Origin of the sequence: Dyella lutea, from assembly GCF_024158035.1 — a bacterium.
GTDB classification, from domain to species: Bacteria; Pseudomonadota; Gammaproteobacteria; order Xanthomonadales; family Rhodanobacteraceae; genus Dyella_A; species Dyella_A lutea.
In genome coordinates this window covers 228076-284701 of the sequence record NZ_JAMZEK010000002.1, presented here as the reverse complement: position 1 = coordinate 284701, position 56626 = coordinate 228076, and the positions used below count along the sequence as shown (strand labels likewise).

Annotated in this window: 54 protein-coding genes (2 of these 54 running past the window's edge); 31 read left to right on the top strand and 23 right to left on the bottom strand. The window is 65.2% G+C overall.

Going from position 1 to position 56626, the window contains the following annotated elements; all coding sequences use genetic code 11:
• The 4 genes in view from NC595_RS08495 to NC595_RS08480 are tightly spaced (at most 14 nt apart) and all read right to left on the bottom strand, a layout consistent with a single transcriptional unit that may run on beyond the window.
• A protein-coding gene (locus tag NC595_RS08495; protein WP_253565937.1) for an ABC transporter permease crosses the window boundary here: on the bottom strand, positions 1 to 277 show its start. 833 nt of this gene lie to the left of the window's left edge; 277 of the gene's 1110 nt are visible here — the first part of the coding sequence; it begins with the start codon at positions 275 to 277; its stop codon lies beyond the left edge, outside the window.
• Positions 274 to 1203, bottom strand: a complete 930-nt coding sequence (locus NC595_RS08490) for an ABC transporter ATP-binding protein (RefSeq protein WP_253566799.1) — start codon at positions 1201 to 1203, stop codon at positions 274 to 276. Before NC595_RS08490 ends, NC595_RS08495 begins: the two co-directional genes overlap by 4 nt.
• Before the next feature lie 14 nt (positions 1204 to 1217).
• On the bottom strand, positions 1218 to 2171 hold the full coding sequence (locus NC595_RS08485; RefSeq protein WP_253565936.1) for an HlyD family secretion protein: 954 nt from the start codon (positions 2169 to 2171) through the stop codon (positions 1218 to 1220).
• Entirely contained in the window at positions 2168 to 2845 is a 678-nt protein-coding gene (locus NC595_RS08480; RefSeq protein WP_253565935.1) for a TetR/AcrR family transcriptional regulator, read from the bottom strand. Before NC595_RS08480 ends, NC595_RS08485 begins: the two co-directional genes overlap by 4 nt.
• Before the next feature lie 113 nt (positions 2846 to 2958).
• On the opposite strand from NC595_RS08480, the gene NC595_RS08475 reads away from it, so the two are divergent.
• The 6 genes from NC595_RS08475 (at position 2959) to NC595_RS08450 (ending at position 9182) form a co-directional block, all read left to right on the top strand.
• Positions 2959 to 3951 carry a PhoH family protein gene (locus tag NC595_RS08475; RefSeq protein ID WP_253565934.1) on the top strand — a complete coding sequence of 331 codons (993 nt, stop codon included), beginning with the start codon at positions 2959 to 2961 and terminating at the stop codon, positions 3949 to 3951.
• On the top strand, positions 3948 to 4412 hold the full coding sequence (ybeY, locus tag NC595_RS08470; RefSeq protein ID WP_253565933.1) for an rRNA maturation RNase YbeY: 465 nt from the start codon (positions 3948 to 3950) through the stop codon (positions 4410 to 4412). The genes NC595_RS08475 and ybeY overlap by 4 nt, the downstream gene beginning before the upstream one ends.
• Positions 4413 to 4928: 516 nt before the next feature.
• On the top strand, positions 4929 to 5780 hold the full coding sequence (locus tag NC595_RS08465; protein ID WP_253565932.1) for a CorC family transporter: 852 nt from the start codon (positions 4929 to 4931) through the stop codon (positions 5778 to 5780).
• Between the two features lie 137 nt (positions 5781 to 5917).
• Positions 5918 to 7150, top strand: a complete 1233-nt coding sequence (locus tag NC595_RS08460) for a lipoprotein N-acyltransferase Lnb domain-containing protein (RefSeq protein WP_253565931.1) — start codon at positions 5918 to 5920, stop codon at positions 7148 to 7150.
• A 36-nt stretch (positions 7151 to 7186) separates the two neighbouring features.
• On the top strand, positions 7187 to 8206 hold the full coding sequence (gene corA, locus NC595_RS08455) for a magnesium/cobalt transporter CorA (protein WP_253565930.1): 1020 nt from the start codon (positions 7187 to 7189) through the stop codon (positions 8204 to 8206).
• A 466-nt stretch (positions 8207 to 8672) separates the two neighbouring features.
• Positions 8673 to 9182: an REP-associated tyrosine transposase gene (locus NC595_RS08450; RefSeq protein ID WP_253565929.1), complete on the top strand. Its 510-nt coding sequence runs from the start codon at positions 8673 to 8675 to the stop codon at positions 9180 to 9182.
• A gap of 661 nt (positions 9183 to 9843) precedes the next feature.
• Here the strand turns inward: NC595_RS08450 and NC595_RS08445 are convergent.
• Positions 9844 to 11871, bottom strand: a complete 2028-nt coding sequence (locus NC595_RS08445) for a S9 family peptidase (RefSeq protein WP_425493111.1) — start codon at positions 11869 to 11871, stop codon at positions 9844 to 9846.
• Between the two features lie 514 nt (positions 11872 to 12385).
• On the opposite strand from NC595_RS08445, the gene NC595_RS08440 reads away from it, so the two are divergent.
• The 13 genes from NC595_RS08440 to NC595_RS08380 all read left to right on the top strand — a co-directional run bounded on the left by NC595_RS08440 (position 12386) and on the right by NC595_RS08380 (position 25765).
• Positions 12386 to 12841, top strand: coding sequence for a pilin (locus NC595_RS08440; protein ID WP_253565927.1), 456 nt, complete (start codon positions 12386 to 12388; stop codon positions 12839 to 12841).
• 238 nt (positions 12842 to 13079) lie between these two features.
• The gene (locus NC595_RS08435; protein WP_253565926.1) at positions 13080 to 13514 is read left to right on the top strand and encodes a pilin; all 435 of its coding nucleotides are present in this window, start codon (positions 13080 to 13082) and stop codon (positions 13512 to 13514) included.
• 67 nt (positions 13515 to 13581) lie between these two features.
• Positions 13582 to 15522, top strand: coding sequence for a hypothetical protein (locus NC595_RS08430; protein WP_253565925.1), 1941 nt, complete (start codon positions 13582 to 13584; stop codon positions 15520 to 15522).
• A gap of 49 nt (positions 15523 to 15571) precedes the next feature.
• Positions 15572 to 17506, top strand: coding sequence for a tetratricopeptide repeat protein (locus NC595_RS08425; RefSeq protein ID WP_253565924.1), 1935 nt, complete (start codon positions 15572 to 15574; stop codon positions 17504 to 17506).
• Between the two features lie 28 nt (positions 17507 to 17534).
• Positions 17535 to 18722: a DegT/DnrJ/EryC1/StrS family aminotransferase gene (locus NC595_RS08420; RefSeq protein ID WP_253565923.1), complete on the top strand. Its 1188-nt coding sequence runs from the start codon at positions 17535 to 17537 to the stop codon at positions 18720 to 18722.
• Complete coding sequence (locus NC595_RS08415; protein ID WP_253565922.1) at positions 18719 to 18952, top strand: acyl carrier protein; 234 nt, start codon at positions 18719 to 18721, stop codon at positions 18950 to 18952. The genes NC595_RS08420 and NC595_RS08415 overlap by 4 nt, the downstream gene beginning before the upstream one ends.
• Entirely contained in the window at positions 18949 to 20016 is a 1068-nt protein-coding gene (locus NC595_RS08410) for a 3-oxoacyl-ACP synthase III family protein (protein WP_253565921.1), read from the top strand. The genes NC595_RS08415 and NC595_RS08410 overlap by 4 nt, the downstream gene beginning before the upstream one ends.
• Positions 20006 to 21052: an aromatic ring-hydroxylating oxygenase subunit alpha gene (locus tag NC595_RS08405; RefSeq protein WP_253565920.1), complete on the top strand. Its 1047-nt coding sequence runs from the start codon at positions 20006 to 20008 to the stop codon at positions 21050 to 21052. The genes NC595_RS08410 and NC595_RS08405 overlap by 11 nt, the downstream gene beginning before the upstream one ends.
• Before the next feature lie 57 nt (positions 21053 to 21109).
• Positions 21110 to 22045: a hypothetical protein gene (locus NC595_RS08400; RefSeq protein ID WP_253565919.1), complete on the top strand. Its 936-nt coding sequence runs from the start codon at positions 21110 to 21112 to the stop codon at positions 22043 to 22045.
• Positions 22046 to 22156: 111 nt separating this feature from the next.
• The gene (locus tag NC595_RS08395) at positions 22157 to 22891 is read left to right on the top strand and encodes an SDR family NAD(P)-dependent oxidoreductase (RefSeq protein WP_253565918.1); all 735 of its coding nucleotides are present in this window, start codon (positions 22157 to 22159) and stop codon (positions 22889 to 22891) included.
• The gene (locus tag NC595_RS08390; RefSeq protein ID WP_253565917.1) at positions 22888 to 23517 is read left to right on the top strand and encodes a PglD-related sugar-binding protein; all 630 of its coding nucleotides are present in this window, start codon (positions 22888 to 22890) and stop codon (positions 23515 to 23517) included. The genes NC595_RS08395 and NC595_RS08390 overlap by 4 nt, the downstream gene beginning before the upstream one ends.
• On the top strand, positions 23514 to 24482 hold the full coding sequence (locus NC595_RS08385; protein WP_253565916.1) for a 3-oxoacyl-ACP synthase III family protein: 969 nt from the start codon (positions 23514 to 23516) through the stop codon (positions 24480 to 24482). Before NC595_RS08390 ends, NC595_RS08385 begins: the two co-directional genes overlap by 4 nt.
• A gap of 278 nt (positions 24483 to 24760) precedes the next feature.
• Positions 24761 to 25765: an FkbM family methyltransferase gene (locus NC595_RS08380; RefSeq protein ID WP_253565915.1), complete on the top strand. Its 1005-nt coding sequence runs from the start codon at positions 24761 to 24763 to the stop codon at positions 25763 to 25765.
• Here the strand turns inward: NC595_RS08380 and NC595_RS08375 are convergent.
• Genes NC595_RS08375 through NC595_RS08360 form a run of 4 tightly spaced genes read right to left on the bottom strand, consistent with a single transcriptional unit; the run spans position 25760 to position 30058 of the window.
• Positions 25760 to 27013, bottom strand: a complete 1254-nt coding sequence (locus NC595_RS08375) for a lipopolysaccharide biosynthesis protein (protein WP_253565914.1) — start codon at positions 27011 to 27013, stop codon at positions 25760 to 25762. The two genes, NC595_RS08380 and NC595_RS08375, sit on opposite strands and share 6 nt — an antisense overlap.
• Positions 27014 to 27038: 25 nt before the next feature.
• The gene (locus NC595_RS08370; protein WP_253565913.1) at positions 27039 to 28070 is read right to left on the bottom strand and encodes a glycosyltransferase family 2 protein; all 1032 of its coding nucleotides are present in this window, start codon (positions 28068 to 28070) and stop codon (positions 27039 to 27041) included.
• 4 nt (positions 28071 to 28074) lie between these two features.
• Positions 28075 to 29178, bottom strand: a complete 1104-nt coding sequence (locus NC595_RS08365; RefSeq protein WP_256489013.1) for a UDP-N-acetylglucosamine 2-epimerase — start codon at positions 29176 to 29178, stop codon at positions 28075 to 28077.
• Positions 29171 to 30058 carry a glycosyltransferase family 2 protein gene (locus tag NC595_RS08360; protein WP_253565912.1) on the bottom strand — a complete coding sequence of 296 codons (888 nt, stop codon included), beginning with the start codon at positions 30056 to 30058 and terminating at the stop codon, positions 29171 to 29173. The genes NC595_RS08365 and NC595_RS08360 overlap by 8 nt, the downstream gene beginning before the upstream one ends.
• Before the next feature lie 161 nt (positions 30059 to 30219).
• Here NC595_RS08360 and pilB point away from each other — a divergent pair, with 161 nt between their 5' ends.
• The 4 genes from pilB (at position 30220) to coaE (ending at position 34890) form a co-directional block, all read left to right on the top strand.
• Positions 30220 to 31947 (top strand): type IV-A pilus assembly ATPase PilB, encoded by a 1728-nt coding sequence (gene pilB / locus NC595_RS08355; protein WP_253565911.1) that lies wholly within the window; start codon positions 30220 to 30222, stop codon positions 31945 to 31947.
• A gap of 133 nt (positions 31948 to 32080) precedes the next feature.
• Positions 32081 to 33343 (top strand): type II secretion system F family protein, encoded by a 1263-nt coding sequence (locus NC595_RS08350; protein WP_253565910.1) that lies wholly within the window; start codon positions 32081 to 32083, stop codon positions 33341 to 33343.
• A gap of 73 nt (positions 33344 to 33416) precedes the next feature.
• Positions 33417 to 34277, top strand: coding sequence for a prepilin peptidase (locus NC595_RS08345; RefSeq protein WP_253565909.1), 861 nt, complete (start codon positions 33417 to 33419; stop codon positions 34275 to 34277).
• A gap of 7 nt (positions 34278 to 34284) precedes the next feature.
• The gene (gene coaE, locus NC595_RS08340) at positions 34285 to 34890 is read left to right on the top strand and encodes a dephospho-CoA kinase (protein ID WP_253565908.1); all 606 of its coding nucleotides are present in this window, start codon (positions 34285 to 34287) and stop codon (positions 34888 to 34890) included.
• 4 nt (positions 34891 to 34894) lie between these two features.
• On the opposite strand, the gene NC595_RS08335 is transcribed toward coaE, so the two are convergent.
• The 3 genes from NC595_RS08335 to NC595_RS08325 form a co-directional block, all read right to left on the bottom strand.
• Positions 34895 to 35293: an NUDIX domain-containing protein gene (locus NC595_RS08335; protein ID WP_253565907.1), complete on the bottom strand. Its 399-nt coding sequence runs from the start codon at positions 35291 to 35293 to the stop codon at positions 34895 to 34897.
• Complete coding sequence (locus NC595_RS08330; protein WP_253565906.1) at positions 35293 to 35781, bottom strand: dihydrofolate reductase; 489 nt, start codon at positions 35779 to 35781, stop codon at positions 35293 to 35295. The genes NC595_RS08335 and NC595_RS08330 overlap by 1 nt, the downstream gene beginning before the upstream one ends.
• A gap of 138 nt (positions 35782 to 35919) precedes the next feature.
• Entirely contained in the window at positions 35920 to 36714 is a 795-nt protein-coding gene (locus tag NC595_RS08325) for a thymidylate synthase (protein WP_253565905.1), read from the bottom strand.
• A gap of 110 nt (positions 36715 to 36824) precedes the next feature.
• Between NC595_RS08325 and NC595_RS08320 the strand changes: the two genes are divergently transcribed.
• Positions 36825 to 37841: a TIGR00266 family protein gene (locus NC595_RS08320; protein WP_253565904.1), complete on the top strand. Its 1017-nt coding sequence runs from the start codon at positions 36825 to 36827 to the stop codon at positions 37839 to 37841.
• A 377-nt stretch (positions 37842 to 38218) separates the two neighbouring features.
• Here NC595_RS08320 and lgt read toward each other — a convergent pair whose 3' ends face one another.
• The gene (gene lgt / locus NC595_RS08315; RefSeq protein WP_253565903.1) at positions 38219 to 39094 is read right to left on the bottom strand and encodes a prolipoprotein diacylglyceryl transferase; all 876 of its coding nucleotides are present in this window, start codon (positions 39092 to 39094) and stop codon (positions 38219 to 38221) included.
• 186 nt (positions 39095 to 39280) lie between these two features.
• Between lgt and NC595_RS08310 the strand changes: the two genes are divergently transcribed.
• Positions 39281 to 41236 carry an alpha/beta hydrolase family protein gene (locus NC595_RS08310; RefSeq protein ID WP_253565902.1) on the top strand — a complete coding sequence of 652 codons (1956 nt, stop codon included), beginning with the start codon at positions 39281 to 39283 and terminating at the stop codon, positions 41234 to 41236.
• 48 nt (positions 41237 to 41284) lie between these two features.
• Here the strand turns inward: NC595_RS08310 and NC595_RS08305 are convergent, their stop codons facing one another.
• From NC595_RS08305 to NC595_RS08290, 4 genes are all read right to left on the bottom strand, one after another.
• A complete protein-coding gene (locus tag NC595_RS08305; protein WP_253565901.1) occupies positions 41285 to 41788 on the bottom strand; it encodes a TPM domain-containing protein in 504 nt (167 codons plus the stop codon).
• Positions 41788 to 42690 (bottom strand): TPM domain-containing protein, encoded by a 903-nt coding sequence (locus NC595_RS08300; RefSeq protein WP_253565900.1) that lies wholly within the window; start codon positions 42688 to 42690, stop codon positions 41788 to 41790. The genes NC595_RS08305 and NC595_RS08300 overlap by 1 nt, the downstream gene beginning before the upstream one ends.
• A 4-nt stretch (positions 42691 to 42694) precedes the next feature.
• Positions 42695 to 43315, bottom strand: a complete 621-nt coding sequence (locus NC595_RS08295) for a LemA family protein (protein ID WP_253565899.1) — start codon at positions 43313 to 43315, stop codon at positions 42695 to 42697.
• 80 nt (positions 43316 to 43395) lie between these two features.
• Positions 43396 to 43770, bottom strand: coding sequence for a diacylglycerol kinase (locus NC595_RS08290; protein ID WP_253565898.1), 375 nt, complete (start codon positions 43768 to 43770; stop codon positions 43396 to 43398).
• 224 nt (positions 43771 to 43994) lie between these two features.
• Here NC595_RS08290 and NC595_RS08285 point away from each other — a divergent pair, with 224 nt between their 5' ends.
• The 3 genes from NC595_RS08285 to NC595_RS08275 are packed head-to-tail and all read left to right on the top strand — an operon-like array spanning position 43995 to position 47522.
• On the top strand, positions 43995 to 45554 hold the full coding sequence (locus tag NC595_RS08285; RefSeq protein WP_253565897.1) for a peptide MFS transporter: 1560 nt from the start codon (positions 43995 to 43997) through the stop codon (positions 45552 to 45554).
• Positions 45555 to 45591: 37 nt separating this feature from the next.
• Positions 45592 to 46914 carry an ATP-binding protein gene (locus NC595_RS08280; protein WP_253565896.1) on the top strand — a complete coding sequence of 441 codons (1323 nt, stop codon included), beginning with the start codon at positions 45592 to 45594 and terminating at the stop codon, positions 46912 to 46914.
• A 26-nt stretch (positions 46915 to 46940) separates the two neighbouring features.
• Positions 46941 to 47522, top strand: coding sequence for a response regulator transcription factor (locus NC595_RS08275; RefSeq protein WP_253565895.1), 582 nt, complete (start codon positions 46941 to 46943; stop codon positions 47520 to 47522).
• Between the two features lie 10 nt (positions 47523 to 47532).
• Here the strand turns inward: NC595_RS08275 and NC595_RS08270 are convergent, their stop codons facing one another.
• The 3 genes from NC595_RS08270 to NC595_RS08260 are packed head-to-tail and all read right to left on the bottom strand — an operon-like array spanning position 47533 to position 50565.
• Positions 47533 to 48588 (bottom strand): isoaspartyl peptidase/L-asparaginase family protein, encoded by a 1056-nt coding sequence (locus NC595_RS08270; RefSeq protein ID WP_253565894.1) that lies wholly within the window; start codon positions 48586 to 48588, stop codon positions 47533 to 47535.
• Positions 48589 to 48638: 50 nt separating this feature from the next.
• A complete protein-coding gene (locus tag NC595_RS08265; RefSeq protein ID WP_253565893.1) occupies positions 48639 to 50207 on the bottom strand; it encodes a M56 family metallopeptidase in 1569 nt (522 codons plus the stop codon).
• The gene (locus NC595_RS08260) at positions 50194 to 50565 is read right to left on the bottom strand and encodes a BlaI/MecI/CopY family transcriptional regulator (protein ID WP_253565892.1); all 372 of its coding nucleotides are present in this window, start codon (positions 50563 to 50565) and stop codon (positions 50194 to 50196) included. Before NC595_RS08260 ends, NC595_RS08265 begins: the two co-directional genes overlap by 14 nt.
• 165 nt (positions 50566 to 50730) lie before the next feature.
• Between NC595_RS08260 and NC595_RS20470 the strand changes: the two genes are divergently transcribed.
• On the top strand, positions 50731 to 52089 hold the full coding sequence (locus NC595_RS20470) for a 3-oxoacid CoA-transferase (RefSeq protein ID WP_343214897.1): 1359 nt from the start codon (positions 50731 to 50733) through the stop codon (positions 52087 to 52089).
• A 44-nt stretch (positions 52090 to 52133) separates the two neighbouring features.
• On the opposite strand, the gene NC595_RS08245 is transcribed toward NC595_RS20470, so the two are convergent.
• The 3 genes from NC595_RS08245 to NC595_RS08235 all read right to left on the bottom strand — a co-directional run bounded on the left by NC595_RS08245 (position 52134) and on the right by NC595_RS08235 (position 54641).
• On the bottom strand, positions 52134 to 53057 hold the full coding sequence (locus NC595_RS08245; protein WP_253565891.1) for a sensor histidine kinase: 924 nt from the start codon (positions 53055 to 53057) through the stop codon (positions 52134 to 52136).
• Positions 53058 to 53166: 109 nt separating this feature from the next.
• Complete coding sequence (locus NC595_RS08240; RefSeq protein ID WP_017462726.1) at positions 53167 to 53898, bottom strand: response regulator transcription factor; 732 nt, start codon at positions 53896 to 53898, stop codon at positions 53167 to 53169.
• Between the two features lie 116 nt (positions 53899 to 54014).
• Complete coding sequence (locus NC595_RS08235; protein ID WP_253565890.1) at positions 54015 to 54641, bottom strand: arylesterase; 627 nt, start codon at positions 54639 to 54641, stop codon at positions 54015 to 54017.
• Here NC595_RS08235 and NC595_RS08230 point away from each other — a divergent pair.
• Together NC595_RS08230 and NC595_RS08225 are read left to right on the top strand one after the other, a co-directional pair.
• Positions 54640 to 55341 carry an ABC transporter ATP-binding protein gene (locus NC595_RS08230; protein WP_253565889.1) on the top strand — a complete coding sequence of 234 codons (702 nt, stop codon included), beginning with the start codon at positions 54640 to 54642 and terminating at the stop codon, positions 55339 to 55341. The two genes, NC595_RS08235 and NC595_RS08230, sit on opposite strands and share 2 nt — an antisense overlap.
• Positions 55338 to 56626, top strand: the 5' portion of a protein-coding gene (locus tag NC595_RS08225; protein WP_253565888.1) for an ABC transporter permease. Its footprint extends 1195 nt past the window's final position; 1289 of the gene's 2484 nt are visible here — the first part of the coding sequence; its start codon is at positions 55338 to 55340; its stop codon lies off the right edge, out of view. The genes NC595_RS08230 and NC595_RS08225 overlap by 4 nt, the downstream gene beginning before the upstream one ends.

Sequence of the window (56626 nt, the reverse complement as noted above, 5' to 3'; positions counted from 1 at the left end):
GGCGGATCAGGTCGACCACCTCCTCCGGCGTGCGTGCGCTGGTCACCGGGCGGATGACGCCGGTGGCCAGCATGTCCATCACCAGCGCACGCGAGCCGCTGGTCTGCGCCTGGTCGGCGATCGCGGCATCCAGCCCCCGCAGGTTGAGGTTGATCGCGTAGCCGAACAGCACCAGCTGCAGGATCGGCATCACCATGATCATCGCCAGCGTGATGCGGTCACGCCGCAGCTGGCGGATCTCCTTCTGCATGATCGCCCACAGGCGGCGCCCGTTCATGCCGCGCGCTCCTGCTCGCCGGGGTGCGTGGCGGCGACGAATACATCTTCCAGGTTCGGCGGCGTCGGACGCAGCCGTGCCGCCTGCCCGGCCTCGCGCAGGCGCTGCTCGACCGCCGCGGCGAAGCCGTCGCCCTGCCCCGCGTCGGCGAGCAGGCGCAACGCGTGGCCGACCTGGGCCACACCGAGCACATCCGGCGCACCGGACAGGGCGTGTTGCGCGCGCCGCGGATCGTCCGATTCGACCAGGAAGGTGCGACCCTCCAGTGCTCCGGTCAGCGCGCCAGGCGTGCCGTCGGCCACCAGGCGGCCGCGGTCGAGAATCGCCAGCCGATGGCAGCGCTCGGCCTCGTCCATCAGGTGGGTGGATACCAGCAGCGTGGTGCCGGCATCGGTGAGCTCGAACAGCGCCTCCCAGAACTCGCGACGCGACTCGGGATCGACCGCGCTGGTCGGCTCGTCGAGAAACAGCAACTCCGGCTCGTGCATCACCGCGCAGGCCAGCGCCAGGCGCTGCTTCTGGCCGCCGCTCATGGTGCCGGCCAGCTGCTTGCGCCGGTCGGCCAGGCGGTAGCGCTCCATCAGCTCGGCGATGCGCGCGCGCTTACGTTCGCGCGGCACGCCGAGGATCTCGGCGATGAACTCCAGGTTTTCGCCCACGTTGAGGTCGGCGAACAGCGAGAAGCTCTGCGTCATATAGCCGATGCGGCGACGCAGCGCCTCCGCCTCTTGCGGCACGCGCAGGCCGAGCACTTCGATCTCGCCCTCGGTCGGCGTGAGCAGGCCGCAGAGCATGCGGATGGTGGTGGACTTGCCCGAGCCGTTCGGCCCGAGGAAGCCGTAGACGCGCCCGCGCGGCACGTCCAGATCGACATGGTCGACGGCGAGCAGTTGGCCGAATCGCTTGCTCAGCCCGCGCACGTGGATGGCCGGGGCGTCGCTCACGGCGCGGCCGGCGCCACATGCACCGGTAGGCCGGCGGGAAGATCCGAAGGCCGGTCCAGCGCCACCTCGGCGAGATAACTCAACCGCGTGGCGTCGTCGCCGCTGAGCGCGTAGTACGGCGTGAACACCGGCTCGGCGCGCAGCAGGCGCACGTGTCCGGCCAGCGGCTGATCGCGCCCCTGCACGTACACCTGCACGGTGCTGCCGACCTTGAGCTGCGCACGCATCGCCACCGGCACGTAGATCCGCGCATACGGACGATCGCCGACCAGTTCGATCGCCAACGGCGCGCCGACCGGCGCCTGATCGCCGAGGCGATACGGCACATCGTCGATACGCCCGTCGCGCGGCGCCACCACATGCAACTTGCCCAGCGTGACGCGCAGCGCATCGGCCTGCGCTTGCGCGGCGTCAACCGCAGCGCGCGCCTGGGCCAACTGCTCGCTGCGCGTGCCGTGCAGCAGCTGGTCGAGCGCCGCGCGGGCGGCATCGGCCTGGCCGCGGGTGTTCTGCGCGTTGGCGCGGGCGCGATCCAGGTCGGAGGCGGCCACGGCATCCTTTTCCTGCTGCGCCACTTTCATCAGCCGTTGCAGATAGCTGCGCGCATCGCGCGCCTGCGCCTCGGCGGCGGCGAGCGAGGCGCGGGCCTTGTCGATGTCCTCCCGGCGCGGACCGGCCACGCCCTCGGCCAGCGCTTCCTTCTGGCGCTTCACCTCGGCCAGCGCCGCATCGAGGCTGGCCCGGGTATGCGCCGGATCGAGATCGAGCAGCGGCTGGCCGGCCTTGACCGCCTCGCCGGCCCGCACGTGCACGGCCACGATCCGCTCCGCGGCCGGCGCCGGCAGCGCGATGCGGTCGTACTCCAGCGTGCCGGGGGCCTGATCCGCTTCACGGTGACAGCCGGCCAGGACCAGGACAGCGAGGCCGAGCGCAAGCAGGCGTCCGCTCATCGGGGCTTCTCCGTGGATGGCGTCGCCAGGCCGTGACCCAGCAACGCGAGGGTGTGGGACATCAGCGCGGGCATGTCCAGTCCCGGCATGCCGAACGCCTTCTGCCAGATCGGTGCGCCGGCGGCGGGAAACAGGGTCAGTCCGACCAGCGACGCCACCATCAGCCGGGGATCGATCCCCGGCGCCAGTTGCCCGGCCGCCCGCGCCGCCTCGAAGCGCCGCGTCAGCACCTGCGGCAGCGAGGGCATCACCTCGCGGAACACGAACTCGCGCAGCGCACCGCCCTCGCACAGCACCTCGCGCACCCACAGTGCCGGCAACCAGGGCAGTGTCGCGACGATGGCGGACACGCCCTGGGCAAACGCCTGTGCCACTTCAAGCGGGGTCTCGCCGGCCGAGGCCAGCGTCTCCACCAGCGGCCGGACATTCGGCAGCAGGCGTTCGCCGACGAGCGCGCGTACCAGCGCGTCCTTGTTGCCGAAGTAGTAGTGCAGCATCGCCGGGGTCACGCCGGCGGCCTGCGCGATGGTGCGCAGCGAGGCGGCCGCGATGCCGGTGGCGGCGAACTGCACGGCGGCGGCATCGAGGAGGCGGTCGCGCAGGTCGCCGTCGTCGCCGGCGGGACGACCGACGCGGCGGCGGCGTGGCTTGGCAGGAGTGGTCCGGGAAGGCATGCGCCTTAAATTAATTCAATGATTAATTTAAACGCAAGGGCAGCGGCATCACGCCCCACTCGTGCCCGGTCCGGGCACGGATCGAGCGGCTTCCGCGTTATGCTGGCGGGTCTATGAGCCCCCTGAACCAACGCGATTTCACCCTCGATCCGATCGACAACGCCCGCCTGGCCAACCTGTGCGGCCCGTTCGACGAGCACCTGCGCCAGGTCGAGCTGCGCCTCGGCGTGGAGATCAACCACCGCGGCGGCATCTTCCAGGTGATCGGCGACGACGCCGCCACCGGTGCGGCCGAAAAGGTGCTGCGCGCCCTGTACGACGCCACCGCCAGCGAATCGCTGACCGGCGCGGTGATCCACCTGCACCTGGCCGAGTCGGGCATCGACGCGATGGCGGCCGAAGCCGCCGAGTCGGCGCAGGAGGTGGTGATCAAGGTCAAGCGCGGCGTGATCAAGGGACGCGGTCCGAACCAGGCGCGCTACCTGCACGCGATCACCAGCCACGACATCAGCTTCGGCGTCGGCCCGGCCGGCACCGGCAAAACCTACCTGGCCGTGGCCAGTGCGGTCGAGGCGCTGGAAGCCAACCGCGTGCAGCGCCTGCTGCTGGTACGCCCGGCGGTGGAGGCCGGCGAGAAGCTGGGTTTCCTGCCCGGCGACCTCAGCCAGAAGGTCGACCCGTACCTGCGCCCGCTGTACGACGCGCTGTACGAAATGCTCGGCTTCGAGAAGGTCGCCAAGCTGATGGAGCGCAACGTGATCGAGATCGCGCCGCTGGCCTACATGCGCGGACGCACCCTCAACGACTCCTACGTGATCCTCGACGAGGCGCAGAACACCACCGTCGAGCAGATGAAGATGTTCCTCACCCGCATCGGCTTCGGCTCGGTGGCGGTGATCACCGGCGACGTCTCCCAGGTGGACCTGCCGCGCAACGTGCGCTCGGGCCTGCGCCACGCGATCGAGGTATTGCGCGGCGTGGACGGCATCAGCTTCACCTTCTTCACCTCGCGCGACGTGGTGCGCCACCCGCTGGTGGCGAAGATCGTACGCGCGTACGAGTCGTTCGAGGCTGCGGCCGAGGCGGCCAAGGGCAGCGGCGGATGAGCGCGAACACGGTGGTGCACGTCGGCTATGCCGTGTCGCGCGCCGGCGTGCCGTCCGCCGCCAGCTTCCGCCGCTGGGTGGAGGCTGCGCTCCGCGGCGCGAAACGACGCCGGGCCACCGAGCTGTCGATCCGTCTCGTCGATGCCGACGAAGGCCGCTCGCTCAACCGCGACTACCGCGGCAAGGACTACGCCACCAACGTGCTCTCGTTCGAGGCCGACCTGCCGCCCGGACTCAAGCTGCCGCTGATCGGCGACATCGTGATCTGCGCCCCGGTGGTGGCCCGCGAAGCCGCCGAACAGGGCAAGGCGCCGCGCGACCACTGGGCCCACCTCACCGTGCACGGCGTCCTGCACCTGCTCGGCTACGACCACATCGTCGAGAGCGAGGCCGAGGCGATGGAGGCGCTGGAGACGCGCATCCTGGCCGGGCTTGGTATCGCCGATCCGTATCGCCCGTAGGAGCCGGCACCCGGCGGCTCGCGGCAGGAGGGGCGTCGGCTCCGACAACCCAATCGCAAGCCACTGGCGTCGCGGCTGAAGCCGCTCCTGCAAAAGCCCGCCCGGCTCCCTGTGGGAGGGGCTTCAGCCCCGACAACCCATATCGCAAGCCACCGGCGTCGCGGCTGAAGCCGCTCCTACAAAAGCCCGCCCGGCTCTCTGTGGGAGGGGCTTCAGCCCCGACAACCCGTACCGCAAGCCACCAGCGTCGCGGCTGAAGCCGCTCCTACAAAAGCCCGCCCGGCTCCCTGTGGGAGGGGCTTCAGCCCCGACAACCCGTACCGCAAGCCACCAGAGTCGCGGCTGAAGCCGCTCCTACAAAAGCCCGCCCGGCTCCCTGTGGGAGGGGCTTCAGCCCCGACAGTGACACGGCTCCGCATCACGCCACCTCCCCATGCTCCCCAATGCGCTGAATCGACAGGTCATTTCGGCTAGACTGCCGTTTCCGCCCGGCTTCGGGCAGAGCTTCCCAGAGTAATGAACGACGACCCTGGCAGTACCGGCGGCCCGGCCCACCGATCATGGTGGGATCGACTGGGCCACATGTTTTCCGGCGAGCCGCGCAATCGCGAGGAACTGGTCGAGGAGCTGCGAGCAGCCCAGGCCAACGGCCTCCTCTCCAAAGACACCCTCACCATGGTCGAGGGTGCGCTGAAGGTCACCGAACTGAGCGTGGACGACGTGATGGTCCCGCGTGCGCAGATCGTGATGATCTCGGCCGACTCCCCGCTCAATGACATCCTCGCCGCAGTGGTCGAATCCGGCCACTCCCGCTTCCCGGTCCACGGCGAGGACAAGGACGAGATCCTCGGCATCCTGCTGGCCAAGGACTTGCTGAAGTACTTCGGCGACGGCGAGCATTTCGACATCCGCGCCATCCTGCGCCCGGCGGTGCTGATTCCCGAGTCGATGCGGCTGAACGTGCTGCTGGCCGAGTTCCGGCTCACCCGCAACCACATGGCGCTGGTGGTCGACGAGTACGGCGGCGTGGCCGGCCTGATCACCATCGAGGACGTGCTCGAGCAGATCGTCGGCGAGATCGACGACGAGCACGACGACGAGGAAGAACCCACCCTGATGCACGCCCAGCCGGGCGGCGATTGGCTGGTCAGCGCACTCACCCCGATCGCCGACTTCAACGAGCAGACCGGTTCGACCTACTCCGACGAGGAGTTCGACACCATCGGCGGCATGGTCACCTCCGAGTTCGGCCATCTACCTGAAGTCGGCGAGGAGATCGCCATCGGCGATTTTCTGTTCCACGTCACCGAAGCCGACGACCGGCGCGTACAGCAGTTCCGTGTCGGCCCGCGGCCGGTGCAGGACTGACCTGTAGGAGCGCACCTTGTGCGCGACAGCTTTTGGTCACGTGACGAAGAGCATCGCGCACAGGATGCGCTCCTGCGTCGACACACCGGCAGGCGCCCTCTAGAGTGACGTCCTCCCCGCTCCACGGCGTGCCCCCGATGCACCTGATACGCCGCAGCCTTGCGCTGCTCCTGCTGATCCTCCTGGGCGCCGTCGCCCTGCCCGCCCATGCCGGCATCACCGATGCCCCGGGCGACCAGCTGCAGGTCACGGTGATCACCTATGGCCCAGGCGACACCTACTGGGAGCGCTTCGGGCACATTGCCATCGAGCTTCGCGATACCCGGGACGGCCAGGCGATCAGCTTCAACTACGGCGTGTTCGACTTCGACGAAAAGGGCTTCCTGCTCAACTTCGCACGCGGCCGCATGCACTACCTGATGGATGCCGAGCCCACGGACGACGATACCGCGTGGTACGTGCAGGCCGGCCGCTCGATCACCCGCCAGCGCCTCGCCTTCACTCCGGAGCAGGCCGCCGCCCTGCGCGACTTCCTGCTGTGGAACCTGCGCCCGGGGAATGCCCGATACGACTACGACTACTACGTCGACAACTGCAGCACCCGTGTCCGCGATGCGCTGGACAAGGCGCTCGGCGGCCTCCTGAAGGCCACCCTGACCAAGCGTCCGGGCAGCATGACCTTCCGCCAGCAGACCAACCGCCTGATGAGCGCCCAGCCCTGGCTGATGCTGCTGCTCGATTTCGGCCTCGGCCCCTACGCCGACCAGCCGCTCACCGGCTGGCAGGAGAGCTTCATCCCGATGGTGCTGCAGCACGAGCTGCGCTCGGTGAAGGTGCCCGATGGCCGCGGCGGTGAGCAACCGCTGGTCGTGGACGAGCGGGAGGTCTCGCCGAACCGCGTCCAGGTTCCGCCACCGCAGGCGCCCGACCTGCGCGGTCCGCTGGGCGTGGCCGGAGCGACGATCGCGCTGCTGCTGATCCTCGCCCGCCGCCGGGCGCCGGTCATGTTCGCGGTCCTCGGCACGCTGTGGCTGTCGCTGGCCGGACTGGCGGGACTGCTGATGCTCGGCCTGTGGACGCTGACCAGCCACCATTCGGCGTGGGCCAACGCCAACCTGCTGCTGTTCAACCCGTTCGCACTCGCCCTCATCCCCGCCGTCTGGCGCGCGGTTCACCTGCGCCCGGCGCGAAAGTGGGAAGACCTCTTGCTGATCGGCCAACTGCTGGCCGGCCTGGCCGCGCTTGCGCTGCACCTGCTGCCGGGCGTGGTCCAGCAGAACCAGCCCTGGTTACTGCTGGGCCTGCCGCTGTGGCTGGCGCTTGCGTGGTCGCTGCGTGCGGCACGAGGGGCACCCACCGGCGTGGCGTGATTGCCCCTTCACGCATCGGGCGGGCATGATTCGGCCATGCCGCTACCCACGCCCGCCTGCACCGACACTCCCGTTTCGCCTGGCCAGATGGTGGTGAATTGCGTCGCCTACCATCGCGACGGCCGGCGTATCGGCGACATCACGCTCGACGCGATCAGCGACGTGCTGGCCGAGCCGGATACCTTCGTATGGGTGGGCCTGCACGAGCCGGACGAACCGCTGCTGGAAAAGCTGCAGGAGGAATTCGACCTGCACGACCTGGCGATCGAGGACGCCCACCACGCCCACCAGCGCACCAAGATCGAGTCGTACGGCGACTCGCTGTTCATCGTGGTACAGACCGCGCAGCTGGTGGCCGGCAAGCTGGCCTTTGGCGAGACCCACATCTTCCTCGGACCGCGTTACCTGGTGACGGTGCGCCATGGCGCCTCGCTCTCCTACGCACCGGCACGTCGCACCTGCGAGCACTCGCCCGACCTGCTCGCGCTCGGCCCCAGCTACGGTCTCTACGGTGTACTCGACTTCATCGTCGACAACCTGATGCCGATCGTACGGGACTTCCGCGAGGAGCTGCAGGAACTCGAACAGGACATCTTCGCCGAAGCCTTCAACCGCGATACGGTCAAACGCCTCTACGACATGCAGCGTGACCTGATGACGCTGCGACTGGCGGTGGCCCCGCTGCAGGACGTGATCAGCCAGCTGGTGCGGCTGCATCCCAACCTCATTCCGGAAGACCTGCGCGCCTACTTCCGCGACGTCTACGACCACGTGTTCCGCGTCAACGAGTCGGTCAGCGCGATGCGCGAAATGCTCGGCGCCACCATCAACATCAACCTGTCCCTGGTCACCTTCGGCCAGAACGAGGTGATGAAGAAGCTCGCCGGCTGGGCCGCCATGCTGGCCGCACCGACCCTGATCACCAGCTGGTACGGCATGAACTTCCACCACATGCCGGAACTGGACAAGCCCTGGGCCTACCCGACCATGATCGTGCTGGTGATCGCGGTGGTCGGCGGGATCTTCGCCTGGTTGCGCAAGTCGCGCTGGCTGTGAGCGGACGGAAACGGCGCCAAGCTCGATCCTGAGCAATCGCCCCCGTAGGAGGGGCTTCAGCCCCGACAACCATCACCTCACGCCCACAGCGTCGCGGCTGAAGCCGCACCCACAAAGCCCAGCCGTTCACCCCCGTAGGAGGGGCTTCAGCCCCGGCAACCATCACCTCACGCCCACAGCGTCGCGGTTGAAGCCGCTCCCACAAAGCCCAGCCCTTCACCCCCGTAGGAGGGGCTTCAGCCCCGACAACCATCACCTCACGCCCACAGCGTCGCGGCTGAAGCCGCTCCCACAAAGCCCAGCCCCTCGACCTCGTAGGAGGGGCTTCAGCCCCGACCGCCGATCAACCCCGGCAGGGCTGGTTCGGCACCGCCCCTGGGAAATGTGACCGCGCCACGGTCGGGCACCACACCCTTTTCGGTTGCAACCGACAGACCAACATCCAGCTACGGGTGATCCTGCCGGCATGACCCAGCAAGCTAACGTCGGATACCGACAACTGCGCCGCGGCCGACACTCGATCCCGGGCGGTATATACCTGCTCACCACCGTCACCGCAGGCCGCCAGCGCATTTTTCTGGATCGGCAGTTGGCCAGCGTGGTTTCCTCACTCTCGGCGACGGCCAAGACGTGGGGCCCAGCCAGATGTCTGGGCTGGGTGCTGATGCCCGACCACTGGCATGGCTTAATCGAACTGGGCCATGGCACTACGCTCGCAGCCACGATGCAGCGTTTCAAGGGAACAACGGCTCACGCCGTGAACAGGTCTTGCCAACGTCGCGGAGGCGTCTGGCAGCCGGGCTTTCATGATCGCGCCTTGCGTCAGGACGAGGGCATTGCCGCGACGCTGCGCTACCTCATCGCCAATCCAGTGAGAGCCGGACTGGTGGAGCATCCCCTGGACTATCCGTACTGGGATACGACCTATACCGCCGACCTGGCATGGCTGCATGACGTGCAAGCATGTCGCGACTGAAGTCGCTCCCACAACAGCCGCCCACACGCCGCCCCCGTAGGAGGGGCTTCAGCCCCGACAACCCATCTCACGCCCACAGCGTCGCGACTGAAGTCGCTCCCACAACAGCCGCCCACACACCGCCCCCGTAGGAGGGGCTTCAGCCCCGACAACCCATCTCACGCCCACAGCGTCGCGACTGAAGTCCCTCCCACAACAGCCGCCCACACACCGCCCCCGTAGGAGGGGCTTCAGCCCCGACAACCCATCTCACGCCCACAGCGTCGCGACTGAAGTCGCTCCCACAACAGCCGCCCACACGCCGCCCCCGTAGGAGGGGCTTCAGCCCCGACAACCCATCTCACGCCCACAGCGTCGCGACTGAAGTCGCTCCCACAACAGCTGCCCACACACCGCCCCCGTAGGAGGGGCTTCAGCCCCGACAACCCATCTCACGCCCACAGCGTGACGACTGAAGTCGCTCCCACAACAGCTGCCCACACACCGCGCCCGTAGGAGGGGCTTCAGCCCCGACAGCCCACCTCACGCCCACAGCGTGACGACTGAAGTCGCTCCCACAACAGCCGCCCACACGCCGCCCCCCGTAGGAGGGGCTTCAGCCCCGACAGCCCACCTCACTCCCGCAGCGTCGCGACTGAAGTCGCTCCTACAAAAGCCGCACCTACGGGCTTGCAGCCCCCGAGGTCCACTTCTTCAGCCACGCATTCACCGTCTCGTGCCACTGCACGCTGTTCTGCGGCTTCAGCACGAAGTGGTTCTCGTCCGGGAAGGTGAGGAACTCGCTGGGGATGCCCCGGCGCTGCAGGGCGGTGAACGCACCCAGGCCCTGGGTGATCGGGATGCGGAAGTCGTGGCCGCTGTGCACCACCAGCATCGGCACGCGCCAGTCCTTGACGTGGTCGACCGGGTTGAAGCGCTCGTAGTTCTGCGGGTGATCGAACGGCGTGCCGCCGTTTTCCTTCTCCTCGAACCACAGTTCGTCGGTGGCGTAGTACATCATCCGCGCGTCGAACACGCCGTCATGGTCGACGAAGCACTTCCACGGCTGGTTCCACACACCCGCCATCCAGTACACCATGTAGCCGCCGTAGCTGGCGCCGAGCGCACAGGCACGGTCCCCGTCGAGGAAGGCGTACTTCGCCAGCGCCGCCTTCCAGCCAAGCTTCAGATCCTCCAGCGGCTTGCCGCCCCAGTCGCCGGAGATGGCGTTGGTAAAGGCCTGGCCGTAACCGGTGGAGCCGTGGAAGTTGACCGTGACCACGGCAAAGCCCTGGCCGGCGTAGGTCTGCGGGTTCCAGCGGTAGCTCCAGCCGTTGTTCATCGCACCCTGCGGACCGCCGTGGACGATGAAGGCCACCGGATAGCGCTTGCCGCGCTGGTAGCCGGCCGGCTTCACCACGTAGCCCTGCACCGTCTGGTCGCCGGCACCGGAGAAGGTGAAGAACTCGAAGTCCCCCATCTGCGCGGACTTGAGCCGTGCCGCATTGGCGTGGGTGACCTGGCGCAAGCCGCGACCGCTGGCCTTCACGGTGTACAGGTCGGCCGGATGCCTCAGGTCATCGCGCGCCAGCAGCAGCGTGTCGCCGGCCATCGAGTAGCCACCGACCGTGCCCTCGCCGACCAGCTTGCGCACGGCGCCGCTCGCCGCATCGATGGCGAAAAGCGGATGCTGGCCCTCATCGTCGGCAGTGGCGAACAGCGTCTTGCCGTCGGCCGAGATCGACAGGCTGCCGGCGGAGCGGTCCCAGTGCGGATCGACCTCGCGGATCGCGCCGCTGGACAGGTCGATCGCCATGATCGCGAAGCGGTCGGACTCGAAGCCCGGCTCCTTCATCGCCAGGTAGTACAGGGTGCGACCGTCCGGCGAGGGCACCGGGTAGGCATCCCAGGCCAGGTTGGCCGCGGTGAGGTTGCGAGGTGGTGCGGAACCATCCGCCGGCACCTGGTAGACGTCGAAATTGGTCGACCACGGCTCGCTGCTGCCGGCGATGCGCGCACCGAAGTACACGCTGCGGCTGTCCGGCGAAAACGCGATCTCCTCTATGCCGCCGAACGGCTTGCTCGGCACGTCGCCGTCGATGCCCTTGCTGAGCCACGTGGGCTCGGCCGGCAACTGGCCCTGCGCGTTGAAGCGCGCGATGTACAACTGGTTGCGGCGACCCGTCGCCCAGGCATCCCAATGCCGCACGAACAACTTCGTGTAGAGCGTGCCGGTGGACTTGTCCGAGGCGTTGCCGTCCATGCGCTCCTTGGTGCAGGCCAGGTCGGCGCAGTCCAGGTACGCCTCGTAATCCAGGGCTACGGCGCGGCCATCCGGCGAGAGCGCGTAGCCGCCGAGATCGAGCACGCCGTGGCTCACCTGCACCGGCGTGCCGCCCTGGACACCCCTGGCAGGGTCCATCGTCACCCGCCACAGCTGCGCCACCCCATCGGCCGGCGCCACGTAATACAGGCTGCGTCCGTCCGGCGCCCAGCGCGCCGAGCCGGCATGGTCGGCCACCCGCACCGGCTGGTGCGAGCCCTTCAGGTCCAGCACGTACACGGCGGTGATGCCCTTGTTCGCCGCATAGTCGGTCCGCCGCTCGCTGAAGGCGGCATAGCGACCATCCGGCGAGAGCTGGGGGTCGCTGACACGGTCGAGCATGACCAGGTCGTGGACGGTGAAGGGGTGACCTGAACCCGCCGCCATCGCGGCACAACCCCACGCAAGACCCGCAAGCCCCAGACCGAGCACCCATACTTTCATGTCATTTCCCCTCGAAGCGACCTGTCGAATCAAGCGACAAAGCGTCGCTGGCCAAGAACGCGAGCGCAAGCACGGAACAAAGCCTCTCCGAGGCAATCATCCGTCGCCAAGCTGCAATCGTGCGCCCCCGCTGTTCGGCCAACCCACCACGGTCATGACGTCATGCGTCCATTACTGCCCTATATGGTCACATCTCGTCCTGGCGACTGGTTCACGCTTCGGAACCTGTCTCGACAAGCAGTTATTGCCTTGTAAGCCTTTCGTGATCGCATGCACAATCAGAACGGTCGCCAATGTGGAGAAATTGGCGCCGCAGGCTGGCATGCTCAGTGCTTGTCAGTCTGCGAGCTTCCTGGTCGTTCCTGACCGTGAAAGGGGTCCGATCCCGCCTAGGGGGATATGGGACTGGGGCTCAGGGGGCATCATCCGGTTAGCTAACCAAAGAAGAGGAACCACCATGAAGAGCATGCAGAAGGGCTTCACCCTGATCGAACTGATGATCGTGGTTGCGATCATCGCGATCCTGGCGGCCATCGCCATCCCGCAGTACCAGAACTACGTCACCAAGTCGCAGTTCTCCGAGTCGCAGACCATCGCCGACGGCCTGAAGACGCCGATCGTCGAGTACTACAACCAGACCGGCAACTGCCCGGGCCCGGGAACGGGCGGCATTGCCCTAGCCACCAGCTACTCCGGCAAGTACGTCCAGACCGCCACGGCGGGTGGTACTGCGCCGACCTGCACCATTACGGTCAAGTTCAAGCCGACGGGCTCGGTCTCCAAGCCGCTCGGCGGTCAGCAGGTGATCTTCACCGGCACGGACAACGGCGGCTCGTTCGCCTGGGTGTGCGACAAGAGCCACGCCAGCGGTATTGACACCAAGTATCTCCCGCAGGCTTGCGTGGGCAACTAAGACTCGGCGAAGGCCGGCCCGAGCACTAAAGCATCAGTGCCAAGCGCCCTATAGCCGACTCGAGCGAAGGAGCCCCTCCTAGAGGGGCTCTTTTTTTGAGCCAACAACCGTTAGCAGATATGGAAATCCGAGCCCAGCTTCTTATCGGCACACCTCCCAACATCGTAATTTGCGCCGCGAACACCAATATGCTCGCGACCGAGCGCGAGCAAAAGATTTATTTATCAGGGGACTTGCCATGCGCCAGATTCGAGGATTCACTCTCATAGAATTGATGATCGTGGTCGCGATAATCGCCATTTTGGCAAGTCTCGCAGTCACGGTGTATACCAACTCGACCGGCAAGGCCGAATTGAGTGAGGCGTTTACCGTCGTAGACGGCCTGAAAACCGACGTCGCCGAGTACTACACCCAGAATGGCAGCTGCCCCACAAGCGGTAACAGTCCAATTGAAACGGCGACCAGCTACTCCGGAAAGTACGTGGAGCGTGCAACCGTCGCACCAGGCGCCTCCGGCTGCGTCATTACGGCCTTTATGCGGACGAACTCGGTGACTCCCCGACTTCGTGGAAAGACCGTGACTTTCAGCATGAGTCCGCTCGGCAGCGGCTCCTTCCAATGGGCCTGCTCCACGGACGCCCCTGCGAATTATGTGCCGAGATCCTGCCAATAATTATTAGAAAGCATGCTCCCGAGGTGTATTCTCTTAGGCGGCATGAACCAAGATTGGAAAACACATTGTGACAGCGCAAATCTTTAGCACACGCAATATTTTTTTTTGCACCACGCTAATCGTATGCGCCCTGATCTACTGGCCCGCACTGCATGGGCCGTTCCTGTTCGACGACTTTCCAAACCTGGCCGCGCTGACCAGCATCGACCACGTATCGAGCTGGCGCGACCTGGGTATCTACCTGTCGCAGCCGCGTGATTTCCCGGGCCGCCCGATTGCGATGCTGAGTTTCCTGCTGCAAAAGGCGGACTGGCCGGATCAGCCGTTCCCCTTCAAGCTGGTCAACCTGTCGCTGCACTTGACCATCGGCTTACTGGTGTACCTGCTGGCCAGGCGCATGGCCAGGTTATGGCTTTCCACCCGGACGGCCGAAGAGGGTGGGAGCGAATGCGCCGATTGGGCCGCCCTCTTCGCCTCCGCTGCGTGGTTGCTCAACCCCATCCAGCTGTCGGGAGTCTCGCTGGTCGTGCAGCGGATGACTCTGCTGATGGCGTTGTTCACCGTCATCGGCCTGCTTGCATATCTCCACGGCTTGTTGCGCGATGACCTCCCTGCCTGGAGGCGAGGTGTCTGGATGGCACTGGGGCTGGGTGCCTGTACCGGTCTGGCCGTGCTCAGCAAGGAAAACGGACTGCTTCTTCCGCTCTACGCGCTGGTAATCGACAGTACGCTAGGCAATGACGGGGTAAAGCGTTTGCCGCGCGCACTGGCCTGGTGGCGCCGGCTGTTGATCTGGCCCGCCGTGCTGCTTGTACTCAGCTTCCTTTTCTGGACTATCCCTGGCAGCCTTCGCATTGGGATACGAGACTTTTCCCTCAGCGAACGCCTGTTGACCGAGCCACGGGTGCTCGCCAGCTACCTCGGCAATATCTTCCTGCCGCGGTTCGGCCTGTACGGGTTGTACCACGATGACTTCGTGGTCTCGCGCGGCCTGCTCTCGCCCTGGACCACCCTGCCGGCGCTCGCGCTCGTGCTGGCGGCAGCGGGCGCCGCGCTGTTCGGCCGGCGCCGCTGGCCGCTGTTCGCGCTGGCGGTGCTGTGGTACCTGGGCGGGCAGTTGCTGGAGAGTTCAACGATCATGCTCGAGCTGTATTTCGAGCATCGCAACTACGTGCCGATCATCGGCCCGTTCGTGGCGCTGGGACTGGCCCTGGCACGCATGGCCCCGGGCACGGCTCGACGCCTGGCTTCGGTGCTGGCCGTGGCCTGGCTGGCCGCCTGCACCCTGACCACCGCGCTCAGTGCACGCACCTACAGCTCGGCCGACCGGCTGGCGCTGACCTGGGCCAACACCGACCCCGATTCGATCCGCGCGCAGACGTTCCTAGTGGAGCGCCTGACCCAGCACGGCCAGTTGCAGGCTGCCATGAACGTGCTGGACAGAGCCATCCGTCAGTACCCACTCAACAGTGGGCTGGGCGTAGCACGTGTGTATCTACGCTGCATGCAGGGCACTCTGGATGTGGCGGACCTCGACCATCTTGACCAGGTTTTCAAGGATGCCCACTTTGACCGTACCGGTTTCAGCAATATGGAGTCGCTGCGGCAGCTGGCGTTCGGCCATCAATGTCCGGCACTCACCCCGGAGCACTGGTGGTCGCTGAGCAGCACCCTGTTGGCCAATCCGGCCTATGCACAGAACGGCGTGGCCGCCGGTTTCCTGCATTATCAGCGGCACTTCTGGGCGGTGAGCCAGGGCAACCTTGCGCTGACCATCGCCGAGCTCCAGGCCGCCTATCAGAACGACCCGGACGCGGAGATCCCGCGGCTGGAGGCGAAGTACCTGGTCAGTGCAGGACTTTACGATCGGGCGATCGACACCCTGCAGCACGCGGACTACAGGCGGCTGCCGCAATTGCGCCGACTGCTGGTAGATGACAGGGCGATCAACGCGGAAGACATCGCGACCATCCGCCAGATGCAAGCCAAGAACGGGGCGGGCCACTAAGATGGCCCGAGGCGACCCCTTCGGTCGCCGCTCGTCTACCACGGCTCCGATGCGCCATACCAAGCTTCCGCCCATGCTCAGGGCATGGCCGCTGTACCTGGCCATGCTGGTCACCGCCTGCGTCTATTGGCCGGGTCTGTCCGGCGGCTGGCTGTTCGACGACTACCCCAACATCGTCGACAACCATGGCGTCCAGCCGGATCACGCCAGCGTGGCCACGCTGACGCGGGCGGCGCTCTCCTCGCCGTCGAGCCAGTTCAAGCGCCCGCTGTCGTCCCTCACGTTCGCCGCCAACTACCTCGCCGCCGGCCTTGATCCGTTCTGGATGAAGGCCACCAACCTGCTGATCCACCTGCTGAACGGCGCACTCGTGTTCGCCCTGTCGCGAAGACTGCTTCGCTGCGCCTCGCGGGACGACCCCGGCGACCCCGCCCGCGAAGCCGTCCTCGCCGGTTTGATTGCCGCGGCCTGGCTGTTGCTGCCGGTCAACCTGACCGGGGTGCTCTATGTGGTGCAGCGCATGGAGAGCCTGGCCAACCTGTTCGTGCTGATGGGCTTGCTCGGGTATGTCGCCGGCCGCCAGAGGATGCTCGAGGGCCGCACCACGTCCGGCCTGTGGCTGTGCTGCGCCAGCGTCATCGCCGGCACTGCCATCGGACTCACCGCCAAGGAAACCGCCGCCATGCTCCCGCTCTACGCCGCACTGGCAGAGTGGGTGCTTTTCGATTTTCGCGATCGTCAGCGGCGCCGCAGCCTTCCGGTCCTGGGCCTGTTCGTGGTCACGCTGCTGCTGCCGTTGGTGCTCGGTCTGGCCTGGCTTGTCCCGGGCCTGCTGCAACCGGCCACATGGGCCACCCGGGATTTCACCCTGCGTACCCGGCTGCTGAGCGAGGCACGCATCGTCACGGACTACATCGGATGGACGCTGGCGCCCACCCCGGGCGACCTCTCGTTCTATCACGACGATTTCCATGTCTCGCAAGGCTGGCTGCAGCCATGGACCACGCTGCCGAGCGCGCTCGTGCTGGTCTCGCTCGGCTGGATGGCGGTGCGCCTGCGACGACGGTATCCACTGGCCTCGCTGGGCATCGCGCTGTTCCTGGGATGCCACCTGCTCACCGGCACCATCCTGCCGCTTGAGCTGATCTACGAGCACCGCAATTATTTCGCCAGCTTCGGACTGCTGCTGGCGGTGATACCGGCGCTGGCCGCAATGCCTGCTTCAGCAGCGCGCCCGCCCTTCGCGTTGGTCCGCCGCGCACTGCTGGGCGCCCTGCTCGTCTGGTGGGCCCTGCTGACCGCGATGACGGCACAGGCCTGGGGCAATCCGCTGTCGCTGGCGGTGGAGCTGGCTGACCGGGCTCCCCACTCGCCGCGCGCGCAGTACGAGCTGGGCCGGACCTACATCATCTACTCGCGCTACGACCCGGAATCCCGCTTCACCCGGCTGGCGTACGCACCGCTCGAGCGGGCCATGAAGCTGCCCGACAGCTCGATCCTGCCGGAGCAGGCGCTGATCTTTATGAACTCCCGGATGCATCTCCCGATCAAGGACGCATGGTGGGACAGCCTGATCGGCAAGTTGAGGGCCCGGAAGCCGGGCGTGCAGGACGAGAGCTCACTTGCAGCGTTGACCCAGTGTGCCCGCGATGGACGCTGCCCACTGCCCACAGAGAAGATGGTCGCAGCATTCCAAGCCGCCATTTCCCACGCAGCGCCCAGCCCCAGACTGCTTTCGAGCTATGGCGATTACGCCTGGAATATTCTAAAGGACCACGAGTTGGCCTTCAGGATGGCAAAAGCGGCAAGTGCCGCCGATCCACGCGAGCCAGCCTATCGGATTACCTTGGCGCGGGAGGCCCTGGCGCTGAATCAGGTCAGCGAAGCGCGAATCCAGATCCGGGAGCTCGAAAAGCTGGATGTGGCGGGCTCCCTGGATGCGGACATCCATGAACTGACCGCCGAACTCCCCGCTAGTCATTGAACCACCCTCCCAAACCGGAATCGATCGCGTGGCAACCAAGCGCATTCAAACCACCAAAGACCTGGCGATCAACGGAGCACCACCCGCCTTCGAGGAGCCGCTGCACGTCGGTCGTCCGAACATTGGCGACCAGAAACGCTTCCTCGAGTTGACCAGCCAGATCCTCGATAACCGCTGGCTCACCAACAACGGCCCCTTGGTTCGCGAACTTGAGTCGAAAATCGCGTTCCTGCTGGGCGTGAAGCATTGCATCGCCATGTGCAATGGCACCGTGGCGCTGGAAATCGCCATTCGAGCACTGGGTCTGGAAGGCGAGGTGATCGTACCTTCCTACACGTTCATCGCCACCGCCCACGCCCTGCACTGGCAAGCGATCACACCCGTTTTCGCAGACATCGACCCTTCCACGCACAACCTCGACCCGGACGCGGTGCGGCGAATGATCACCCCGCGCACTACGGGCATCATCGGTGTGCATTTGTGGGGGCGCGCCGCTCCGGTCGATGAGCTACAGGCCATTGCAGACGAGCATGGGCTGAAGCTCATGTTCGATGCCGCGCACGCCTTTGGCAGCACCTACAAGGGGCAGACCATCGGAAGCTTTGGCGCCTGCGAGGTGCTCAGCTTCCATGCAACCAAGGCTTTCAACACCATGGAGGGCGGGGCCGTCGTCACCAATGACGACGAGCTCGCCGAGACTATCCGTCTGATGCGCAACTTTGGCTTCAACGGCTATGACAACGTCATCCACCCCGGCACCAACGGCAAGATGATTGAGGTATGCGCCGCCATGGGGCTCGCCAACCTCGACGGCTTCGGTGACATCGTTGCGATCAACCGGCGCAATCACGAGGCCTACAAGCTCGCACTGAACGCGATCCATGGCGTATCGGTCCTGGAATACGGGCCGTCCGAACGCAATAGCTATCATTACCTGGTGATTGAAGTAGATGACCGCTGCCCCGTGACCCGGGACGAAATCGTCGCAGCCCTCCACGCCGAGAACATTCTCGCGCGCCGATATTTCTGGCCGGGCTGCCACAAGATGAAGCCCTACCGCGACCTGTTTCCGCATGCTGGCCTGATGCTGCCCAACAGCGAGGCGGTGGCGGAGCGCGTTATCGTTCTCCCCAACGGCGCATCGGTTGACGATGCCGTGGTGACCACCATCCGCGACGTCATCGTCGCTCTCATCAACAAGGAGCCAACTCCGTGACCATCGACGACTTTATCGAAAAATTTGCCTTCGCCATCGAAACGGAGGCGAGTTCGCTCAGTCCGGAAACCGATTACAAGCAGTTGCCCCAATGGGATTCGCTGAACACGTTGGCGCTCATCGCCATGGCCGACGCCGAGTACGGCATCACACTCAGTGGCCAGGCGATCAATGATACCCGCACCATTGCGGATCTGTGGACGCTGATTTCCAGCAAGGTCAAGGCGTGATCAAGCCGATTTCCGGCGTAGCCATCCGCGCCGTTTCCTCGGTGGTACCGACCCGTATTGCGCGTACGGCCGACTACGTGCACCTGTCCCCCGAGGAGCGGGCTCGCTTCCAGAAAGCGACCGGCATCGCCGAGCGTCACATTGTCCATCCGGGGCAATGTGCATCCGACTTGTGCACGACCGCCGCATTGCGCGTACTCGAGCACCTCGCCTGGGCGCCCGAGAGCGTCGGCGCACTTGTACTCATCACACAGACGGGCGACCAGCCTGTTCCAGCGACATCCTTGGGCATCCAGCATAGGCTTGGATTGCCCAACTCATGCCTGGCATTCGATGTGAACCTGGGGTGCTCCAGTTATCCCTATGGCTTGGCAATCGTTTCTTCGTTGATGCGCACGCTGGGTATCGAACGGGCGCTCTTGCTGATTGGCGATGTATCCAGCTTGACCTGTGCCGAGCACGACAAGAGCTCATGGCCACTGTTCGGTGACGCGGGTTCGGCAACCGCTCTTGAGCTGGACGAACATGCTCCAGCCATGTATCTGGACTTGATGTCGGACGGCGCTGGGAAGGATGCGATCGTCATTCCCCGTGGAGGCTTGGCATCCAGGCGACCGGCTGGCGATGGGCCGGCCGAGCAAGAGACCGACCGGGATGGCGTCACTCGCCGACCGGATCAACTGATTCTGCGTGGAGCCGATATCTTCGGCTTTGCGATATCCAAGGTGCCGCCAAGCATCCAGCGAACGCTGGATGCGGCCGGGATAGACAGTGGTAGCGTTGATCTCCTGGTCCTGCATCAGGCGAACAAGATGATCAACGATACCATCGCCAGGAAAACCGGCTTTGCGGGCGACAAGACCCCCTCCTCCCTTGAGCACTTTGGAAATACCAGCTCAGCCTCGATCCCCGTGACGCTCGGCGCCAACGCTGCATTGTTCTCCGAAGCACAGCGGAGCACATTGCTCTGTGGTTTCGGGGTCGGCTTGTCGTGGGGCTGCGCGCTGGTGACCTTGGCCCGGGGCACGATCCTTCCGATCACAGAAAGTGATCATGTCTATTGATCGAGCAGCCTATTCTGATCCTGCCACCTTCGACGCGGAGCTGGCGCGGATTTTCTCCGACCGGATGTGTGTCGGCTCGGTTTACGACCTGCCCGCCGTCAATGACTACCTCAGCCTGCTCGTCGGCAACCGGGCCATTACGGTTCGCCACACACCAGACGGCGTGCGCGCCATCAACAATGTCTGTCTGCACCGCAACGCACTGATAGACCCCCCCGGCTCGGGCAACCGCGCCTTCCGCTGTAACTATCATGGCTGGAGCTACCGCAGCGACGGCACGCTTGAACATGCGCCATTAGCCGAAGAAGCCGCGATATGCGAACGGCAATTGATCCGCTATACCGTAGCGGAGTCGAATGGCATCTACTACGTGGGGCTCGGGGCCACGCCCGATGTATCCGATACCAGGATCGCCTTCGACAAATTGAGGATGACTCTGGCCGAGCCTTTTGGCCGGGGAACCCTGGACCATGCATGCAACTGGAAATTGCTGGTCGAGAACGTGATGGAGGGATATCACCTGAGTTATGTGCACAAGGAAACATTCGTACAGGCAGGTTTCACCTCTACGGCAAATTACCACCATGAGATGGAGGGGAGCGTCTCGTGGAGCACCATGACCCCCCGCCAAGGACACGGCAATGACCGGAGCAGCCAGTATCGGCGTATCAGTCAGGACGCCGGCCACTATTACAACCATGCCTTCGTTTTCCCGAACCTTTTTCTCGCCAATTCAAACGGCCTCATCGGCTTCATGAGTTACTTGTATCCAGTCAGCACCAGCCATACTCGACTGGAGTGGGCGTTGTTCGAGCTTCCGGCCCTGACCGCACTCGCACCATCGATACGGGAGCACTTTCGGAACGATGCACTCTCCTTCGCCAATGCGACCCTGCTCGAGGACAAAGCCTTGGTCGAGTCATGTCAGCGCGGCATCTCGTCGGTAGGGACAGCGTGCCAATTCCAACCCAACGAAAGCCGGATCAGGCACTTTCACCTGATGTATCAGGAAAGTATGTCGGCAACATCCCGATAGATGCCCAGATGGGCAAATCGGGACGTCAAGCTGCATCTTGAGCGAAGGCAAAAGGCAATGAAAAAGACAACGCAGGCCATTGCTCAGGAACTCGAGACTCGTGGCTTTTCCGTGGTGCGGGGATTCCTCGCGGCTGAAGACGTCACGGAAGATCTGCTGACATTCCTGGCGGAAGCACCGAAGTTCGCGGATGGTGTCATCAATGGAATAGCCGACGAGCAGATGTCGGGCATCCGACGAAAGATCGAGACCCTCATACCGGAGATCGGCGGCATGCTCGGCTTGTCGATGTGCCAAGACCGCTTCAACTACTGTGCGATCCGTATCCGGGAGGCCCATGGCGAGCCGGTACTGAGGACTCCATTCAACCCTCATCGCGACCCGAAAGTGGCGCCGGGAGGGGTCCTCAACTGGCACCTGGATCACTTCAGCTACTACCTGTATGGCGATCACCGGAACTGGCTGATCTGCTACATGCCGGTGATCAAGCCGTCGCCCGACCTTGCCAATCTCGCCATCATTCCTTCCGACGTGCTCGAGTCCTGTGACACAGAGCTGTCACGACGCATACAGGGCCGCGGCGCAATGCGCTTTCGTCGCGTTGAGACAGACACGATGGCCTGGTTTCGCATGCGCTTTCCCGAGCAGACGATCGCAGTAGATGACTGGTTTGCGATTGACGATTTCGACGACTCAACCATGGGCTGGAAGATCAACATCGATCTGGAAAAATGCAAGGTAGTACCCAGGTTGGACGTGCACGATCTCCTGATCATGCGTGCGGACGTTATCCATCGTACAAATGATGCCGGGAGCGACAGAATCTCCATTCGCTGTGATGGCATGCCATCCCACGCGAGGGAAATCGACACTACGATGGGCCTGCTCAAGTTGACCGCCAGCCTTCCCTTCGTGGGGAAGAAAAGGCGATACAACCTCCGTAACTGGGTCAAGACCGAGTGGAAAAAGAGGCTGCGCCGCAGCTTCGGTTAACTACACGCATATTCTTCTCCGACAATCTCGGCTGCGGCCAGTGGCTGCACTCATGCAAGTGAGCGTGCGCCCCTGTCAGCAGCCGGATTCGATCCATCTGGAACCACAAACATGTTTGCCGACAAGCACATCCTGGTCACTGGCGCGACCTCCGGTATAGGGCGCGCCGTGGTCGTCGACCTTCTCCGTACCGAGGCACACCTGATAGCGGTAGGCCGCAATCGCAAGCACCTCGAAGACCTTGCTCTGCTGGGCAAAGACAAGGTCACTACGATCGAATTCGACCTGACGGATTTTGGAGGCTATCGGAAGCTGATAGCTGATATGCCGTCGCTTGACGGACTTGTTTGCTCAGCAGGCATCGTTGAAAACAACCCGCTCCGCTTCTTTTCCCTGGAAAAGTACCAGCGGACCGTGGATGTCAATCAGACTGCCCCGCTTCACCTGGTAGCGGAGCTCGCCAAGGCAAACAGGCTTCGTGACAAAGCTTCTATTGTCTTGCTGTCCTCAATCACTGGAACGTCCATAGGCATGAAGGGTACGGCCGCCTACGCAGCGACCAAGGCGGCCCAAGCTGCCTACGCCAAAGTCATGGCTCTGGAATTTGCACACAAAGGCATCCGCGTGAACGCCATTGCTCCGGGCATGGTGCAGACGCCACTCGTGGACGGCTCACATCAGCTCTCCGCTGAAGCAATTGAACTGGACAAGGCACGCTATCCGCTGGGGAAACGCTACGCAGAGCCGGAGGAGATCGCCTCCGTGGTCCGTTTCCTGCTGTCGGTTGACGCATCATTCATGACCGGACAAAACGTGGTGGTGGATGGAGGATTCACGGTTCAATGAGCTCGCAAGACGTCATCCTGCTGGGGCGCGGCGGCTTTGGTCGCGAAGTCGCCGCGTGGATCAAGGCCAGGGCCATGCCGTACCGCGTAAAGGGATTTTTGGACGACACTCAGGACGGTCCGGAAGTGCTGGGCCCCATCAAGGGACACAGCCCCACGCAGACGGAGAACGCGCTGTATCTGACCAGCCTGGGAAGCGGGAAGCCGCGCACCCTCTTGCGGCGCGAACTGGAATCGCGCGGCGCCCGCTTTGCGAGCCTCGTCTTTCCCGAGGTGACCAGCGCATCGGACCTTTCCGCCACCAGGAACAGCATCTTCTTGGGAGCATGCAGCATCTCCAACAACGTCACGCTGGGTAATGACCTGCTGGTCCAGGGTTTTGCCATCGTCGGACACGATGCCGTCCTGGGCGATGGCTGCACGATCAGCAACCATGCGTTCATTGGCGGCAACGCCAAGCTGGGTCCATGCTGCACGATTCACCCACACGCCGTGGTGTTGCCGCATATCGTGGTCGGAGAGGGGGCAGTAGTTGGCGCCGGTACCGTGGTCATAAAAAACGTGCCACCCGGCGCCACTGTATTCGGGGTTCCAGCGAAAATCCTTGTACCTGGCCGAACCCAATGACGGACATATACATCAACGATATCGGGACCGCTCTTGGCTCTTTGCGGGAGCAGAACGATGCACAATCCCTCGGCCAGGCGGAGGCCGACTGTTTACGTATCGTCGATAAGACGGGCATCAGGAGCAGACCGGTCGCGGCCGAGCACGAATACTCCAGCGATCTGGCGTGCACCGCAACGAACGCGCTCCTCACCGAGACCGGGACTGTAGCAACCGATGTGGGGGCGCTACTGGTCTGCACCCAGACTCCAGACCATCTGATACCGGGTGTGTCTTCACGCGTCCACGGTCGACTGGGCTTTCCGAAGAGCTGCTTCGTGCTGGATATCAACCAAGGTTGCTCTGGATTCGTCATTGGCACTCAAGTCATGACGAACTGGCTCCGGGCAACCGGTGGCAGTGGCATCCTGGTCAATGCCGACACCTACTCGAAACTGGTTAGGCCACATGACCTTACGACCAGAGTCATCTTTGGGGACGCTGCGACGGCGACCATGCTCTCCACGAGAAGAGGCGGGTTCAGGGTCGTTCATTGCCGAAGCTTTGCTGACGGCTCCGGATACGATGCCTTTGTCGCCCGAGGCTCTGCCTTGCGCAACGACCAGCACCAACAGGCGGGGATCTACATGGACGGCCCGGGCATCTTGAACTTTGCCCTGCAAGCAGTTCCGGACGCTATCACCCAGACCTTGGCCGACGTGAACCGCAGCTTGGGTGACATCCGCATGGTCCTCTTCCACCAAGCCAACAGATTCATCATCGGCCAGTTGGCAAAGAAGCTGAAGCTGGCGAAAGAACAGACACCCTGCAACTACTCAGATCTCGGCAACACCGTCTCGGCATCGATCCCGCTGCTGCTGAAGGAGCAGATGAATCAGCTGCAGCCAGGGGATCTTGTGCTCACTGTCGGCTTCGGAGTGGGGCTTTCCTGGGGGGCGGCTCTTCTCGAGCGCGTGAAAGATTAATGGAAGAGCATGGCCACTACTCACTTGACACCCGATACTTCGAAAACTCATTGCCCGCGAAAAAAAGCCCCAAAACTCCACTCCGACCATGAAGCTATTCACAAATAGTCATGAGAGAAGAACCTAACACTAAGGTCACTCCCCATGATCACCCGATGAATTCCTGGGTGAGGAGCATGGAGGCACGCGCATCATTTTACATCAGGGGTTCATCGCGACCCAGGAAGGACAATGATTTTGACTGGAAATGGTTCCGGAAATTTCCGACGGCACACCTCTTGGATATCCGTCGCGTACTCAATCCTCTATTGAAAAAAATAGGCTTCAAAGGGTTCGGCGGATTCTCGCCCGCATGGCTTGCAGAAAACTCGTTCGAACTATGGCTGACGCGACAGGCATTGGCCGATGAACTAAGCCGTCGGATGTTTGACGATGCATTGATTCTTAAAATTGTAGGCTATCGCCGGTTCTATTTCCCGCGCGAGGAATTTAGCCCCATCTTCGAGATTGTGGATGATCGACCGTTTTCGGCAGAAGGCCTCCTATCCACATACATCGGGACCCCGCTGAGAGATTTTCACGTAAATACCACTGGAGTACCCGTGCGGGTCATCGCCGCCGATGGAATGATCGACCTATTGAATGCCTATCGGCAGTATTTTATATGCCGAGACGGGCTCGATTTCTCACCCGCTCCTGGCGAGATTATCCTGGACTGTGGGGCATGCATTGGTGATGTCGGCGTTCTTTTTGCCGGCATGGTGGGACCCCATGGCCAGGTGCACATGTTCGATCCCATGCCAGCGCATGTTCGCGTTTGCCGTCATCAGGCAAAATACAACCCGAACTTGGAAAAGGTCATCCACATCGTACCGATGGCCGTCGGCTCGAGATCTGATTTCGAGGGAAAATCCCTCCCCGAGGATAACCACATCAATCCTGCAGCGCGCGCGACGTCAGAAATGCCGTTCATCTCGATTGACGACTATGTAGATAGTCGAGAGATCCAGATTGACTACATCAAGATGGATATTGAAGGCGGTGAAATTCCGGCCCTGGAAGGCGCAGCAAAGACAATTGCGTCACAAAAACCGCGCCTTGCGATCTCTGCGTATCACAAGGAGGATGACCTGTGGACAATCAGGAAGAAGATATTGTCACTTAATCCGGATTACCAGCTTCATTTTGGCCACCACACGCCAGTTCAATGGGAGTCGGTCATCTATGCCATCCCAAAGACGCGGCACCAGGCAACAAGGACTATGCCGCAGAGAGATTCATGATAAAAGCCGAACTGCATTGCGTCCAACGAACCAGCAACCAAGTGCCATTGTCGCCTCCGCCGAAAGCAGAACTATTATCGAAGCATCTGGTCCGAGTCGGTTCAACAATACGACATCTGATGCAATCATCAGGATTAAGACGATACCTTCAATAAGCACCCGGGCATGTTGCCGGTCGCATGCAGTGACACGCGCGGCATAAGCTTGATGCAAGGCGAAGAGAATCGGCCACGGCACAAACAACAATGAATAGCGGACTGATTCACTGAAGCCTGCACCAAAAACCATGGGTATGATCGGTGAAACCACTAGAATGGCCAGACCCGCGCCGCAACCGTAGAGAAATGCACTGCTCACCACAAGTCCGAAAATTCTGGCTTGGGCGGGCGTTCGGTACGATGCCATCAAGCGCGGCAGTGTGGCGCTCATGAGCGCCGATACAGGCATACCGAACAAGCTGATTACGCGAAACGCAACGGTGTAGGGGCCGACCGCGGCTCCACCCAGCAACTGAAGCATGAGTACCTTGTCGACCTCGAGATAGCTGGTGCCAACCAGGCCTCCCACTGCGTAGACCCCCCCCTGCCGCAGGCTGTCGCGAAGCGGGGCGCGCATATGCCAAGCCGGCCACGCAGCAACAACACGCACCAACCATATCGACGCCACGCAGCCAAGCAATGAGCCGGCAAAGTGCGTGACCACCGCGTTTGATGGCGTTCCGACGAAACCAGCAGAGAACGCTAACACCCCGGCAAGCAGACGAAAGGCTGGTATTAGACATACGGCACCAAGCGATGCTGATCCGTGCTCGATAGCAAAGCACTGACTCGCCGCGACCTGTGCAATCGGGAGACACACCAGCTCAGACAAGCCGAGCAGAAACATGATTCGTAACCCGAGGGGTTGGTGGACGATAAGCGAAGTGGCCATCAGAAGGATCACGAGGAGTGAGCCGACCACCGCAACCTGCAGCAGAGCAGTCGCCCACATGCCGCCCATGTGCCGATGTTCCCGGGCGACCCACTTCGCCAGCAGCACGGGCATCCCCCAACTCGCCAACGGTGAAGCCAATATGGCGAGAGCAACTGACCCAGCAAATATCCCATAGCCAGTGGCACCGAGCCAACGTGACATCAAGAGAAGATAAACCGCTTGAATCACCGCTCTCGTGGCAAGGCCGGTGGCGGCAAATATGCTGCTTTTCCCAAGATGGCCAATTTGAAGTTGGCCGGGGAGCAGTCGATTCACGAAATCGAACATTGCTTTTAGTGACCTACGTACGAACGGTACCAGGCACTTCCCGGGCCTGACGCCGGAGCGTCGGGATGCGCATTGCACATGTCCTCAATCCCACTCTGAGAAAACCAAGGAATGTGAAATTTTCGGCGAAGTCAAAGATGGCATCCTTTACTGCACCGAGATCACAAGCCCGGAGGCCCCACACGAGAAGACTTGCGGCAGATTCCCAGCGATAGTCAGGCCTATAATCACGTTCACCAGAAAAAAAAGCCCTTGCATCAGTGTCGAACTGAAGTGCAGATCGATAAAACGCGACCCTCGCCCGAACCCCCGAACGTAGGGCGGAATTTGGACTTACGCGATAGACTGCAGCGACCTTTGGCAAGTAGGCGACCCGGTACCTCGAAGTCACGTAGGCATTCAGCACGCTGTCGCCGAATCGATATTGCGCCTTTGAGAGCGTTGAATTCTCGAAATCGCGCACAGTCTCCCGGCGGAGGAGAACCGTGCATGTGCGCAATATTTTCGGGAAGTGCCAAGTGGGAAAGAGGTCGCCCTCCAGACGTTTTGACGCTACGCGCCGGTGCACCGACTTGCGCATATTGTGCACCCAATGGCCATTCGACATTTTTGCCTTAGTCCAATCACTATGGACAATGCCCACTCTTTCATCTTTCTCGATAAGTTCAACCTGGCGCGCCAGCTTGTCTGACGCGCACCAGAAGTCGTCACCCTCGCAAAAACTCACATAGTCACCACGGGCCAGGGAAAAAATCCTTTTCCCATTCGCGTTCATGCCGACGTTGAATTTCGAGCGAATCACTCGTACTTTTTCCGGAAAACGAGCCTGGTATGCGAGCGCAATGGATAACGTTTTGTCGGAGGAAGCATCCTCGCCAATTATTAGCTCGAAGCCAAAATCGCAACACTGAGCAATTACTCCATCAATAGCGTCAGGCAGATAATCCTCATGGTTGTAGGTGAGCATCAGGATGCTCACCTTTGGTGAGGCAACCAATCGCTCCGGATCGCTTATTTCGATAAAATCATCGGCATGCTCGGACATATGGTCAACCTACTGGGACCAGTGCCGTGACTATGCGCTGGGATGGGCCTTTTCCCGCCACGGCCGCAGGCGGTCGTCGCAGTTTGACGTAGTGACCGCCTGCCAAGAACGCACCTATGCCGCCCGGAACGTCGGACTCCATCAGTGCGTTCGTGCCGAGCCCATCAGGACGTTCCGTGCGCTCCCGCATGACAATGGTCGGGACGCCCAGAGCAGCGAGCTCTTCCTGGTTGGAGCCACCGTCGGTGAGCACGCATGCGGCTCCAGCCGCCAGGCGCAGGAATGCGCCGTATCCGAGTCGGGGCGACAATTCCACACCCGGAGCGAGGCGGAGCCTCTGATCCAGGCTTTCGGCGGCAAGTCGAGCTCTTGTGGCCGGATGCATTACAAAACGTACCGGCAGCACTTTTGCAGCCTCTTCGATCAGGTACACAAGCTGACGCAAGCGACGCTTGTTGTAGATGTTTTGAAAGCGATGAAGAGACACCACGATGTAAGGTGCAGCGACATCCGGCCTTATAGCCGCAGCACCGGTCATCGCGACAGCGTCCACGATCGTGTTTCCGACCGTATCCACCACCTCCGCTCGATGATGATGAAGCATGTGCGCCACTGAGGCTTTATTTGGGCACATCGCCAGATCGGTGAAATGAAAGACCACCCTGCGCAAAATTTCCTCAGGAAACGGATCAAACAACTTCCCCGATGTCAGTCCGCTCTCAAGATGCACAACTCGAGCGCCGTTGCGCCGACCGGAGAACGCGCCGACGAGCGTGGACAAGGTGTCTCCGTGCACGAGCACACTGACCGAGCGACCACTGCGTGTAAAACCCCTGATACAACGTGATACCCCTGCGTAGGCAAGAGGAAGCCAACGCAGCAAGGAACCCACAGTGGACCTCTCTATAGCCCGTACGGCTGACACCTGAGGGGAGCGAATACCGAACTCCTCCACCAAATCCTGCATTGTCTCTTCGTGCTGACCGGTCATGAGCAATGTGACCGGCAAACCAGCTGACTCGCAAGCAACAACCACCGGCGCCACTTTGATCAGCTGGGCGCGTGTCCCGACGACAAAGACAATTTGGGATTGAAGCGTCTCAGTCATTGCGCCGGTACATCAACGCCGTGATCTGCTCGGACACCAGTCCGATCAGGAAGATGATCACTGCCGCGCTCCACAGCAACGTGCTTCCATTCGTCAGACGACCCGAATGCAGGTAGGTCCACAAATAGTTGCCGCAACCAAGCAGGAAGAACGCAGCGCTCGCCGGAACGAAAAGCTTCAGGGGCGAGTACAGCGTGGCGATCTTGAAGATGATCAGCAAGAACCGCATGCCGTCGCGCAGCGGACGGATATGGCTGGTGGTGCCGTCGCGCTGCGCCACGTGGATCGGTTCGTAGGCCACCGGATAGGCGCTGCGGAAGAACGCCATGGTGCTGGTGGTGGGGTAGCTGAAACCGTTGGGCAGCAGATACAGGAACTCGCGGAACTTGTCCGCGCGCACCGCACGGAAGCCGGAGGTCAGGTCCATCACGCGGTGGCCGGTCATCTGCGTGGCCAGCCAGTTGTAGAGGGTGTTGGCGACGCCCCTCCCGACCCCCGCCTGTCCTTCCCAGGAGCGGGCTCCAACCACCATGTCGTATCCCTGCTCCAACCGTGCGAGCAGGCGGGCGACATCGGCCGGATCGTGCTGACCATCGCCATCCATGAACACCAGGACCTCGCCCGTGGCCGCCCGGGCACCGCGCTTGATCGCCGCGCCGTTGCCCATCGAGTAAGGGGAGGACAGGCAGGTCACCCCGGATCGGGCGCAGACCTCCCGGGTGTCGTCGGTCGAGCCGTCGTCGACCACGATGATTTCCGCCTCCGGATGCAGCGCATGCAGGGCGGGCAACAGATGGGCGAGCGCTGGCGCCTCGTTCTTGGCGGGAAGGATGATGCTTGTCTTCAAACCAGGATTCCCCCGACGGTGGCTGGTGATCATAGCGCGGTGACCTCGCCTGCCGCTGCGCCCCGCCCCGGCCAAAGCCGGGACTGCTTCGCATCTCCCGGAAATGGGTCCGACCGGAACGCTTGCGAGTGATGACCGCCCTGCTAGAGTGGAGTAAATTCCACGTGAATCAGCGGGCTGGGGCAGATTTCACCATGTCATCTCAAGTACAGGCATCTCTTGCTGGTCTCTCGGGCATGGCCCGCAGGCTGGTTTCGGAGGGCGTGGTGCCGGAGGCCGATGTCCGCAAGGCCGTGGCGGACTCGACCCAGGCCAAGGCCACGCTGGCCACCTGGCTGCTGGATCACCAGCTGGTCGACAGCACGCGCTTCACCCAGGTGGCCTCGGTCGAGTTCGGCATGCCGATGATGGACGTGACGTCCCTTGCTCCGGCCAGCATGCCGCTGAACCTGATCAGCGAAGCGCTGGTCACCAAGCATCGCGCCCTGCCGCTGTTCCGTCGCGGCAAGCGGCTGTACGTCGGCATCGCCGACCCGATGCAGTCGCACGCGCTGGACGAGATCAAGTTCCACTCCAACTGCATGGTGGAACCGATCCTGGTCGAACGCGGGCAGCTGCAGCGGGCGATCGACGGCGCGATGAGCGCCATGAACGCCAACATCTCCGACATGGGCGGCAGCGACCTCGACGACCTCGAGCTCGAGACCTCCGGTGGCGACGAGGAGGCTGACCAGACCGGCATCGACGCGACCGGGGGCGATGACGCCCCGGTGGTGAAATTCGTCAACAAGGTGCTGGTCGACGCGATCCGGCGGGGCGCCTCGGACATCCACTTCGAGCCATTCGAGAGCCAGTACCGCGTGCGCTTCCGCATGGACGGCATGCTGCGCGCCGTGGCCAGCCCGCCGATGAAGCTGGCCAGCCGCATCTCCTCGCGCCTGAAGGTGATGGCCCAGCTGGACATCGCCGAGAAGCGCGTGCCGCAGGACGGGCGCATCAAGCTCAACCTGTCCAAGAGCCGCGCGGTCGACTTCCGTGTCAGCACTCTGCCCACGCTGTTCGGCGAGAAGATCGTGCTGCGTATCCTGGACGGCTCGGCGGCCAGGATCGGCATCGAGAAGCTGGGCTACGAGCCGGAACAGCAGAAGCTCTACGTAGATGCGATCCACAAGCCCTACGGCATGGTGCTGGTCACCGGCCCCACCGGCTCGGGCAAGACGGTGTCGCTCTACACCGCGCTCAACATGCTCAACACCGCCGAGCGCAACATCTCCACCGTGGAAGACCCGGTGGAAATCCGCGTCGAGGGCATCAACCAGGTGCAGCAGAACACCAAGCGCGGCATGACCTTCGCCGCTGCCCTGCGCTCCTTCCTGCGCCAGGATCCGGACGTGATCATGGTCGGCGAAATCCGCGACCTGGAAACCGCCGAGATCGCCATCAAGGCGGCGCAGACCGGTCACATGGTGTTGTCGACACTGCACACCAACGACGCCTCCCAGACCATCTCGCGACTGATGAATATGGGCATCGCGCCCTACAACATCACCTCGTCGGTCACGTTGATCGTGGCGCAGCGCCTGGCGCGACGCCTGCACGACTGCAAGAAGCCGATCGAGCTGCCGCCCGAGACTTTGCTGGCTGCCGGTTTCACGCAAAAGGACATCGACGAGGGCATGACCATCTACGAGGCGGCCGGGTGCGATGGCTGCAACGAGGGCTACAAGGGGCGCGTGGGCATCTACCAGGTGATGCCGATGCTCGAGGAGATCCAGAAGATCATCCTCAGGGGCGGCAACGCACTGCAGATCGCCGAGACCGCCAAGGAGGCCGGCATCAACGACCTCCGCGCCTCGGCCCTGATCAAGGTGAAGAACGGCCTGACCAGCCTGACCGAAATCGACCGCGTCACCAAGGACTGAAGCACCGGGTTCCGTGGCCCGCGACACATTGCGGATGCGTGTCCGGCCACGGAAAACGGCATCGGAAATGCAATAAGCTGTATCAGTTACCGCCGGCCACGGGTCGGTTCAAGGTGGGATGAGGGGGAGACGCATGGCTACGGCGACGGCAAAGAATCCGCGGGATCTGGGCGCCCAGCGGGCCCAGGTCAGTCAGGCGACCGTGTACGACTGGGTAGCCCTGGACAAGCGCGGCAAGCGCATGAAGGGCGAGATGCCCGCCAAGAACGCCTCGCTGGTCAAGGCGGAACTGCGCCGCCAGGGCATGAACCCACAGACGGTGAAGGAACGCGGCAAGCCTTTGTTCGGCGCCACCGGCAGCACGGTCAAGCCGCGCGACGTGGCCATCTTCAGCCGCCAGATCGCCACCATGATGGCTTCGGGCGTGCCGATGGTGCAGTCCTTCGAGATCATCGCCGACGGCCAGAAGAACATCCGCTTCAAGAACATCCTGACGGACGTGAAGCAGGGCATCGAGGGCGGCGCCTCGCTGAACGAGGCCCTGGCCAAGTACCCCATCCAGTTCGACGAGCTCTACCGCAACCTGGTCCGTGCCGGCGAATCGGCCGGTGTGCTGGATACCGTGCTGGACACGGTAGCCACCTACAAGGAGCGGATGGAGGGCATCAAGGCCAAGATCAAGAAGGCCCTGTTCTACCCGGTGATGGTGCTGGCCGTGGCGCTGCTGGTCAGCATGATCATGCTGCTGTTCGTGGTGCCGGTGTTTGCCCAGACGTTCCACGACGCCGGTGCGGAGCTCCCCGCCCCCACCCAGATCGTGATCAACGCCTCGGAGTTCATGAAGGCGTACTGGTGGCTGGTGATCGGCAGCATCGTCGGCGGCATCGTGGCGCTGGTGGTGGCCAAGAGGCGTTCGGTCAAGTTCGCCCACTTCCTCGACCGCCTGATGCTGAAGCTGCCGGTGATCGGCAACATCCTGCGCCAGTCGGCCATCGCCCGCTTCGCCCGCACGCTGGGCGTGACCTTCAAGGCGGGCGTACCGCTGGTGGAAGCACTCGATGCGGTGGCCGGCGCGACCGGCAGCGTGGTCTACAGCGACGCCGTGAAGGCCATGCGCGACGACATCGCCGTCGGCCACCAGCTGCAGCTGGCGATGCGCCAGACCGGCCTGTTTCCCAACATGGTGGTGCAGATGACCGCCATCGGCGAGGAATCCGGTGCCCTGGACAGCATGCTGTTCAAGGTGGCCGAGTTCTACGAGGAAGAGGTCAACAACGCCGTCGATACCCTTTCCACCCTGCTCGAGCCGCTGATCATGGTGATTCTGGGCGTGCTGGTGGGCGGCATGGTGATCTCGCTCTACCTGCCGATCTTCAAGCTGGCGGCAACCGTCTAGGAAGACCCGCCCGGGTCTCGTGGCCCCTTTCCCCCGCGGGAAGGGGCCTTTTCTTTTCCGCGACAGGCAACCCATGACCGACCTGCCCCTCTGGATGTGGATCCTTTCCGCCGGCGTGCTCGGCCTGCTGGTGGGCAGTTTCCTCAACGTGGTGATCCTGCGCCTGCCCGCCAGGCTCGAGGCCGAATGGCGGGCCGATGCCATCTCCGTGCTCGAACTAGAGGAAGAGCAGCAGGCACCGCCGCCGCCGGGCATCGTGTTCGAGCCCTCGCACTGCCCGAAGTGCAAGCACCGGCTGGCGTTCTACGACAACATCCCGGTCTTCGGCTGGCTGCTGCTGCGCGGGCGCTGCCGCTATTGCCGCGAACCCATCTCGGCACAGTACCCACTGGTCGAACTGATCACCGGCCTGTGCAGCGCGGCGATCGTCTGGCGCTTTGGCGCAGGCTGGCCGGCACTGGCCGGACTGGCCTTCACCTGGGCACTGATCGCCCTCTCCGGCATCGACCTGCGCACGCAGCTGTTGCCTGACCAGATCGTCTATCCGTTGCTGTGGCTGGGCCTGCTGCTGTCGTTGGCCCCCTTCCTCGTGCAACCGGGCCCGGCCATCCTCGCCGCGGCCATCGGCTACCTCAGCCTCTGGAGCGTGTACTGGGCGTTCAAATTGCTCACCGGCAAGGAGGGTATGGGTCACGGCGATTTCAAGCTGCTCGCCGCCCTTGGTGCCTGGATGGGGCTGGGCTGCCTGCTGCCGGTCGTGCTGCTGTCGTCGCTGATCGGCGCGATCGTGGGTGGCACGCTGATGGCGCTGAAGCGCCACGAACGCGATGTACCGATGCCGTTCGGTCCTTTCATCGCGGCCGCGGGCTGGGTCTGGTTCGTCGCGGGCGACCAGCTGTGGTCGGCCTACGCCCACCTCACCGGGCTGCACTGAGGCATCCATGTCCGGCTTCGTGGTCGCACTCACCGGGGGCGTCGCTGCGGGCAAGAGCGCCGTGGAAGACCGCTTCCGCGCCCTCGGTGTCGGTGTGCACGACGCCGACCGCGCGGCACGCGAGGTGATCGAGCCGGAGACCCCCGGCCTGGCCGCCATCGTGGAGGCTTTCGGCAGGGAAGTGCTGGGCCCCGACGGGCGCCTCGACCGTCCATCCATGCGACGTCGCATTTTCGCCGACCGCGATGCCCGCCGCACGCTCGAGGCGATCATCCATCCACGCGTCCGCCAGTGGCTGCGCGACCGCGCCGACGACGATCCGGGGCCCTACTGCATCCTGGCCATCCCCCTGCTGGTGGAGAACCTGGCGCATTACCGCTGGGTCGATCGCGTACTGGTGGTCGACGTGGATCCGCAGGAACAGGTGCGCCGGCTGATCCGGCGCGACGGCGTGGACGAGGGACTGGCCCGGCGCATGCTGGCCAGCCAGGCATCGCGCGAACAGCGACTGGCGATCGCCGACGACGTGATCGACAACGGCGGCCCCGAAGACGCACTGGACGGGCAGGTGCGCGCGCTGCATGCGCGCTATCTCGCGCTGGCCCGCGCCTGAGAAGTCAGCCTGCGAGCAGGGTCCGGAGAATCGCCTGGTCGGCTGGCGCCAGCTGCGCGGGAGTGAGCGCCTCGGGTCGATGCCACTGCAGTCCCTGCCCCTCCAGCGGACCGGGAGTGCCGTCCCAGGCGGTCACGACCCAGGTATCCAGCAGCAGCTGAAACGCCTCGTACCGCCAGGGCAGCACCAGCAGCGGATACGCCTCGCGCACCTCGATGCCCAGTTCCTCGCGCAGCTCGCGCACGAGCCCGGCAAACGGGATCTCGTCCGGCTCGAGCTTGCCGCCGGGAAACTCCCATAGCCCGGCCAGATGCTTGCCGGGCGGACGCTCGGTGACTAGCACCGCACCATCGGGCCGGCGCAGCACGCCGGCCATCACATGCAACGGTCCGGGTGGCGCCATCAGGCGGTGCGGATGTACTCGACCATGTCGAAGTCGTACGCGTGGTCGGCGTCCGCCTTGTGGTGGGTCCGCGAAACCTCGGTCCAGTCGCTGAAATGGACACCCGGGAAAAAGGTGTCGGCGCCATCCACTGCGGCGCTCACCCAGGTCAGGTACAGGCGCTGGGCGACGGGAAGCGCCTCGGCATAGACCTGGCCACCGCCGATCACCATCAGACCCGTGCCGTCGGCACGCGCACGCGCCTCCTCGACCGAGCGCACCGTGACCTGCCCCGGAAACGGCGCTTCGTGGCGCCTGCTGAGCACCAGGTTGGTCCGGCCAGGCAGCGCCTTGCCGATCGCCAGCGCGGTGTTGTAGCCCATCAGCACGTACTTGCCGAGGGTAAGTTCCTTGAACCAGCGCAGGTCGTCCGGCAGGTGCCAGGGCAACTGGCCCTTGCGGCCAATGGCGAAGTTCTCGTCGAGGGCGGCGATCAGCGAAACGGCCATGACAATCCTTGCTGCAAAAGTGGCAACGCAGTGCGCCTTGGGCGCACCGTTAACCAGAGGATTCTACCGCGCAACCGGCGGGCCCGGCACCCTTCACGACCGGAGAAGGGGGTACGCAGGCGGCCGCACGGCGATCGATCAGACGGCCACGGGGGCCTTGATCGCAGGATGCGACTGGTAGCCCTCGATGGTCACGTCCTCGTAGCGGAAATCGAAGATCGAGCGTATCCCGGGATTGAGCCGCAGCGTCGGCAACGGCAGCGGCTCGCGCGTGAGCTGCAGTCGCGCCTGCTCCATGTGGTTGTTGTACAGGTGCGCGTCGCCCAGGGTGTGCACGAAATCGCCCACCTCGAGGTCGCAGACCTGCGCCACCATATGGGTCAGCAGCGCATAGCTGGCGATGTTGAATGGTACGCCGAGGAAGATGTCGCCCGAGCGCTGGTACAGCTGGCAGCTCAGCCGCCCGTCCGCCACGTAGAACTGGAACATCGTGTGGCAGGGCATCAACGCCATTTTCGGCAGCTCGCCCACGTTCCATGCGCTGACGATCAGCCGGCGCGAATCGGGATTGCGGCGGATCTCGTCCACCACCCAGCGGATCTGGTCCACCGCACCACCGTCGACCGTGGGCCAGCTGCGCCACTGCGCGCCGTAGACCGGGCCGAGGTCGCCATGGGCATCGGCCCACTCGTCCCAGATGCTGACGCCGTTCTCCTTGAGGTAGGCGATGTTGGTGTCGCCGCGCAGGAACCAGATCAGCTCGTGGATGATCGAGCGCAGGTGCAGCTTCTTGGTGGTGACCAGCGGGAAGCCCCGTGCCAGGTCGAAGCGCATCTGCCAGCCGAACACGCTGCGCGTGCCGGTACCGGTGCGGTCGGATTTTTCGGTGCCGTGTTCCAGCACGTGGGCAAGCAGGTCGAGATAGGCGCGCATCCCGCCAAGATTACCAGCCGCCGCCCGTCGACCGGGAGGCATGACAAGGGTCACTCCCCGGCACCGGCGCACGCGCCTAGACTCGGACTTTTCCCAGGGAGGCAACGCAGATGGCCCAGTGGTACTTCAGCTACGGCAAGGGCGCCGAACGGATCGGCCCGCTCGACGACGCGGCGGCCCGCGAGCAGGCGCGGCGCCAGCCCGACGGCTACTGCTGGCGGGAGGGGTTCACCGAGTGGAAGCCGATCCGCGCGGTCGGCGAGCTGGCCTCCGGCCTGGGAACGACGACGATGCCGCCACCGGCGCCGCCGCTGCGGGGAGCCGGCGCCGACGAGATCGATTACCGCATCGTCGGCACCGACATGCAGTTCGTCGAGATCGAACTGGATCCGGGCGAGAGCGCCGTGGCCGAGGCCGGGGCCCTGATGTACAAGGAGGCCGCGATCCAGATGGATACGGTCTTCGGCGACGGCTCGGCCGTCAGCCAGGGCGGCGGCCTGATGGACAAGCTGCTGTCGGCCGGCAAGCGCGTGATCACCGGCGAAAGCCTGTTCACCACCGTATTCACCCACGCCGGCAGCGGCAAGGCCAAGGTGGCCTTCGCCGCGCCCTACCCCGGCACGGTGATGGCGATGAAGCTGTCCGAGCACGGCGGCCGGCTGATCTGCCAGAAGGATTCGTTCCTCGCCGGCGCGCGCGGCGTGCAGCTGGGCATCTTCTTCCAACGCAAGATCCTCACTGGCCTGTTCGGCGGCGAGGGCTTCATCATGCAGAAGCTCGAAGGCGACGGCTGGGTATTCGTGCATGCCGGCGGCACCGTGGTGCAGCGCGAACTCAAGGCCGGCGAGCGGCTGGACGTGGACACCGGCTGCGTGGTCGCCTTCCACGACACCGTGAGCATGGACGTCAAACCCGTCGGCGGCATCAAGAGCATGTTCTTCGGCGGCGAAGGCATGTTTCTGGCCACGCTGACCGGGCCCGGCACGGTGTGGCTGCAGTCGCTGCCGTTCTCGCGGATGGCGGGGCGCATGCTCGCAGCGGCGCCGCAGGGCGGCGGGCAGCGGCGCGGCGAGGGCTCGATCCTCGGCGGGCTGGGCGACATCCTCGGCGGCGACAGCAACTTCTAGCCGAACAGCGCCCCCCCTCGGGAAGGGTGGCAATCACGAACATCCACCAACGCAAGCAATAGCGTCGCGACTGAAGTCGCTCCCACGAGACCTCGGTCCGGCCGCACCTGTGGGAGGGGCTTCAGCCCCGACGTCGCGACTGAAGTCGCTCCCACGAGACCTCGGTCCGGCCGCACCTGTGGGAGGGGCTTCAGCCCCGACGTCCCGACTGAAGTCGCTCCCACAAGACCTCGGCCCGGCCGCACCTGTGGGAGGGGCTTCAGCCCCGACGTCGTGACTGAAGTCGCTCCCCACAAGACCTCGGCCCCGCCGCGCCCGTGGGAGGGGCTTCAGCCCCGACGTCCCATCGTCTCAAGCCAATGCGTCGTGGCGTTCTGTCATGCGGCGAGCGGTAGCACCGGCGCACGCCGCGACATCGCGAGCAGCACCAGTCCCACCACGATGAGCGGGATCGACTGCACCTGGCCCATGGTCAGCCAGCCCCAGGCCAGGTAGCCCAGCTGCGGATCCGGCACGCGCACGAATTCCACCGCGAAGCGGAAGCAGCCGTACAGCAGCGCGAACAGGCCGGAAACGAGATAGCGCGGCCTCGGCTTGAGCGACACCAGCCACAGCACGGCGAACATCACCACGCCCTCCAGCGCCAGTTCGTACAGCTGCGACGGATGCCGCGGCAGACCGCCGAACTGTTGCAGGCGCTCGGTCAGCGTGGGGTTGCCGGCGGCCAGCTGCAGGTCCTCGTCGCGCGAACCGGGGAAGATCATCGCCCACGGCACGTCGCCGGGCTTGCCCCACAACTCGCCGTTGATGAAATTGCCCAGCCGCCCCAGGCCCAGGCCCAGCGGCACCATCGGTGCCACGAAATCGATCGTGTCGAAGGGGTGCAGGCGGTGCCGGCGCGACCACCACCAGCCGGTCAGCACCACGCCGAGCAGGCCGCCGTGAAAGCTCATGCCCCCGTCCCAGACCTTGAAAAGGGCCAGCGGGTCGCGCCAGATCCAGCCGATGCCACCGGCGTAGTAGAACAGCATGTACCAGACCCGGCCGCCGACGATCACGCCCATCATGGCGTAGAACATCAGGTCGCCCAGCGCGTCCCGGGTCACCGGCAGCCGGCCCCGGCGGCGGCGGTACTCGGCCAGCGTCGCGACCAGCAGAAAGCCGAACAGGTACATCAGTCCGTACCAATGCACCTGCAGCGGCCCGAGCCGGAAGGCCACGGGATCGAACTGGACGACAAAAGGCTGGGTCATGGTGGCCGTCGGCAAAAGCGCAAGTCTAGCCGCCGGCCCGCCGTTCCGGAAAACCGACGGGGCGTCGCGACGGATGGATATACTGCCCATTCAGGGAAACAGGGGACCCGGTCGAGCCACCGGGACGCCGGGCGCGAGGCTCCTCCGCGCCCGGTTGCGCATGGAGGAGCATTCAGGGGGATACACATGCAGAAGCATCCTGGGATGGCGCTGCTGGGGGCGGTGCTGGTTTGCGTGACGGTAACCGCCCGTTCCGCGGATCTGATTCCGGTCGACTCCTTCGCCAGGCATCCCGCGATATCGACGCCGCGCCTGTCCCCCGATGGCCAGTACCTCGCGGTACGCATGGACGGCGACGACGGCGCGCATGCGCTGGTGGTGTTCAAGGTCGCCGACATGAGCCATCCGGTGAGCATGCTGCGCATGCCCAAGTACGAGGTACCGGCGAATTTCGTCTGGGTGAGCCCGACCCGGCTGATCATCGAGAAGGGGCGCGAATACGGTTCGATCGACAAGCCTGCGCTGACCGGGGAGATCCTCGCCACCGACTTCGATGGCAAGAACCAGGACTACCTGTTCGGCATCGATGCGGTGAAATACGGACGGCGCGCCGCCACCCGCGGCACCGACCGCGGCTGGGGCTTCTTCGACGGCAAGCCGGACCAGGCGAACGGCCACTTCTACATGGCCGCCGAGGGCTGGGACAGCAATCATCAGAGCTCGCTGTACGACGTGGATGCCGAGCACAACACGCGACACCTGATCGGTGACATCGGCGTGTCGGGCATGAGCTTCATGGTCGGCAAGGATGGCCAGGCTCATTATGCCTTCGGCACCAACACCCACTTCGACTACGTCGTCTACCACCGGGTGGGCTCGAGCTGGTCACCGATGACGCCATCGCAAGTTGGCGTCCGGTTCCACCCGCTGGAAAGCACGCCCGACGGACAGCACGTGTATGCGACCTACAGCGCCGACGGCGGCCCCAGTTCGCTCGTATCGATGGCCGAGGACGGCAGCGGCCGCCAGATGATCGCCCCTGCGGGCTTCGGCAGTGTGGGAACCATCGAGTGGACCGCCAAGCCGGAACAGCCTTTCGCCTCGACGCTGGATACCGGCGTACCGGCCGCCCGCTACGTCGACCCGAACGCGCCAATGGCCAAGCTGCACCGCGCGCTGAGCCTGAAATTCCCCGGAAGCTACGTGCACTTCGTGAACTTCAGCGACGACGGCAGCGAACTGCTGTTCGGCGTGATCAGTGACCGCACGCCAGGCACCTACTTCCTGATCAACACCCACACCTACAAGGTGCAGAAGCTGTTCGACGCGGAGCCGTGGATCAATCCGGCGCAGATGGCCGAACGGCGGCCGATGACCTTCGTCGCCCGCGACGGAACACCGATCGAGGCGATCCTTACGCTGCCCAGGGGGGGCGGCGAGAAGAACCTGCCGATGGTGCTGATGCCGCATGGCGGCCCGATCGGCATCCAGGACGACTGGTTCTACGACGGCGACGCGCAGTTCCTCGCCAACCGCGGCTACCTGGTGCTGCAGATCAATTTCCGCGGTTCGGGCGGACGCGGCGTGGACTTCCAGCAGGCCGGCTACCGGCAGTGGGGCGGCACCATCCAGAACGACCTGATCGATGGCGTGAAGTGGGCGATCGCGCAGAAGTACGCCGATCCGAACCGCATCTGCATCTTCGGCGCGAGTTTCGGCGGCTACTCGGCCCTGATGGCGCCGATCCGCGCGCCCGGCATGTTCAAGTGCGCCGTGGGTTACGCCGGCGTCTACGACATGGCCCTGCTCTACAAGAAGGGCGATACCCGCCAGAGCGAGGCGGGACGCAATGCCATGCGCGCGATCATGGGGGCCGACGAAAAGGACCTCGACGCCAACTCGCCGGACAAGCTCGCCGACAAGATCGACATCCCCGTGCTGCTGATCCACGGCGAAGACGACCAGCGTGCGCCGTTTGCCCAGTTCAAGGCCATGACCGCCGCGCTCGACGCGGCACACAAGCCTTACCAGACCCTGGTCAAGCCGGGTGAAGGACACGGCTTCTACGACGAGAAGAACAACATCGACCTGCTCAACACACTGCAGGCCTTCCTCGAGAAGCACATCGGCAAGGGCCGCTGAGCCGCACCGCCCGAACAGCAAGAGGCCGCCTCCGGGCGGCCTTTCCTGTTACAGCAACACGGGCCGATCCGGCAGCTCGTCCGGATTGTCGCGGCCATCGCTGGGGAAACACGCCTCGGCCAACGCATGGATCGCGGCGATCCCTTCCAGGCTGCCTTCGCGCCAGCGCCCGGCGGCGAACGCCACACGCATCCCGGCGCAAATGCGCTCCCACGCACCCCGCTCCACCCGTTCGACCAGACCGCGATCAGCAACGATCTCGATCCGGCGCTCGGCCAGCAGCACGTAGATCAGCACGCCGGTATTGAGCTCGGTATCCCACACGCCCAACTGGGAGAACACCTGCTGCGCCCGCTGGCGTGCGGTCACTCCCGCCCAGACTGCCGATGGCGACAGGCGCGACTCCACTGCGAAACGCAGCTCGCCGCGATGGTGACGTTCGCCGTCGTGGATCGCCGTGGCCATCTCGTCGAGCAGCGTGGAAGGGAAGCAGCGCCGCAGCTGGAACCAGGCGCCGAACAGGTTGCGTGACAGTCGCTCGATCCGTCCCATCACCAGCTCCCCGAAGAACCGCCGCCGCCGAAGCTGCCGCCGCCACCGCTGAAGCCGCCGCCACTGAAGCCACCGCCGCTGCCGCCACCGAATCCGCCCCCTCCAAACCCGCCGCCGCCCCAGCCGCCGCCGCCGAATCCGCCCCAGCCGCCCCAGCCACCGCCACCGATGGAACGCCCGCCACCGCCAGGCATCAGCATCACGATGCCGCCGATGACGGCACCAAGCACTCCCACACCCACCGTCGCGGCGAGCAGCCACAGCAGGCCGCCGGTCAGCGCCGCGCCCAGCGGCGTGCGCACGATCACGTGGGCCCGGCCGAACAGGCGGCGCAGGAACAACGCCACGAACAGGCCGATCAGCATCGCGTGCCCGATATCCAGACCGCCCCGCGATCGGCTCGACTCCTTGGGCGCCGGCAGCGGCTCGCCGTCGATCAGCTTGGTCAGCGCGTCGACGCCGGCATCCAGCCCGCCGTAGAAATCGCCCTGCTTGAAGCGCGATTCGATGTACTCACGGCGGATCCTCGCGGTGGCCGCGTCCGGCACCGCACCCTCCAGGCCGTAACCGACCTCGATGCGGTCCTTGCGGTCGTTCTTGGCGACCAGCAGCAGGATGCCGTCGTCGGTGCCCTTGCGGCCGATCCTGTTGGCCTCGGCCACCGCCAGCGAGTAGCTCTCGATGTCCTGGCCGTCCAGCGAGGGCACCATCAGCACCACCAGCTGGGCGCCCTTTCGCTGCTCCAGCGCCACCAGCTTGGCGTCCAGCGCGTCGACCTGCTGCGGCGTGAGCGTGCCGGTGAGATCGGTGACGTGGCGAGTGAGGTGCGGCACGTCCGCTGCACGCAGCGGCGTGGCGCACGCCAGCGCGAGCAGCAGGAGCAGGTGCGTCAGGCGACGCATCGGATCAATGCGCCGAGGCGGGTGCGGCCGGCGCGGCGGAGCCGAAGTCGACCTTCGGTGCGGTGGAGATGGCCTGCTCGTTCTCCACGCTGAAGTTTGGCTTGACCTGGTAGCCGAACATCTTCGCGGTCAGATTGTTCGGGAAGCTGCGGATCAGCGTGTTGTAAGACTGCACCGCCTGCACGTAGCGGTTGCGCGCCACGGTGACGCGGTTCTCGGTGCCCTCCAGCTGGGCCTGCAGGTTCTGGAACAACCCGTCGGCCTTGAGCTGCGGGTAGTTCTCGCTGACCACCATCAGTCGCGACAGCGCGCTGGAGAGCTCGCCCTGCGCGGCCTGGAACTGCTTGAGCTTGGCGGCATCGTTGATGGTGTCGGCGTCCACCTTGATCGAGCCGACCTTGGCGCGCGCCTCGGTCACCTCGACGAATACCTTCTCCTCGTGCTGGGCGTAGCCCTTCACGGTGGCGACCAGGTTGGGCACCAGGTCGGCGCGCCGCTGGTACTGGTTGATGACCTCGGACCACGACGCCTTCACTGCCTCGTCCTGGCGCTGGATGGCGTTGTAGCCGCAGCCGGACAGCCCGGCCACCAGGAGCAGGATCAGGCAGGTTCGCAGCAGTTTCATGGCTTCACTCCCGTGAATGGAGACGGCGGGGCAATCCCCGATCCCCTCCAGCATACGACGCCCGCGCGGGCGCCGCCCGCTCAGAACCAGCGCGGCCCCAGGATCAGCCCCCAGCAGAGCACGGTGAGCAGCAGCAGCAGGAACACCGCCGCCGAACCCATGTCCTTGGCGCGCCCGGCCAGCTCGTGGAAGTCGGGGCTGACCTTGTCCACCACCGCCTCGATCGCCGAATTGAGCAGCTCGGCCGAGAGCACCAGCACCGCCGGCAGCACCAGCGCGATCTTCTCCAGCGGCCCTTGCCCCAGCCACAGGCCCAGCGGCACCAGCACCACCGCCAGCATCGCCTCGAGCCGGAACGAGGCCTCGTGCCGCCAGCCCGCCTGCAGCCCCTTCATCGACCAGCGGAACGCGTTCCAGAGCTGGCGCGGGTTGCCGCGAAATCCACTGCCGGGCATCGATTGGGTACTCCAGGACGGACGCGGGACTCCCGCCGGCGGGGCGGGCATTTGGGTGGGCCGCATCATGCCACACGTTCCTGCGGACGCCCTTTGCCCTTTTGCTGTGCAACCACAAGGCGGGACCGAATCGGGTACCCTTCCGAGGTTGTGCCCCGTCCGGGGCCACGCTCGAGAGGTGCTGCCGCGTGCGGTGCCAAGGCATGAACCCGCACGGAAAAGGTATGGCCATCCAGAATCCGCCCGTCTCCCAGACCCGCTCCTTCAGCACCGTATTCCTGATCGAAATGTGGGAGCGCTTCGGCTTCTACGGCATGCAGGTGCTGATGGTCACCTACATGATCAAGAAGCTCGGCTTCGTCGACACCCGCTCCAACCTGGTATGGGGTGCGGCCGCGGCGCTGATCTACGTGACGCCGGCGATCGGCGGCTGGGTCGGCGACAAGCTGATCGGCACCCGCCGCACCATGCGCATGGGCGCGATCGTGCTGATGCTGGGCTACGCCCTGCTGTGGATCCCCACTGAAAGCGCCTCGTTCCTGTACTTCTCGCTGGGCGTGATCATCGTCGGCAACGGCATGTTCAAGCCGAACGCCGGCAACCTCGTGCGCAAGATCTACGAGGGCGACGACACCAAGATCGATAGCGCCTTCACCATCTACTACATGGCGGTGAACATCGGCTCGACCATCTCGATGCTGCTGACCCCGTGGATCCGCGACTACGTCGGCCAGCGCTACGGCGACGACTGGGGCTGGCACACCGCCTTCGGCGCCTGCGCCGTCGGCCTGGCGCTGGGCCTGATCAATTACGCCCTGATGAGCCGCACGCTGGCCCACATCGGTTCGCCCGCGGACGACAAGCGCGTGGACCTGAAGAAACTGGCCGGGGTGCTCGGCGCCGGCGTGGTGCTGGTGTTCGTATCGGCCTTCATCCTGCAGAACGAGGCGGTCGCGCGGGTCTGCGTATACGCCGCCGGCGTGGTGATCCTGGGCATCTTCATCCACCTGATCCGCTCCAGCCACCGCGACGAGCGCGCCGGCCTCAGCGCCGCGCTGGTGCTGACGGTGCAGACGATCTTCTTCTTCATCTTCTACCAGCAGATGTCCACGTCGCTGAACCTGTTCGCGCAGAAGAACGTGAACCTCGACTTCAGCCTGTTCGGCTGGCACATCTTCACGTGGATCCCGGAGCAGTTCCAGTCGCTCAACGCGATCTGGATCGTGGCTCTGAGCCCGGTGCTGGTGCTGATCTACAACTCGCTGGGCCGGGTCGGCAAGGACATCTCCGTCGCTGCGAAATTCGCCTGGGGCTTCGGTGCGGTGGCCGCCGGCTTCTTCATCTACGGCGTCGGTGCACGCTGGGCGGTGGATGGCCAGGTGTCCTCCTGGATCATGGTGTGGGGCTACGGCCTGTACTCGCTGGGCGAACTGCTGGTGTCCGGCCTGGGCCTGGCGATGATCGCCCGCTACGTGCCGGCACGCATGGGCGGCTTCATGATGGGCGCGTACTACGTGGCCTCCGGCATCTCGCAGTACCTGGGCAGCGTGGTGGCCAACTACGCGCACATCCCGGAGGGCCTGACCGATCCGGTGAAGTCACTGGACATCTACACCAGCCTGTTCAACAAGCTGGGCCTGGTCGGCGTGGGCTGCACGGTGATCGCGGTCGCCGTGCTGCCGCTGATGAACCGGCTGTCGGCCAGCCATTCCGACGTGGCGACCAATCACGACCCACTCCCCGCTTCGCGCAGCGAAGAGGGCTACGATACGCCCGCCCCGTGAGCCACCAAGGCCCGCCACCCGGCGGGCCTTCTTACTTATGCCCCTGCTCAATCCCGCCTCGCCCCAGCGTTTCGCCCCGTCGGCGCTGACCCGCACCCTGGCCTGGCTGCGCCTGTGCGCGATCACCGGCCAGAGCAGCGCCGTGCTGTTCGCGGCACTGTGGATGCGGATGGAGATCCCGGTCCTGCCGCTGCTGGTGGTGATCGGGCTGTATGCCATCTTCGCCGCCTTCGCCTCGTTCCGGCTGACCATGCCGTGGCGGGTGCGCGAGTGGGAGACGATCGGCCACATCGCCGCCGATACGCTGGTGCTCTCGGCCCTGCTGTACCTGACCGGCGGCGCCACCAACCCGTTCGTCACCCTGCTGCTGATCCCGATCGCCCTCGGCGCCGCTGCGCTCACCATCCCGGCACTGATGACCGTAGCGGCGCTGACCTGCCTGGCCTATGTGTTCCTGCTGCGCCACTACCTGCCGCTGCCGCCGATGATGGAAGGCCGCGCCGGCTTCGAACTGCACGTGCTCGGCATGGCGGTGAACTTCGCGATCACCGCGATGCTGCTGGGCTTCTTCGTCAATCGCCTGGCCACCGCCGTGCGCCTGCAGCAGGACGAGGTGCAGCGGGTGCGCGAACGCGCCCTGCGCGACGAGGGCATCCTGGCGATCGCCACCCAGGCCGCCGGTGCCGCGCACGAGCTCAACACCCCGCTGGCCACCATGCGCATGCTGCTACCCGAGCTGCGCCGCGAACACGCCACCGACCAGCCGCTGGCCGAGGATCTGGAGCTGCTCGAGGAGCAGGTGGAACGTTGCCGCGGGATCCTTCGCGAGATGGTCGCCTTCGGCAAGGCCCAGTTGTCGCAGGAAGAAGAGCAGATGGACGTGGGCACTTTCGTGCACGGCTGCCTCGAGCGCTTCCAACTGCTGCGACCGGAAGCCGAGCTGGAACTGGACATGGCCGACACCGTCGCCAGCGCGGCTCTGAGCAGCCCGCCCGGATTGCGTCATGCGCTGATCAACCTGCTCAACAACGCCGCGGACGCCTCGGCGATGCGCGAATCCAACCGGGTCGAGCTGCGCGTGCGCCGGGATCGCGGCTGGCTGGAGCTGGACGTGAGCGACCACGGGCCCGGCTTCCTGCCCGACGAACCCGGCTATGCGCTCGGCTACAGCGGCAAGCAGGGCGGCCTCGGCATCGGCCTCACCCTCGCCGAGGCCACCGCCGACCGGCTCAGCGGCGAACTCACCGCGGAAAACACCGCGGACGGCGCCCGCGTGCGCATGCGCCTGCCACTGGCCTCGATCGCCCCGGCTCCGGCGCGCCACGAGGGTGCACGCAGGCCCCCGCAACCGTCAAAATAGAGCGATACGCCAACCTGGATACCGTGATGACCGACCTCAACGCCTCCGCCCGCCCCCTGCTGATCGTCGACGACGACCCGACCTTCGGCCGCGTGCTGGCCAGGGCCATGGGCTCGCGGGGCTTCGAGGTGATCAACGCGACCAACGCCGACGAGGCGCGCGCGCTGACCCGGCGCCACCAGCCGCGCTACTGCGTGCTCGACCTCAAGCTCGGCGAGGACAGCGGCCTGCGACTGATCCCCGACCTGCACCGGCTGGTGCCGGACATGCGCATCCTGCTGCTCACCGGCTATGCCTCGATCGCCACCGCGGTGGAGGCGATCAAGCGCGGCGCGCACGACTACCTGGCCAAGCCGGTGGATGCCGATGCGGTAGTGCGGGCACTCACCGAGGGCGATGGCCCGCAGGCCGACGACGACGACGTGGCCGAGACGCCCGAGGCGCCGCTGGCGCTGCGCCGGCTCGAGTGGGAACACATCCACCGCGTGCTGACCGAGTGCGACGGCAACATCTCCGAAACGGCGCGCCGGCTGGGCATGCATCGGCGCACGCTGCAGCGCAAGCTGAGCAAGCACCCGGTGCGCGAGCGGCCGGACCGCGAGGACTGATTCGCGCCGCTCAGCGGCTGCTGGCGGCATCGTCCGGCGCCGGGGCCGGCAACGTCTCGCCGGTACCGTCGTCCTCGTCGCCAAAGATCGCCACGTGCGGCTTGCCGGAGCCGTCGATCCAGCCGCGGAACATGCCGTCGGTGTTGAACGGAATCGCGATATGGCCGCGATCGTCCAGTGCGATTGCCCCCCCGTTGCCGCCCATCGCGGGAATCTCCTGGTTGATCACCTCGGCCGCCGCGCGAGCGATCGGCATGCGCAACTGGGTTACCCGCATGCAGATGGCGTGCGCGGCCACGGTCCGCATGTAGAACTCGCCCCAGCCAGTGCCCGACACCGCACAGCCGGAGTTGGCGTAGGTGCCGGCGCCGATGATTGGCGAATCACCCACGCGCCCGGGCAGCTTGTCGTTCATGCCGCCGGTGGAGGTGCCCGCCGCCAGGTGGCCGTCCACATCGAGCGCCACCGCGCCCACGGTGCCGAAGTGCCTGGCGGTGGCTTCGTCGGCATGCGGCTGGTTGGCCGCATCCTCCTTCAGCGCACGCTGCAGTTGCTGCCAGCGCTCCTCGGTGCGGAACCAGGCATCGCTCTCCATGGCCAGGCCCTGCGATCTGGCAAAGGCCTCGGCCCCGGCGCCGACCAGCATCACGTGCGACGAATGCTCCATCACCGCGCGGGCCGCCAGGATCGGGTTGCGGACATGGTCGATCGCCGCCACCGACCCGGCGCGCAGCGTATAGCCGTCCATGATCGCCGCATCCATCTCCAGCGTGCCGGCGTGCGTGAACACCGAGCCGCGCCCGGCGTTGAACAGCGGATCGTCCTCCAGCACCACCAGCGCGGCGGTCACTCCGTCGATCGCCGGCTTGCCCACCTTGAGCTCGGTGTAGCCCGCCAGCAGCGCCTGCGTCAGCGCGGCGCGGATGGCCTTTTCGCGGGCCGGCGGCATGTCCTTGCGTGGCGCGCCGGCCCCGGCGTGGATCACCAGCACCGGGCCGCTCGCGTGCGCGGACGCCACCAGGCCGAGGGCGGCAAGCAGGCTCCACAGACGGCGACGCGACTTCACGTGCGAATACTCCCCGGCAATGCGGGGAGTATATCGGGGGAGCTGGCCGCCTACTTCGGGTCGAAACGCACCTCATGACCGTTGAACACCGCCCGCTTGCCGTCGATGTCGGCGAGCAGCTGCAGGGCGAACACGGGCGACATCTGGTCGAACTTGAAAGTTACCGGGCTCTCGCTCAACGCATCGGCATTGAGCAGGATGAATCCGTCTTTTTTCGCCAATACCTGTGCCGCCTCGCGCATCGGTCTTGCCTGGGCGTCCCCGTCCATCGGGGCCAAGCTGGGTATCGCGGTCGCGGTGTCTGCGTCGCAGCCGGGGGTTGGGATCAGGTTGAACCAAACCGTGCCGTCTTCCAGAGGCTTCTCGTGTCGCTGACCAAATGCGATCGCGGCTGCTTGGCCCACTTTGGTACGTACGATCGGCTTCCCATCCAAGACGCGGACATGTCCACTACCCTCGTCCAACCGGGTATGCAGGTCACCCGCGATCTGGATCTGGTCATTGGCGGCAGGAGTCAGCGTGAAAGTACCGTGCCAGGAGAAGCCGGGACCGTCGTTACCGCTCAGATCAAAGGGCTTGCCCTTGGCCAGGCACTGGGTGAAGTGCATCGAGGGTGCGTGCCCGCGGGTGGCGATGTCGATCTTCAAGGTGAAGTGGTCGGCATTGATCGCCGCCCGATGTTTCGAGGCCGCTCCGGGCTGAGCGGCGTAGACGCTCAACGAACCGGCAAGCACCGTCGCACCGAGTACCACGCGGGCCAGGAAGCGGCGAGTGCGGGTAGGAACAGGCTGCTTGAGCATGGAAACTCTCTCCGTGAGTGGATGATGGGACGACCACGAGCACCCCACCGGCAGCATCAGCGGCGAGGTCTGGGTTTTCAGCATGGCGTTGGCGTATTCGCGACGCGGGGCGCCGTGTTCGCGCAGCACCGCCGCGTCGCAGGCCAGCTCCTGGTCCTGGCGCAGGCAGGCCAGCGCATACCAGGCCAGCGGATGGAACCAGAACAGTGCCGCCAATCCCTCCGCAAGCAGGCGCCAGAGACCATCGCGGCGCCGGGCGTGCACCTGCTCGTGGGCAAGGATCAGCACCTGTTCGGCAGGGGTGTAGCGGGTATGGAAATCGGCGGGCAGCACGATGCGCACCCCCAGGGCGCCGACCACGGCAGGTCCGAGATCGCTGTCGACGGCCTGCCATACCGGACGGCACGCACCGGTGATATCGACTGCGCGGGCGCCGGCGAGCCGCCGCAGGTAGCGGCGCTGGACGATGCCCACGCAGGCAAGCACGGCCAGCACACCGAGCAGCCATGCCGCCATCGCCAGCGTGTGCCACGGAACTATCCACCCGGCCGGTGCCGGAGACGCTACCCAGGTGCCGCCGCCAGCGATGCGCACCACCACCGGCGGCAGCGCCTCGACCGGCACGGCCGCATGCGGTGCCAGCGCGGCGAACAAAGCCAGCGGCACCAGCAGCCACAGCAGCGGGCCGGCCTCGGCACCGACGATCCGCCGCAGCGGCCGCCGCAGGGCGAGCACAGGCACCGTGGCGAGCGTGAAGATCCAGGTCAGCCGCGCCGCGTGGGTCATCCAGGCAGAGGCCAGCAGCTCAAGACTGTTCATCGTCGAGCTCCTCCAGCAACTGGCGCAGTTCGGCGATGTCCTTCTTCGACAGCTTGCGCTGCTCGGAGAAGTGCGCCACCAGCGGGGCGACGCGCCCTTCGAACAAACGATCGAGCAGACTCTTGCTGGCCTGATGCACGTATTTCTCGCGGGCCAGCAGCGGCGAATACAGATAGCGTCGGCCATCGCGCTCGGCCTTTACCGCCTTCTTCTTCAGCAGGCGATTGAGCAGCGACTTCACCGTGCCCTCCTGCCACTGTTGGGCGTGGCCGACCTCGGCCAGGATCTCCTCGGCGCTGCGCGGCGCACTGCGCCACAGCACCTCCATCACCACCGCTTCGGCTTCGCTGATCACCACGCACTCCGTTTACGCATGTAATCGTTGATTTATGTTTACACGCGTAAACGATCAAAGCAAGCGCCGCTGGCCGCTGGCATCCCATAGGACCTTCGTACGAGGCGGCCGGACACCCTTCCGTCGTATCCTTGAAGGCTGATTCCCCAAGCAGAAGAAGGCACTGCGATGGACAAGGTGTTCCCCAACGCCACGAAGGCACTCGACGGCCTGCTGTTCGACGGCATGACGATCGCGGCCGGCGGCTTCGGCCTTTGCGGCATTCCCGAGAACCTGATCGGCGCCCTGCTCAAGGCCGGCACCAAGGGCCTGACCATTGTCGGCAACAACGCCGGCGTGGACGATTTCGGCATGGGCCCGCTGCTCAAGACCCGCCAGGTGAAGCGCGTATACGCGTCCTACGTGGGCGAGAACAAGGAGTTCGAACGCCAGGTGCTGGCCGGTGAACTGGAGCTGCATCTGGTTCCGCAGGGCACGCTGGCCGAGAAATTGCGCGCCGGTGGCGCCGGCATCCCCGGCTTCTACACCCGCACCGCGTTCGGCACCAAGCTGGCCGAGGGCAAGGAGACCAAGTCCTTCGATGGCAAGGAGTACGTGCTGGAGGAGGCGATCCACGCTGACGTGTCGATCGTAAAGGCGTGGAAGGGCGACCGACTCGGCAACCTGGTCTTCCGCAAGACCGCGCGCAACTTCAACCCGATGATCGCCACCTGCGGCAAGGTCTGCGTAGCCGAGGTGGAGGAGCTGGTCGAGGTCGGTACGCTCGATCCGGACCAGGTCCACGTGCCGGGCATCTACGTCGACCGCATCATCCACGGCGCGGCGTACGAGAAGCGCATCGAGTTCCGCACCGTCGCCGGCGCCAACACCGGCAAGGAAAACCCCACGCGCACCGCGATGGCGCAGCGCGCGGCGAAGGAGCTGCGCGACGGCTTCTACGTCAACCTCGGCATCGGCATCCCGACCCTGGTGGCGAACTTCATCCCCGAGGGCATGGACGTCACCCTGCAGTCGGAGAACGGCCTGCTCGGTATTGGTCCGTTCCCCAGCGACGACCGGGTCGACCCGGACCTGATCAACGCCGGCAAGCAGACCATCACCACCCTTCCCGGCTCGAGCTTCTTCTCCAGCGCCGAGTCGTTCGCGATGATCCGCGGCGGCCACATCGACCTGTCGATCCTCGGCGGCTTGGAGGTGTCCTGCACCGGCGACCTGGCCAACTGGATGGTGCCGGGCAAGATGGTCAAGGGCCCCGGCGGCGCGATGGACCTGGTCTCGGGCGTCAAGCGCGTGGTGGTGCTGATGGAGCACACCGCGAAGGACGGCTCGCCGAAGATCAAGGACCAGTGCGACCTGCCGCTCACCGGCAAGCAGGTGGTCGACCTGATCATCACCGACCTGTGCGTGTTCGAGGTGGCCAAAGGCCAGGGGCTGACCCTGATCGAGCTCAACGAGGGCGTGACGGTCGACGAGGTGAAGGCGAAGACCGGCTGCGGCTTTGCGGTGTCACCCGCCCTGGGCGGCTGATCCGGCACGACGCTCCCTCGCGCCCGCGCGAGGGAGTCTCGGCCTCAGGCCACCCGGACCTGCGGAAAGCGGATGCGCGCGACGTTCTCGCCGCTCGCGCGGGTCTGCAGCTCCAGCGGCCAGGCGAAGCGTTCGCTGATCCGCCGCGCGATCGCCAGCTCGAAGCCGTGGCGATCGGCATTCGGCCGCGCCGGGCCGCCCGCTTCAGCGTCGGCGGGCAACGGCTCCGTACGGTTGGATACCACCACCGCGTCCGGCATCACCGTCACCACCACGCGGCCGCGCTCGGTCTGCTGGCAGGCGTTGCGGATGAGCTGCCAGAACAACACCGCGAAGACCCGCGGAGACCCCTCCAAGGCGAATCGCGCGGGCTCCTCCAGCTCGAACTCGATCGGCCGCCCCGCCAGCATGTCGCGGGCGAAACCCAGCTCCCTGCCGACCGCATCGTTGACCACGAACACTTCGTCGTCGACGCCGTTGTCCTTCTCGCGGGCGAGGATCAGCAGCGCTTCCACAAGCGCCTCCATCTCCCGCGCCGAACGTCGGATCCGCTGCAGCGACCGCTCGCCGAAACCGCTCAGCGACTGCTCCTCGGCCAGCATGTCCACCGACATCTTGATCACCGTGAGCGGACTGCGCAGCTCGTGGCTGGCATCGCGGGTGAAGTTGCGCTCGCGCTCGGTGTAACCGGCGATGCGCTCGGCGAAAGTGTGCAGACCGCCGGCCAGGGAGGCCAGGTCGGCGTCGGTGCCGCGCCCGAGGCGATCCGGCGACAGCGCGGCGATGTCCGGGTGTTCGTCCCACCCCTCCACCAGCCGCGCCAGTGCACTGACCGGCCGCCACTCGCGCCGTGCTGCCAGCCAGGCCAGCACGGTCACGATGACGATCAATACGAGCACGGCGCCTACCGGCGCCATGCTGAACATACCCAAGGTGACGCAGATCACCAGCGCTACCAGCTGCAACACGAAGATACCCGCGATGCGCCGCTGGAAAGCCCCTTTGCGAAACGCCCCCGATAGCTGAGTCGAACCCCTGCTTTTCATGATGTTGCCGAGTGGCGCGGCCTCCTTCGCATCAAGCCGGCTGTGTGGCGGCAGCCACCTCGGCCTCGAGGTCGGCGAGGCGGTACCCGGCCGAATGGATGGTGTGCAGCAACGGCTTGTCGAACGGTTTGTCGATCACCCGGCGCAGGTTGTAGAGGTGCGAGCGCAGGGTGTCCGAGTCGGGCAGCGTGTCGCCCCAGATCTCGCGCTCGATGTCGCGGCGGCTGACCACGCGCGGCGATTCGCGCATCAGGATCGCCAGCAGCTTCAGCCCGATCGGCGAGACCGTCAGCTCCTGCCCGGCACGGGTCAGGCGCAGCGTGGCGGTGTCCAGCGTCATGTCGCCCACGGTCAGCACCTCGGTCGATACCTGCCGGCGGTCACGGCGGATCAGGGCGCGCAGACGAGCTTCCAGTTCGCGCACCTCGAACGGCTTGACCAGATAGTCGTCGGCGCCGGCCTCGAGGCCGACCAGCTTGTCTTCCAGCGTGTCGCGCGCGGTCAGCATGAGCACCGGGGTGGACTTCTTGGCGTCCTTGCGCAGCTTGCGGCAGACCTCCAGGCCGTCCATGCCCGGCAGCATCAGGTCGAGCACGACCACGTCGTAGCTGTTGGTCACCGCCAGGTGCAGGCCGCTGACGCCATCGGCGGCGTAATCCACCGAGTAGCCGCGGCGCTCCAGGAATTCACCCACCATCTCGGCGATCTGGCGGTTGTCCTCCACCAGCAGCACCAGTCCAGCCTGTTCGTCACGTGTGCTCATATGCTCGTCCTGCAGTTGCTGTTTTCACGTTTGTGAAAGGCTAGCGGGCGACCCGGTGACCACGATGTGAAGGACCTCGACGTGCGTTCACCCGCCGGTCAAACGGGCACTCGCGGTCAACGCGACGCCTTGTGCAGCAGGGGCTCGAGGGCGGGCCACACGTTCTCCAGGACGCGCGGTTCGCCGGCCGCCGTGGGATGCAGACCGTCGTCCTGCATCAGCGACGGATCGAGCGCCACGCCGTCGAGCAGGAACGGCACCAGACCCACGTGTTTCTGCCGGGCGAGATCGGCATAGATGGCGCGCAACCCGTCGCGATACTGCGGTCCGTAGTTCACCGGCAGCTCGATGCCTAGCAGCAGCACGCGGGCGCCAGACTTCTGCGCCATGTCGATCATCGCGGCGAGGTTGTCGCGCAGCGCGTCCAGCGGCAGGCCGCGCAGGCCGTCGTTGGCACCGAGCTCGATCACCACCACCGCCGGCCGTTCCTTCGCCAGCAATCCCGGCAGATGGTTGCGACCGCTCAACGACGTCTCGCCGCTGATGCTGGCATTGACCACGCGCCACGGCGGCTCCATCTTGGCCAGACGCCCGTACAGCAGGCTCACCCAGCCGGACTCGACCGGAATGTTGTGCGCGGCCGATAGCGAGTCCCCCAGCACCAGCACGCTCCGGGTCGGCGCCGCATGGGCGACGGCCATTCCCCACAGCAGCAGGCCCAAGGCGTAGAGGAAACGACGCATGAGTGATCCATCCGGTCCGGTGCTCGAGGCGAACGATGTTAGCAAGTCGGTCAGCGGCCCCGAGGGCGAGCTGACCATTCTGCGCGGCGTGAGCCTGTCGGTACGCGAGGGCGAGAGCTTCGCCATCGTCGGCGCCTCCGGCTCAGGCAAGACCACTTTGCTTGGCCTGCTGGCCGGCCTGGACCTGCCGAGCAGCGGCCACATCCGCCTCGATGGGCAGTCGCTGGAGACGCTCGACGAGGAAGCCCGCGCGGACCTGCGTCGGCGACTGGTCGGCTTCGTGTTCCAGTCCTTCCATCTGCTCCCCGCACTCACCGCCGAGGAGAACGTGATGCTGCCGCTGGAACTGGAGGGTGCGCGCGACGCGCGGGCAAGGGCGCGCGATGCGCTGGAGGCGGTCGGGCTGACGCCGCGGCGACGGCATTACCCGGCACAGCTGTCCGGCGGCGAGCAGCAGCGCGTGGCGATCGCCCGCGCCTTCGTGCACGGTCCGCGCCTGCTGTTCGCCGACGAGCCCACCGGCAACCTCGACCAGCGCACCGGCCGGCATGTCGCCGACCTGCTGTTCGCGTTGAACCAGGACCGGCGCACCACGCTGGTGCTGGTCACCCACGACGCCGCGCTTGCCGCGCGCTGCCGGCGGCGCATTGAACTGGCCGAAGGGCGCGTAGTGCATGCGGTCGAGGGCACCACCGCATGAACATCATGCCGCTGGCCCTGCGCAGCCTGCGCCGCGAGTGGCATCTGCCGGAACTGCGCACGCTGGCGGCCTCGCTGGTGCTGGCGGTGGTTGCGCTCGGCGTGGTGGCCACGCTGGCCAGCCGCATCGAACGCGGCCTGCTGGCCAGCGCGGCGGAGCTGATCGGCGGCGACATCGGCATCAGCGCGCCCCAGGCGCTCCCTCCCGCCTTCGTCGACGAGGCGCGCCGCGACGGTCTGCGCAGCAACCATGTCGCCAGCTTCCCCAGCGTCGCCTTCCACGACGGCCACAGCCAGTTGCTCGACGTGCAGGCCACCGATGCGGCCTATCCGCTGCGCGGCACGCTGGAACTGGCCGACCGGCAGGGCCGGACACGCACGGGACATGCCCCTAGCACCGGCTTGGTCTATCTCGATCATCGCGCCCTGGTCGCGCTGGGCCTGCAGATCGGCGACACCGTCCAGGTGGGCGGGCGCGACCTGCGCATCGCCGCGGAACTGGTTCGACAGCCCGACGGTGGCGAACTCTTTGCACTGGCGCCGCGGGCGATCATGAGCCTGGCCGACGCCGAAGCGGCCGGCCTGCTCGGTGTCGGCAGCCGCGCGCGACATCGCCTGCTGCTGGCCGGTGAGCCGGACCAGGTGCAGCGCTGGCGGCGCTGGGCCAAGGCCCAGACGCTGCCGCAAGGAGCCCAGCTGATCACGCCGGAACAGGCCCAGGAGCGCATGCGTACCGCGTTCGACCGCGCCAGCGCCTTCCTGCGCCTGACCGCCCTGCTCTCGGCGTTGCTGGCCGGCGTGGCGATCGCCCTGGCAGCGCAGCGCTATGCCCGCCGCAAGACGCCGGAGGTGGCGCTGCTGCGCGCCCTGGGCACGCCACGACGCCGCGTGCTGGCCTTGCTGCTCGGGACGCTTGGCGCGCTGGCGCTGCCGGCCGTGATCCTGGGTATCGCTCTGACCCTCGCCCTGGCGCAGGGGGCCTGGCTGGTGGCCAGCCAGCTGTTCGGCAACGTGCCGACCACACTGCCGCTGCTACCCGCCTTCGCCGCCGCGGCGGTGGGCCTGGCCGTGCTGGCCGGCTTCGCCCTGCCGCCGCTGGCCCGGCTGGCCGACGTGCCGCCGGTGGCGGTATTTCGTGCCAGCCTGGCCCGCCGCGTGCGTCGCTTCGACGTGCTGTACCTGGTGCCGCTGGCGGTGGCCGCCGTGCTGATCTGGCTGCAGAGCGATTCGCTGAAGATGGCCGGCATCCTCGCCGCCAGCCTGCTCGGGGTGGCCGCCTTCGCCGC

Coding starts and splice junctions, on each gene's coding strand:
- NC595_RS08485 (WP_253565936.1), bottom strand. CDS start 2,171: ATGAGCGGACGCCTGCTTGCGCTCGGCCTCGCTGTCCTGGTCCTGGCC.
- NC595_RS08480 (WP_253565935.1), bottom strand. CDS start 2,845: ATGCCTTCCCGGACCACTCCTGCCAAGCCACGCCGCCGCCGCGTCGGT.
- NC595_RS08475 (WP_253565934.1), top strand. CDS start 2,959: ATGAGCCCCCTGAACCAACGCGATTTCACCCTCGATCCGATCGACAAC.
- ybeY (WP_253565933.1), top strand. CDS start 3,948: ATGAGCGCGAACACGGTGGTGCACGTCGGCTATGCCGTGTCGCGCGCC.
- NC595_RS08465 (WP_253565932.1), top strand. CDS start 4,929: ATGAACGACGACCCTGGCAGTACCGGCGGCCCGGCCCACCGATCATGG.
- NC595_RS08460 (WP_253565931.1), top strand. CDS start 5,918: ATGCACCTGATACGCCGCAGCCTTGCGCTGCTCCTGCTGATCCTCCTG.
- corA (WP_253565930.1), top strand. CDS start 7,187: ATGCCGCTACCCACGCCCGCCTGCACCGACACTCCCGTTTCGCCTGGC.
- NC595_RS08450 (WP_253565929.1), top strand. CDS start 8,673: ATGACCCAGCAAGCTAACGTCGGATACCGACAACTGCGCCGCGGCCGA.
- NC595_RS08445 (WP_425493111.1), bottom strand. CDS start 11,871: ATGGCGGCGGGTTCAGGTCACCCCTTCACCGTCCACGACCTGGTCATG.
- NC595_RS08440 (WP_253565927.1), top strand. CDS start 12,386: ATGAAGAGCATGCAGAAGGGCTTCACCCTGATCGAACTGATGATCGTG.
- NC595_RS08435 (WP_253565926.1), top strand. CDS start 13,080: ATGCGCCAGATTCGAGGATTCACTCTCATAGAATTGATGATCGTGGTC.
- NC595_RS08425 (WP_253565924.1), top strand. CDS start 15,572: ATGCGCCATACCAAGCTTCCGCCCATGCTCAGGGCATGGCCGCTGTAC.
- NC595_RS08405 (WP_253565920.1), top strand. CDS start 20,006: ATGTCTATTGATCGAGCAGCCTATTCTGATCCTGCCACCTTCGACGCG.
- NC595_RS08400 (WP_253565919.1), top strand. CDS start 21,110: ATGAAAAAGACAACGCAGGCCATTGCTCAGGAACTCGAGACTCGTGGC.
- NC595_RS08395 (WP_253565918.1), top strand. CDS start 22,157: ATGTTTGCCGACAAGCACATCCTGGTCACTGGCGCGACCTCCGGTATA.
- NC595_RS08390 (WP_253565917.1), top strand. CDS start 22,888: ATGAGCTCGCAAGACGTCATCCTGCTGGGGCGCGGCGGCTTTGGTCGC.
- NC595_RS08385 (WP_253565916.1), top strand. CDS start 23,514: ATGACGGACATATACATCAACGATATCGGGACCGCTCTTGGCTCTTTG.
- NC595_RS08370 (WP_253565913.1), bottom strand. CDS start 28,070: ATGTCCGAGCATGCCGATGATTTTATCGAAATAAGCGATCCGGAGCGA.
- NC595_RS08365 (WP_256489013.1), bottom strand. CDS start 29,178: ATGACTGAGACGCTTCAATCCCAAATTGTCTTTGTCGTCGGGACACGC.
- NC595_RS08360 (WP_253565912.1), bottom strand. CDS start 30,058: ATGATCACCAGCCACCGTCGGGGGAATCCTGGTTTGAAGACAAGCATC.
- pilB (WP_253565911.1), top strand. CDS start 30,220: ATGTCATCTCAAGTACAGGCATCTCTTGCTGGTCTCTCGGGCATGGCC.
- NC595_RS08350 (WP_253565910.1), top strand. CDS start 32,081: ATGGCTACGGCGACGGCAAAGAATCCGCGGGATCTGGGCGCCCAGCGG.
- NC595_RS08345 (WP_253565909.1), top strand. CDS start 33,417: ATGACCGACCTGCCCCTCTGGATGTGGATCCTTTCCGCCGGCGTGCTC.
- coaE (WP_253565908.1), top strand. CDS start 34,285: ATGTCCGGCTTCGTGGTCGCACTCACCGGGGGCGTCGCTGCGGGCAAG.
- NC595_RS08335 (WP_253565907.1), bottom strand. CDS start 35,293: ATGGCGCCACCCGGACCGTTGCATGTGATGGCCGGCGTGCTGCGCCGG.
- NC595_RS08330 (WP_253565906.1), bottom strand. CDS start 35,781: ATGGCCGTTTCGCTGATCGCCGCCCTCGACGAGAACTTCGCCATTGGC.
- NC595_RS08325 (WP_253565905.1), bottom strand. CDS start 36,714: ATGCGCGCCTATCTCGACCTGCTTGCCCACGTGCTGGAACACGGCACC.
- NC595_RS08320 (WP_253565904.1), top strand. CDS start 36,825: ATGGCCCAGTGGTACTTCAGCTACGGCAAGGGCGCCGAACGGATCGGC.
- lgt (WP_253565903.1), bottom strand. CDS start 39,094: ATGACCCAGCCTTTTGTCGTCCAGTTCGATCCCGTGGCCTTCCGGCTC.
- NC595_RS08310 (WP_253565902.1), top strand. CDS start 39,281: ATGCAGAAGCATCCTGGGATGGCGCTGCTGGGGGCGGTGCTGGTTTGC.
- NC595_RS08305 (WP_253565901.1), bottom strand. CDS start 41,788: ATGGGACGGATCGAGCGACTGTCACGCAACCTGTTCGGCGCCTGGTTC.
- NC595_RS08300 (WP_253565900.1), bottom strand. CDS start 42,690: ATGCGTCGCCTGACGCACCTGCTCCTGCTGCTCGCGCTGGCGTGCGCC.
- NC595_RS08295 (WP_253565899.1), bottom strand. CDS start 43,315: ATGAAACTGCTGCGAACCTGCCTGATCCTGCTCCTGGTGGCCGGGCTG.
- NC595_RS08290 (WP_253565898.1), bottom strand. CDS start 43,770: ATGCCCGGCAGTGGATTTCGCGGCAACCCGCGCCAGCTCTGGAACGCG.
- NC595_RS08285 (WP_253565897.1), top strand. CDS start 43,995: ATGGCCATCCAGAATCCGCCCGTCTCCCAGACCCGCTCCTTCAGCACC.
- NC595_RS08280 (WP_253565896.1), top strand. CDS start 45,592: ATGCCCCTGCTCAATCCCGCCTCGCCCCAGCGTTTCGCCCCGTCGGCG.
- NC595_RS08275 (WP_253565895.1), top strand. CDS start 46,941: ATGACCGACCTCAACGCCTCCGCCCGCCCCCTGCTGATCGTCGACGAC.
- NC595_RS08265 (WP_253565893.1), bottom strand. CDS start 50,207: ATGAACAGTCTTGAGCTGCTGGCCTCTGCCTGGATGACCCACGCGGCG.
- NC595_RS20470 (WP_343214897.1), top strand. CDS start 50,731: ATGGACAAGGTGTTCCCCAACGCCACGAAGGCACTCGACGGCCTGCTG.
- NC595_RS08240 (WP_017462726.1), bottom strand. CDS start 53,898: ATGAGCACACGTGACGAACAGGCTGGACTGGTGCTGCTGGTGGAGGAC.
- NC595_RS08230 (WP_253565889.1), top strand. CDS start 54,640: ATGAGTGATCCATCCGGTCCGGTGCTCGAGGCGAACGATGTTAGCAAG.
- NC595_RS08235 (WP_253565890.1), bottom strand. CDS start 54,641: ATGCGTCGTTTCCTCTACGCCTTGGGCCTGCTGCTGTGGGGAATGGCC.